The 57,671-nt window shown below is 70.2% G+C and carries 52 protein-coding genes and 1 pseudogene (2 of these 53 cut by a window edge); 43 read left to right on the forward strand and 10 right to left on the reverse strand.

Features of this window, described 5'->3' with window-relative positions; genetic code table 11:
- The 6 genes from ruvB to relA form a co-directional block, all read left to right on the forward strand.
- On the forward strand, positions 1 to 918 hold the 3' portion of the coding sequence (ruvB, locus tag ACFY1U_RS27360; RefSeq protein WP_390696757.1) for a Holliday junction branch migration DNA helicase RuvB. The gene continues 153 nt to the left of window position 1, outside the view; only the last 918 of its 1,071 coding nucleotides appear in the window; its start codon lies beyond the left edge, outside the window; the stop codon is at positions 916 to 918.
- Between the two features lie 187 nt (positions 919 to 1,105).
- Complete coding sequence (yajC, locus tag ACFY1U_RS27365; protein ID WP_390696870.1) at positions 1,106 to 1,618, forward strand: preprotein translocase subunit YajC; 513 nt, start codon at positions 1,106 to 1,108, stop codon at positions 1,616 to 1,618.
- A 131-nt stretch (positions 1,619 to 1,749) separates the two neighbouring features.
- On the forward strand, positions 1,750 to 3,522 hold the full coding sequence (gene secD, locus ACFY1U_RS27370; RefSeq protein ID WP_390696758.1) for a protein translocase subunit SecD: 1,773 nt from the start codon (positions 1,750 to 1,752) through the stop codon (positions 3,520 to 3,522).
- A gap of 1 nt (position 3,523) precedes the next feature.
- Positions 3,524 to 4,642 carry a protein translocase subunit SecF gene (gene secF, locus ACFY1U_RS27375; RefSeq protein WP_390696759.1) on the forward strand — a complete coding sequence of 373 codons (1,119 nt, stop codon included), beginning with the start codon at positions 3,524 to 3,526 and terminating at the stop codon, positions 4,640 to 4,642.
- Positions 4,639 to 5,178: an adenine phosphoribosyltransferase gene (locus ACFY1U_RS27380; protein ID WP_390696760.1), complete on the forward strand. Its 540-nt coding sequence runs from the start codon at positions 4,639 to 4,641 to the stop codon at positions 5,176 to 5,178. Before secF ends, ACFY1U_RS27380 begins: the two co-directional genes overlap by 4 nt.
- 738 nt (positions 5,179 to 5,916) lie before the next feature.
- The gene (gene relA / locus ACFY1U_RS27385) at positions 5,917 to 8,451 is read left to right on the forward strand and encodes a GTP pyrophosphokinase (RefSeq protein ID WP_115909332.1); all 2,535 of its coding nucleotides are present in this window, start codon (positions 5,917 to 5,919) and stop codon (positions 8,449 to 8,451) included.
- A gap of 67 nt (positions 8,452 to 8,518) precedes the next feature.
- Here relA and ACFY1U_RS27390 read toward each other — a convergent pair whose 3' ends face one another.
- On the reverse strand, positions 8,519 to 9,748 hold the full coding sequence (locus ACFY1U_RS27390; protein ID WP_390696761.1) for a DUF349 domain-containing protein: 1,230 nt from the start codon (positions 9,746 to 9,748) through the stop codon (positions 8,519 to 8,521).
- A gap of 135 nt (positions 9,749 to 9,883) precedes the next feature.
- Positions 9,884 to 10,738, reverse strand: coding sequence for a peptidylprolyl isomerase (locus tag ACFY1U_RS27395; RefSeq protein WP_390696762.1), 855 nt, complete (start codon positions 10,736 to 10,738; stop codon positions 9,884 to 9,886).
- A 167-nt stretch (positions 10,739 to 10,905) separates the two neighbouring features.
- Between ACFY1U_RS27395 and ACFY1U_RS27400 the strand changes: the two genes are divergently transcribed.
- Both ACFY1U_RS27400 and hisS read left to right on the forward strand, forming a co-directional pair.
- Positions 10,906 to 11,613 carry an MBL fold metallo-hydrolase gene (locus ACFY1U_RS27400; protein WP_390696763.1) on the forward strand — a complete coding sequence of 236 codons (708 nt, stop codon included), beginning with the start codon at positions 10,906 to 10,908 and terminating at the stop codon, positions 11,611 to 11,613.
- Positions 11,614 to 11,624: 11 nt separating this feature from the next.
- A complete protein-coding gene (gene hisS / locus ACFY1U_RS27405) occupies positions 11,625 to 12,887 on the forward strand; it encodes a histidine--tRNA ligase (RefSeq protein WP_390696764.1) in 1,263 nt (420 codons plus the stop codon).
- A gap of 115 nt (positions 12,888 to 13,002) precedes the next feature.
- Here the strand turns inward: hisS and ACFY1U_RS27410 are convergent, their stop codons facing one another.
- Genes ACFY1U_RS27410 through ACFY1U_RS27425 form a run of 4 tightly spaced genes read right to left on the reverse strand, consistent with a single transcriptional unit; the run spans position 13,003 to position 16,539 of the window.
- Positions 13,003 to 13,626, reverse strand: a complete 624-nt coding sequence (locus tag ACFY1U_RS27410; RefSeq protein ID WP_390696765.1) for a response regulator — start codon at positions 13,624 to 13,626, stop codon at positions 13,003 to 13,005.
- Positions 13,623 to 14,834, reverse strand: coding sequence for a sensor histidine kinase (locus ACFY1U_RS27415; RefSeq protein ID WP_390696871.1), 1,212 nt, complete (start codon positions 14,832 to 14,834; stop codon positions 13,623 to 13,625). The genes ACFY1U_RS27410 and ACFY1U_RS27415 overlap by 4 nt, the downstream gene beginning before the upstream one ends.
- The gene (locus ACFY1U_RS27420; protein WP_390696766.1) at positions 14,831 to 15,676 is read right to left on the reverse strand and encodes an ABC transporter permease; all 846 of its coding nucleotides are present in this window, start codon (positions 15,674 to 15,676) and stop codon (positions 14,831 to 14,833) included. Before ACFY1U_RS27420 ends, ACFY1U_RS27415 begins: the two co-directional genes overlap by 4 nt.
- The gene (locus tag ACFY1U_RS27425) at positions 15,673 to 16,539 is read right to left on the reverse strand and encodes an ABC transporter ATP-binding protein (protein WP_390696767.1); all 867 of its coding nucleotides are present in this window, start codon (positions 16,537 to 16,539) and stop codon (positions 15,673 to 15,675) included. Before ACFY1U_RS27425 ends, ACFY1U_RS27420 begins: the two co-directional genes overlap by 4 nt.
- A gap of 147 nt (positions 16,540 to 16,686) precedes the next feature.
- On the opposite strand from ACFY1U_RS27425, the gene ACFY1U_RS27430 reads away from it, so the two are divergent.
- The 3 genes from ACFY1U_RS27430 to rpsD all read left to right on the forward strand — a co-directional run bounded on the left by ACFY1U_RS27430 (position 16,687) and on the right by rpsD (position 19,694).
- Positions 16,687 to 17,349 (forward strand): vitamin K epoxide reductase family protein, encoded by a 663-nt coding sequence (locus ACFY1U_RS27430; RefSeq protein ID WP_390696768.1) that lies wholly within the window; start codon positions 16,687 to 16,689, stop codon positions 17,347 to 17,349.
- Between the two features lie 72 nt (positions 17,350 to 17,421).
- Positions 17,422 to 18,777 carry a replication-associated recombination protein A gene (locus tag ACFY1U_RS27435; RefSeq protein ID WP_115913638.1) on the forward strand — a complete coding sequence of 452 codons (1,356 nt, stop codon included), beginning with the start codon at positions 17,422 to 17,424 and terminating at the stop codon, positions 18,775 to 18,777.
- A 302-nt stretch (positions 18,778 to 19,079) separates the two neighbouring features.
- The gene (gene rpsD, locus ACFY1U_RS27440; protein ID WP_015661793.1) at positions 19,080 to 19,694 is read left to right on the forward strand and encodes a 30S ribosomal protein S4; all 615 of its coding nucleotides are present in this window, start codon (positions 19,080 to 19,082) and stop codon (positions 19,692 to 19,694) included.
- Positions 19,695 to 19,892: 198 nt separating this feature from the next.
- Here the strand turns inward: rpsD and ACFY1U_RS27445 are convergent.
- Positions 19,893 to 20,236: pseudogene (locus ACFY1U_RS27445) on the reverse strand (regulator); the annotation flags it as partial.
- A 161-nt stretch (positions 20,237 to 20,397) separates the two neighbouring features.
- On the opposite strand from ACFY1U_RS27445, the gene ACFY1U_RS27450 reads away from it, so the two are divergent.
- The 6 genes from ACFY1U_RS27450 to ACFY1U_RS27475 all read left to right on the forward strand — a co-directional run bounded on the left by ACFY1U_RS27450 (position 20,398) and on the right by ACFY1U_RS27475 (position 26,986).
- On the forward strand, positions 20,398 to 20,844 hold the full coding sequence (locus ACFY1U_RS27450) for a DUF948 domain-containing protein (protein ID WP_351466611.1): 447 nt from the start codon (positions 20,398 to 20,400) through the stop codon (positions 20,842 to 20,844).
- 8 nt (positions 20,845 to 20,852) lie between these two features.
- On the forward strand, positions 20,853 to 21,215 hold the full coding sequence (locus ACFY1U_RS27455; protein ID WP_351466613.1) for a hypothetical protein: 363 nt from the start codon (positions 20,853 to 20,855) through the stop codon (positions 21,213 to 21,215).
- Positions 21,215 to 23,887 (forward strand): alanine--tRNA ligase, encoded by a 2,673-nt coding sequence (gene alaS / locus ACFY1U_RS27460; RefSeq protein WP_390696769.1) that lies wholly within the window; start codon positions 21,215 to 21,217, stop codon positions 23,885 to 23,887. The genes ACFY1U_RS27455 and alaS overlap by 1 nt, the downstream gene beginning before the upstream one ends.
- A gap of 2 nt (positions 23,888 to 23,889) precedes the next feature.
- The gene (gene ruvX, locus ACFY1U_RS27465; RefSeq protein ID WP_390696872.1) at positions 23,890 to 24,354 is read left to right on the forward strand and encodes a Holliday junction resolvase RuvX; all 465 of its coding nucleotides are present in this window, start codon (positions 23,890 to 23,892) and stop codon (positions 24,352 to 24,354) included.
- 120 nt (positions 24,355 to 24,474) lie between these two features.
- Positions 24,475 to 26,163, forward strand: coding sequence for an endolytic transglycosylase MltG (gene mltG, locus ACFY1U_RS27470; RefSeq protein WP_390696770.1), 1,689 nt, complete (start codon positions 24,475 to 24,477; stop codon positions 26,161 to 26,163).
- Entirely contained in the window at positions 26,144 to 26,986 is an 843-nt protein-coding gene (locus ACFY1U_RS27475; RefSeq protein WP_390696771.1) for a shikimate dehydrogenase, read from the forward strand. Before mltG ends, ACFY1U_RS27475 begins: the two co-directional genes overlap by 20 nt.
- Before the next feature lie 102 nt (positions 26,987 to 27,088).
- Here the strand turns inward: ACFY1U_RS27475 and ACFY1U_RS27480 are convergent, their stop codons facing one another.
- Positions 27,089 to 27,604 carry a hypothetical protein gene (locus ACFY1U_RS27480; RefSeq protein WP_390696772.1) on the reverse strand — a complete coding sequence of 172 codons (516 nt, stop codon included), beginning with the start codon at positions 27,602 to 27,604 and terminating at the stop codon, positions 27,089 to 27,091.
- A 214-nt stretch (positions 27,605 to 27,818) separates the two neighbouring features.
- Between ACFY1U_RS27480 and aroC the strand changes: the two genes are divergently transcribed.
- The 7 genes from aroC to nusB all read left to right on the forward strand — a co-directional run bounded on the left by aroC (position 27,819) and on the right by nusB (position 34,112).
- Complete coding sequence (gene aroC, locus ACFY1U_RS27485) at positions 27,819 to 29,003, forward strand: chorismate synthase (RefSeq protein WP_390696773.1); 1,185 nt, start codon at positions 27,819 to 27,821, stop codon at positions 29,001 to 29,003.
- Positions 29,004 to 29,032: 29 nt separating this feature from the next.
- Complete coding sequence (locus ACFY1U_RS27490; protein WP_390696873.1) at positions 29,033 to 29,515, forward strand: shikimate kinase; 483 nt, start codon at positions 29,033 to 29,035, stop codon at positions 29,513 to 29,515.
- Entirely contained in the window at positions 29,512 to 30,603 is a 1,092-nt protein-coding gene (gene aroB, locus ACFY1U_RS27495; RefSeq protein ID WP_390696774.1) for a 3-dehydroquinate synthase, read from the forward strand. The genes ACFY1U_RS27490 and aroB overlap by 4 nt, the downstream gene beginning before the upstream one ends.
- A gap of 304 nt (positions 30,604 to 30,907) precedes the next feature.
- Complete coding sequence (locus ACFY1U_RS27500; protein WP_390696775.1) at positions 30,908 to 31,774, forward strand: Pro-rich N-terminal domain-containing protein; 867 nt, start codon at positions 30,908 to 30,910, stop codon at positions 31,772 to 31,774.
- A gap of 176 nt (positions 31,775 to 31,950) precedes the next feature.
- Positions 31,951 to 33,057, forward strand: coding sequence for an aminopeptidase P family protein (locus ACFY1U_RS27505; protein ID WP_390696776.1), 1,107 nt, complete (start codon positions 31,951 to 31,953; stop codon positions 33,055 to 33,057).
- 51 nt (positions 33,058 to 33,108) lie between these two features.
- Positions 33,109 to 33,675 (forward strand): elongation factor P, encoded by a 567-nt coding sequence (gene efp / locus ACFY1U_RS27510; RefSeq protein WP_020117452.1) that lies wholly within the window; start codon positions 33,109 to 33,111, stop codon positions 33,673 to 33,675.
- Positions 33,676 to 33,677: 2 nt separating this feature from the next.
- Positions 33,678 to 34,112, forward strand: coding sequence for a transcription antitermination factor NusB (gene nusB / locus ACFY1U_RS27515; protein WP_030946863.1), 435 nt, complete (start codon positions 33,678 to 33,680; stop codon positions 34,110 to 34,112).
- Between the two features lie 189 nt (positions 34,113 to 34,301).
- On the opposite strand, the gene bldD is transcribed toward nusB, so the two are convergent.
- Positions 34,302 to 34,802: a transcriptional regulator BldD gene (gene bldD, locus ACFY1U_RS27520; protein ID WP_099927449.1), complete on the reverse strand. Its 501-nt coding sequence runs from the start codon at positions 34,800 to 34,802 to the stop codon at positions 34,302 to 34,304.
- Positions 34,803 to 35,055: 253 nt separating this feature from the next.
- On the opposite strand from bldD, the gene pyrR reads away from it, so the two are divergent.
- The 14 genes from pyrR (at position 35,056) to ACFY1U_RS27590 (ending at position 52,023) form a co-directional block, all read left to right on the forward strand.
- Positions 35,056 to 35,646: a bifunctional pyr operon transcriptional regulator/uracil phosphoribosyltransferase PyrR gene (gene pyrR, locus ACFY1U_RS27525; protein WP_390696777.1), complete on the forward strand. Its 591-nt coding sequence runs from the start codon at positions 35,056 to 35,058 to the stop codon at positions 35,644 to 35,646.
- A gap of 141 nt (positions 35,647 to 35,787) precedes the next feature.
- Positions 35,788 to 36,774, forward strand: coding sequence for an aspartate carbamoyltransferase catalytic subunit (locus ACFY1U_RS27530; protein WP_390696778.1), 987 nt, complete (start codon positions 35,788 to 35,790; stop codon positions 36,772 to 36,774).
- 6 nt (positions 36,775 to 36,780) lie between these two features.
- Positions 36,781 to 38,067, forward strand: coding sequence for a dihydroorotase (locus tag ACFY1U_RS27535; RefSeq protein ID WP_390696780.1), 1,287 nt, complete (start codon positions 36,781 to 36,783; stop codon positions 38,065 to 38,067).
- Positions 38,064 to 38,624 (forward strand): hypothetical protein, encoded by a 561-nt coding sequence (locus ACFY1U_RS27540; RefSeq protein ID WP_390696781.1) that lies wholly within the window; start codon positions 38,064 to 38,066, stop codon positions 38,622 to 38,624. The genes ACFY1U_RS27535 and ACFY1U_RS27540 overlap by 4 nt, the downstream gene beginning before the upstream one ends.
- The gene (gene carA, locus ACFY1U_RS27545; RefSeq protein ID WP_390696782.1) at positions 38,621 to 39,778 is read left to right on the forward strand and encodes a glutamine-hydrolyzing carbamoyl-phosphate synthase small subunit; all 1,158 of its coding nucleotides are present in this window, start codon (positions 38,621 to 38,623) and stop codon (positions 39,776 to 39,778) included. The genes ACFY1U_RS27540 and carA overlap by 4 nt, the downstream gene beginning before the upstream one ends.
- A complete protein-coding gene (gene carB, locus ACFY1U_RS27550) occupies positions 39,771 to 43,079 on the forward strand; it encodes a carbamoyl-phosphate synthase large subunit (RefSeq protein ID WP_390696783.1) in 3,309 nt (1,102 codons plus the stop codon). Before carA ends, carB begins: the two co-directional genes overlap by 8 nt.
- Positions 43,080 to 43,143: 64 nt before the next feature.
- Entirely contained in the window at positions 43,144 to 44,250 is a 1,107-nt protein-coding gene (locus ACFY1U_RS27555; RefSeq protein ID WP_390696784.1) for a quinone-dependent dihydroorotate dehydrogenase, read from the forward strand.
- Positions 44,247 to 45,092, forward strand: a complete 846-nt coding sequence (pyrF, locus tag ACFY1U_RS27560; protein WP_390696785.1) for an orotidine-5'-phosphate decarboxylase — start codon at positions 44,247 to 44,249, stop codon at positions 45,090 to 45,092. The genes ACFY1U_RS27555 and pyrF overlap by 4 nt, the downstream gene beginning before the upstream one ends.
- 311 nt (positions 45,093 to 45,403) lie before the next feature.
- On the forward strand, positions 45,404 to 45,727 hold the full coding sequence (locus tag ACFY1U_RS27565; RefSeq protein WP_003977346.1) for an integration host factor: 324 nt from the start codon (positions 45,404 to 45,406) through the stop codon (positions 45,725 to 45,727).
- Between the two features lie 59 nt (positions 45,728 to 45,786).
- A complete protein-coding gene (gmk, locus tag ACFY1U_RS27570) occupies positions 45,787 to 46,380 on the forward strand; it encodes a guanylate kinase (RefSeq protein WP_115909361.1) in 594 nt (197 codons plus the stop codon).
- Between the two features lie 53 nt (positions 46,381 to 46,433).
- A complete protein-coding gene (rpoZ, locus tag ACFY1U_RS27575) occupies positions 46,434 to 46,706 on the forward strand; it encodes a DNA-directed RNA polymerase subunit omega (RefSeq protein ID WP_003977348.1) in 273 nt (90 codons plus the stop codon).
- Between the two features lie 115 nt (positions 46,707 to 46,821).
- The gene (gene coaBC, locus ACFY1U_RS27580; protein WP_390696874.1) at positions 46,822 to 48,024 is read left to right on the forward strand and encodes a bifunctional phosphopantothenoylcysteine decarboxylase/phosphopantothenate--cysteine ligase CoaBC; all 1,203 of its coding nucleotides are present in this window, start codon (positions 46,822 to 46,824) and stop codon (positions 48,022 to 48,024) included.
- A gap of 240 nt (positions 48,025 to 48,264) precedes the next feature.
- Positions 48,265 to 49,473 carry a methionine adenosyltransferase gene (gene metK / locus ACFY1U_RS27585; RefSeq protein WP_390696786.1) on the forward strand — a complete coding sequence of 403 codons (1,209 nt, stop codon included), beginning with the start codon at positions 48,265 to 48,267 and terminating at the stop codon, positions 49,471 to 49,473.
- A gap of 396 nt (positions 49,474 to 49,869) precedes the next feature.
- Positions 49,870 to 52,023, forward strand: coding sequence for a primosomal protein N' (locus ACFY1U_RS27590; RefSeq protein WP_390696787.1), 2,154 nt, complete (start codon positions 49,870 to 49,872; stop codon positions 52,021 to 52,023).
- Positions 52,024 to 52,396: 373 nt separating this feature from the next.
- Here ACFY1U_RS27590 and ACFY1U_RS27595 read toward each other — a convergent pair whose 3' ends face one another.
- The gene (locus tag ACFY1U_RS27595; protein WP_390696788.1) at positions 52,397 to 52,939 is read right to left on the reverse strand and encodes a hypothetical protein; all 543 of its coding nucleotides are present in this window, start codon (positions 52,937 to 52,939) and stop codon (positions 52,397 to 52,399) included.
- Positions 52,940 to 53,197: 258 nt separating this feature from the next.
- Between ACFY1U_RS27595 and fmt the strand changes: the two genes are divergently transcribed.
- The 5 genes from fmt to ACFY1U_RS27620 form a co-directional block, all read left to right on the forward strand.
- Positions 53,198 to 54,130: a methionyl-tRNA formyltransferase gene (gene fmt / locus ACFY1U_RS27600; protein WP_390696789.1), complete on the forward strand. Its 933-nt coding sequence runs from the start codon at positions 53,198 to 53,200 to the stop codon at positions 54,128 to 54,130.
- An 89-nt stretch (positions 54,131 to 54,219) separates the two neighbouring features.
- Complete coding sequence (locus ACFY1U_RS27605; protein ID WP_390696790.1) at positions 54,220 to 55,638, forward strand: RsmB/NOP family class I SAM-dependent RNA methyltransferase; 1,419 nt, start codon at positions 54,220 to 54,222, stop codon at positions 55,636 to 55,638.
- 89 nt (positions 55,639 to 55,727) lie between these two features.
- Positions 55,728 to 56,414: a ribulose-phosphate 3-epimerase gene (rpe, locus tag ACFY1U_RS27610; RefSeq protein ID WP_344405806.1), complete on the forward strand. Its 687-nt coding sequence runs from the start codon at positions 55,728 to 55,730 to the stop codon at positions 56,412 to 56,414.
- A 78-nt stretch (positions 56,415 to 56,492) separates the two neighbouring features.
- A complete protein-coding gene (locus tag ACFY1U_RS27615) occupies positions 56,493 to 57,536 on the forward strand; it encodes a sugar-binding domain-containing protein (protein ID WP_115909369.1) in 1,044 nt (347 codons plus the stop codon).
- Positions 57,537 to 57,560: 24 nt separating this feature from the next.
- Positions 57,561 to 57,671: the beginning of a barstar family protein gene (locus ACFY1U_RS27620; protein ID WP_390696791.1), read on the forward strand. The gene runs 201 nt beyond the window's last position; the window shows 111 of its 312 coding nt (coding positions 1–111); its start codon is at positions 57,561 to 57,563; the stop codon falls past the right edge of the window.

Genomic DNA, 57,671 nt, shown 5'->3' on the forward strand with positions numbered 1-57,671 from the left:
GTCCTGCGCGCCGCACGCGCGCGTGGCGCCACGGCCGACCACGTGCTGCTCTCCGGCGCCCCGGGCCTCGGCAAGACCACCCTCTCGATGATCATCGCGGCCGAGATGGGCGCCCCCATCCGCATCACCTCCGGCCCCGCCATCCAGCACGCCGGCGATCTCGCCGCGATCCTCTCCTCCCTCCAGGAGGGCGAGGTCCTCTTCCTCGACGAGATCCACCGCATGTCCCGGCCCGCCGAGGAGATGCTCTACATGGCGATGGAGGACTTCCGGGTCGACGTCATCGTCGGCAAGGGCCCCGGCGCCACCGCCATCCCGCTCGAACTGCCCCCGTTCACGCTGGTCGGCGCCACCACGCGCGCGGGCCTGCTGCCGCCCCCGCTGCGCGACCGCTTCGGCTTCACCGCGCACATGGAGTTCTACGAGCCGGCCGAGCTGGAGCGCGTCATCCACCGCTCGGCGAACCTGCTCGACGTCGAGATCCAGGCCGACGGCGCCGCCGAGATCGCCGGCCGTTCCCGCGGCACGCCCCGCATCGCCAACCGGCTGCTGCGCCGGGTGCGCGACTACGCCCAGGTCAAGGCCGACGGAATCATCACGCGGGAGATCGCGGGGGCGGCCCTCGCGGTGTACGAGGTCGACGCCCGCGGCCTCGACCGGCTCGACCGCGGTGTGCTGGAGGCTTTGCTCAAGCTTTTCGGCGGCGGGCCCGTCGGACTGTCCACCCTCGCCGTCGCCGTGGGGGAGGAGCGCGAGACCGTCGAAGAGGTCGCCGAGCCCTTCCTCGTGCGGGAGGGACTGCTCGCGCGTACCCCCCGCGGCCGGATCGCCACGCCTGCCGCATGGGCGCATCTGGGCCTCACCCCGCCCCGCTCGGCGTCTGCGGGAAACGGACAACAGGACCTGTTCGGGACGTGATGCCTTTGTGACGGCGCGGGCATTGGCCGGGCCAGGAACCCAGGTGCCATGCTGAGCGTTGTTCCTTGCGCGCGGACTCGCTTAGACTCCGCCGATGCCGCCTTTGTCGGCGGTATACATACCCCCATCCATGAGGCCGCTCTCCATCGCGGTCGTGCGAAGGAAATTCCGTCCCGTGAATATCACCATGCTCCTCCCGTTCATCGTGCTCATCGGGGCCATGTTCCTCATGACCCGCTCGGCCAAGCGCAAGCAGCAGCAGGCCGCGACGATGCGCAATGAGATGCAGCCCGGCAGCGGCGTCCGCACGATCGGGGGCATGTACGCGACGGTCAAGGAGGTCAACGAGGACACGGTCCTCCTCGACGCCGGCCCGGGCGTCGAGCTCCTCTTCGCGAAGAACGCCATCGGTTCCGTGCTCAGCGACGACGAGTACAACCGCATCGTGCACGGCATCGAGCACGACCTGAAGTCCGACTCCGACCTGGTCCCGGACGACGCCTCCTCCCTCACCGAGACCGACGACTCCGCCGACGAAGCTGCCGCCGCCTCCGACGACAAGTCCGTCGACCTCGACAAGAAGGACGCGCCCGAGGAGCCGGCCGACGACACCCCGGCCGCCGAGGCCACGTCGGACGAAGAGCCGAAGAAGTCGGACGAAGAGCCGAAGAAGACCGACGGCGACTCCGAGGCGAAGTAGTCACCTCCCGGGCGCGCGGCCGACCTCGCGCGCCCGGGACGTGCGCATCTCGCACACGGGGATCCCGACACCAGTCATGGCCGACCCCGCGCTGACCCGGCGCGGAGCGGCCCGAGAGGGAGTACGAGAAGGTGGCAGCACCTAAAAAGGGCCGGAGCGCGAGCGCCCAGAGCAAGCCGGGGCGCTCGCTGGCCCTCATCCTGATCGCCATCGTGGCGCTCACCGGAGGAATGTTCGCCTCCGGAAACACCACTCCGCGTCTCGGTATCGACCTGGCCGGTGGTACGAGCATCACGCTCCGGGCGGTCGCAGAGCCGGGCCAGGAGTCCGCGATCAACAAGACCAACATGGACACCGCGGTTGAGATCATGAACAACCGCGTCAATGGTCTTGGTGTCACGGAGGCCGAGGTTCAGACCCAGGGCAACAAGAACATCATCGTCAACATCCCCAAGGGCACGAACTCCAAGGAAGCGCGGCAGCAGGTCGGCACCACCGCCAAGCTGTACTTCCGCCCGGTGCTCACCACCGAGGTCTCCGGCGGCCCCGCGACCAGCCCGTCGCCGAGCGCTTCCGCCAGCCCCTCGGGCAAGGCCACGGGCAAGGCCACCGAGAAGGCCACGGGCAAGTCGACCCCGTCCTCCTCCTCGACTCCTTCGCCGACCGCCACCTCGCAGGGCCGCGCCGTCACCGGCGCCCTGAAGGCCGGTGCGACGCCGAGCGCCACCGCCTCCTCCAGCGCCAAGACCTCCGCCTCCCCGACCCCGAGCAGCAGCTCGTCCGGCAGCGCGGCGGCCGCCAAGCTGCAGGCGCAGTACACCGCACTCGACTGCACGAACAAGAAGCAGCGCGCCACCGCGGGCCAGGGCGCCAAGCCCAGCGACCCGACGATCGCCTGCGGCCAGAACTCCGCGGGCCAGTGGCAGAAGTACATCCTCGGCCCCGCCGAGGTCGACGGAACCGACGTCAAGAAGGCCCAGGCCGTCTTCAACACGCAGACGGCCGCCGGCTGGACCGTCACCATGGAGTTCACGGGCAAGGGCTCCAAGAAGTTCGGTGACATCACCGGCAAGCTGGCCAAGAACCAGCAGCCGCAGAACCAGTTCGCGATCGTCCTCGACGGCAACGTGGTCTCGGACCCGTCCGTCAGCCAGGCGCTCACCGGCGGCAATGCGGAGATCACCGGCAACTTCAGCCAGCAGGAGGCCCAGAGCCTCGCCAACATGCTGTCGTACGGCGCGCTGCCGCTGACCTTCAAGGAGGACAGCGTCACCACGGTGACCGCCGCGCTCGGCGGCGAGCAGCTGCACGCCGGTCTGATCGCCGGTGCCATCGGCCTCGCGCTGGTCGTCATCTACCTGCTGGTCTTCTACCGCGGCCTGTCGGTCATCGCGATCCCCTCGCTGCTGGTCTCCGCGATCCTCACCTATGCGCTCATGTCGTTGCTCGGGGAGGCCATCGGCTTCGCGCTGAACCTGCCGGCGGTCTGCGGCGCGATCGTCGCGATCGGCATCACGGCGGACTCGTTCATCGTGTTCTTCGAACGCATCCGGGACGAGATCCGCGAGGGCCGCTCACTGCGCCCCGCCGTCGAGCGGGCCTGGCCGCGCGCCCGGCGCACCATCCTGGTCTCCGACTTCGTGTCGTTCCTCGCCGCCGCGGTGCTGTTCATCGTCACCGTCGGCAAGGTCCAGGGCTTCGCGTTCACGCTCGGTCTGACCACCGTGCTCGACGTGGTCGTCGTCTTCCTGTTCACCAAGCCGCTGATGACGGTCCTCGCCCGCAGGAAGTTCTTCTACGGCGGCCACAAGTGGTCGGGCCTCGACCCGAAGGCACTGGGCGCCAAGCCGCCGCTGCGCCGCACTCGTCGTCCCTCCGCCCCCGTCGACCCGAAGGAGGCGTGAGATGTCGAAACTCGGCAGCCTCGGCGCCCGTCTGCACCGCGGTGAGGTCGGCTACGACTTCGTCGGCAACCGCAAGATCTGGTACGGCATCTCGATCCTGATCACCATCACGGCCGTCCTGGGCCTGGCGGTGCGCGGCCTGAACATGGGCATCGAGTTCCAGGGTGGTGCCGTGTTCACCACCCCGAAGCACATGACCGCCTCGGTCGCCAAGGCCGAGGGGTACGCGCAGAGCGCGTCCGGTCACGACGCGGTCGTCCAGAAGCTCGGCGACGGAAGCCTGCGCATCCAGATCGCGGGCATCGACACCGACAAGTCCGACGCGATCAAGGACAAGCTCGCCAAGGACCTGAACGTCAACACCGAGAACATCAACGCCGACCTGGTCGGCCCCAGCTGGGGTGACCAGATCGCCAGCAAGGCCTGGCAGGGCCTGGCGATCTTCATGGTCCTCGTGGTGATCTACCTGGCGATCGCGTTCGAGTGGCGGATGGCGGTCGCCGCGCTCGTCGCCCTGGTCCACGACATCACCATCACGACCGGCATCTACGCCCTCGTCGGCTTCGAGGTCACGCCGGGCACGGTGATCGGTCTGCTCACGATCCTCGGTTACTCGCTCTACGACACGGTCGTCGTCTTCGACAGCCTCAAGGAGCAGACGAAGGACATCACCAAGCAGACCCGCTGGACGTTCAGCGACATCGCCAACCGCTCGATCAACAGCACCCTGATGCGGTCCATCAACACCACGGTGGTCGCGCTGCTGCCGGTTGCGGGCCTGCTGTTCATCGGTGGCGGCTTCCTCGGCGCCGGCATGCTCAACGACATCTCGCTGTCGCTGTTCGTCGGCCTCGCGGCCGGTGCGTACTCCTCGATCTTCATCGCCACGCCGCTCGTCGCCGACCTCAAGGAGCGCGAGCCGCAGATGAAGGCGCTCAAGAAGCGCGTCCTCGCCAAGCGCGCCCAGGCCGCCGCGGAGGGCGGGCCGCTGGAGGCCGAGACCGCGGACGCACGCTACGACGACGAGCCGGAGGACGCCGCTCACGCGGTCGTCGGGCCGCGCAACCAGCCGGCGTCGCGCAATCGCGGCCGTGGCCGTCCCTCCGGGAAGCGCCGATGACCGGCATTGAGGAGCTGCTGCTCAGCCGCATCCGTGACGTGGCCGACTACCCGGAGCCGGGCGTGATGTTCAAGGACATCACCCCGCTCCTCGCGGACCCGGCGGCCTTCACGGCGCTCACCGACGCGCTCGCCGAGATCGCCGCGAACACGGGTGCCACCAAGGTCGTCGGCCTGGAGGCCCGCGGCTTCATCCTCGGCGCCCCTGTCGCCGTCCGCGCCGGCCTCGGCTTCATCCCCGTGCGCAAGGCGGGCAAGCTCCCCGGAGCCACCCTGGGCCAGACGTACGACCTGGAGTACGGCTCGGCGGAGATCGAGGTGCACGCGGAGGACCTGTCGGCCGAGGACCGCATCCTCATCATCGACGACGTCCTCGCCACCGGCGGCACCGCCGAGGCCTCGATCCAGCTGATCCGCCGCGCGGGCGCCGAGGTCGCCGGTCTCGCGGTCCTGATGGAGCTCGGCTTCCTCGGCGGCCGCGCCCGCCTGGAGCCGAACCTCACCGGTGCCCCGCTGGAGGCCCTGCTCACCGTCTGACCAACGCCACACACCCCACAACGAACGGCCGCCCCGACCCTTCCGGGACGGCCGTTCGCACATCACCGCCCCCGGACGCCGTCTTCCTCCGGCAGCGCCGGGGCCACGTTGTGCATCGCCCGCGCTTCCACCCCGCCCCCGGACCGGCCCGTGGTCCGGCCCCGGGCATGCGCCCGGTTTGCGCTCTTCCAGGGCCGCACTGTGGGGACCGCCTCGCACCCGGACCGGCCCGTGCAAGGTCGCGCCCCGTGAACGGCCCAGCTCCACGCAAGGTCACGCCGGGCGGATGGCCTGCGTTTCCGTGCGTGCGCCGGCCCGGCCCCACGCAAGCAGTGCCGTGCGAGCGCGCGGCTTGTGCTCCGCGTGGGGACCGGACTGTGCGAGCGGCCCGCGCTCGGGCGCTGTCGCTCGGCCTCTCCGTCCTGCGCAGTGCTGGGGCGTCACGAGGGCGCCCTCGGCCGCGCCGCGAAGGCGAGCTCCGGGGCAAGCGCCGGTCCGGTCCTTGGGCGCAGGCATCCGCGAGCCCCTGCGGATCCACGCCCGGGGTAAGCTCCGGGCCACCCCCAGGACACCCCCGGATCATCCCGAAGCAGCCCCCCGGAATCCGGCGGCAGCCCCTCGTGTTTCTTCCGTAGACGGCCCTCACATTGGCCTGAAGGCGATCCTGCGGCCCAGGATCGCTACCATAGGGTCTCCGGAGCCTGACCGGGGGACCCGGATCGCGCACGAGGAGTCCTCTTGCCAGACGAGGCCCAGCACCTGACCGCCGCCAAGCCCGAGTCCGCCTCGGCAGCCGCGGCCAAGCCCGCGCCGAACGCGCCGCACGCGAAGAACGACACCCGCGGGCCGGTCGAGCACGCCCAGTCGGCGCCCGTCGACAAGTCGGCCGAGGAGTCGCGCCCCAAGCCCCCGCCACCCGAGCGGCCCACGCCCTCCCCTGCGGTCCGCCCGAACACCGGCCAGCCCGCCCGCTCCGGCTCCTCCAACCGCGTCCGCGCCCGCCTCGCCCGCCTTGGCGTCCAGCGCTCCAACCCGTACAACCCGGTCCTGGAGCCGCTGCTGCGGATAGTGCGCAGCAACGACCCGAAGATCGAGACGTCGACGCTGCGGCAGATAGAGAAGGCCTACCAGGTCGCCGAGCGCTGGCACCGCGGCCAGAAGCGCAAGAGCGGCGACCCGTACATCACGCATCCGCTCGCCGTGACCACCATCCTGGCCGAGCTGGGAATGGATCCGGCCACGCTGATGGCCGGCCTGCTGCACGACACCGTCGAGGACACCGAGTACGGCCTCGACCAGTTGCGCCGCGACTTCGGCGACTCGGTCGCCCTGCTCGTCGACGGCGTCACCAAGCTGGACAAGGTCAAGTTCGGCGAGGCCGCGCAGGCCGAGACCGTACGCAAGATGGTCGTCGCCATGGCAAAGGACCCGCGCGTCCTGGTCATCAAGCTCGCCGACCGCCTGCACAACATGCGCACCATGCGCTACCTCAAGCGCGAGAAGCAGGAGAAGAAGGCGCGCGAGACCCTCGAGATCTACGCGCCGCTCGCCCACCGCCTGGGCATGAACACCATCAAGTGGGAGCTGGAGGACCTCGCCTTCGCGATCCTCTACCCCAAGATGTACGACGAGATCGTGCGGCTGGTCGCCGAGCGGGCGCCCAAGCGGGACGAGTACCTCGCCATAGTGACCGACGAGGTGCAGCAGGATCTGCGGGCCGCGCGGATCAAGGCCACCGTCACCGGGCGCCCGAAGCACTACTACAGCGTCTACCAGAAGATGATCGTCCGCGGTCGCGACTTCGCGGAGATCTACGACCTGGTGGGCATCCGCGTCCTCGTCGACACGGTCCGCGACTGCTACGCCGCCCTAGGCACCGTGCACGCGCGATGGAACCCGGTCCCCGGCCGGTTCAAGGACTACATCGCGATGCCCAAGTTCAACATGTACCAGTCGCTGCACACGACGGTCATCGGCCCCAACGGCAAGCCCGTCGAACTGCAGATCCGCACCTTCGACATGCACCGCCGCGCCGAGTACGGCATCGCCGCGCACTGGAAGTACAAGCAGGAGGCAGTCGCCGGCGCCTCCAAGGTACGTTCGGACGCGCCCAAGGGCGGCGGCAAGGACGACCACCTCAACGACATGGCGTGGCTGCGCCAGCTCCTCGACTGGCAGAAGGAGACCGAGGACCCCGGCGAGTTCCTGGAGTCCCTGCGCTTCGACCTGTCGCGCAACGAGGTCTTCGTCTTCACCCCGAAGGGTGACGTCATAGCGCTCCCGGCGGGGGCGACGCCGGTGGACTTCGCGTACGCGGTCCACACCGAGGTCGGCCACCGCACCATAGGAGCACGGGTCAACGGCCGCCTCGTACCGCTGGAATCGACCCTCGACAACGGCGACCTGGTCGAGGTCTTCACCTCCAAGGCGGCGGGCGCGGGCCCCTCCCGCGACTGGCTCGGCTTCGTGAAGTCGCCGCGCGCCCGCAACAAGATCCGCGCGTGGTTCTCCAAGGAGCGCCGCGACGAGGCGATCGAGCAGGGCAAGGACGCCATCGTCCGCGCCATGCGCAAACAGAACCTGCCGATCCAGCGCATCCTCACCGGCGACTCGCTCGTCACGCTCGCCCACGAGATGCGCTACCCGGACATCTCCGCGCTGTACGCGGCGATCGGCGAGGGCCATGTGTCCGCGCAGAACGTCGTGCAGAAGCTCGTCTCCGCGCTCGGCGGCGAGGAGGCGGCCACCGAGGAGATCGACGAGTCGGTCCCGCCGTCCCGCAGCCGCAGCCGCAAGCGGCGCTCCAGCGCCGACCCGGGCGTCATCGTCAAGGGCGTCGAGGACGTGTGGGTCAAGCTGGCCCGCTGTTGTACGCCCGTTCCCGGCGACCCCATCATCGGCTTCGTCACACGCGGTAGCGGAGTATCGGTTCACCGCAGCGACTGCGTCAACGTGGAGTCACTGTCCCGCGAGCCCGAGCGCATCCTCGAGGTCGAGTGGGCGCCCACCCAGTCCTCGGTCTTCCTGGTCGCCATCCAGGTCGAGGCCCTGGACCGCTCCCGGCTCCTCTCGGACGTCACCCGTGTCCTGTCCGACCAGCACGTCAACATCCTCTCCGCGGCCGTCCAGACCTCCCGCGACCGCGTGGCCACCTCCCGCTTCACCTTCGAGATGGGCGACCCGAAGCATCTCGGCCACGTCCTGAAGGCGGTGCGTGGCGTGGAGGGCGTCTACGACGTGTACCGCGTGACGTCGGCGCGCAGCAGGTCGTAGAACCAGACGTACGACGAGAAGGGGCCCGTACCTCCCGGTACGGGCCCCTTCTGCACGCGACAGGCGGTCAGCCGCCGAACTCCTGCAGGCCCTTCAGCGCCTGGTCCAGGAGCGCCTGGCGGCCCTCCAGCTCACGCTCGAGCTTGTCGGCCCTGGCGTTGTTGCCCTGGGCGCGGGCCTGCTCGATCTGGCCCTTCAGCTTGTCGACCGCGGCCTGGAGCTGACCCGTCAGACCCTCGGCACGCGCGCGCGCCTCCGGGTTCGTCCGGCGCCACTCGGCCTCCTCGGCCTCCTGGATGGCCCGCTCCACGGCGTGCATCCGGCCCTCGACCTTCGGGCGCGCGTCCCGCGGTACGTGGCCGATGGCCTCCCAGCGCTCGTTGACCGAACGGAACGCGGCGCGCGCCGCCTTGAGGTCCGTGACCGGGAGGATCTTCTCGGCCTCCTCGGCCAGTTCCTCCTTCAGCTTCAGGTTCTCCGACTGCTCGGCGTCCCGCTCGGCGAAGACCGAGCTGCGGGCGGCGAAGAACACGTCCTGGGCGCCGCGGAAGCGGTTCCACAGGTCGTCCTCGTGCTCGCGCTGGGCGCGCCCCGCGGCCTTCCACTCCGTCATCAGCTCCCGGTAGCGCGCGGCAGTGGGGCCCCAGTCCGTCGAGCCGGACAGCGCCTCGGCCTCGGCGACCAGCCGCTCCTTGGCCTTGCGGGCCTCCTCGCGCTGCGCGTCCAGCGAGGCGAAGTGCGCCTTGCGGCGCTTGGAGAACGCCGACCGGGCGTGCGAGAAGCGGTGCCACAGCTCGTCGTCCGACTTGCGGTCGAGCCGCGGCAGCCCCTTCCAGGTGTCCACCAGCGAGCGCAGCCGCTCACCGGCCGCCCGCCACTGGTCGGACTGCGCCAGCTGTTCCGCCTCGGTGACCAGGGCCTCCTTGGCGTTGCGCGCCTCGTCGGACTGCTTCGCGCGCTGCTGCTTGCGCTCCTCACGGCGCGCCTCGACCGTCGCCACGAGCTTGTCCAGCCGCGTCCGCAGCGCGTCCAGGTCGCCGACCGCGTGGTGCGCGTCGACCTGCTCACGGATGTGGTCGATGGCGGCCTGCGCGTCCTTCGCGGACAGGTCGGTGGTCTTCACTCGCTTCTCGAGGAGGCCGATCTCGACAACCAGGCCCTCGTACTTGCGCTCAAAATAGGCCAGCGCCTCCTCGGGGGAGCCGGCCTGCCAGGAACCGACGACCTGCTCGCCGTCGGCCGTACGCACGTACACGGTCCCCGTCTCGTCGACGCGGCCCCACGGGTCGCTGCTCACAGCGCCTCCTCCACATGATGCCTGCGAGGGGCCTCAGTGCCCCCGGGCATCGTCCACAGTTTCGTCACGGCCAACATAGGCGACCGGCGGGTTGCCTGTCCGCATCCCGCGCGACCGAAATTTCGCACTTGACGGTCAGGATTTGGTGATCGTCGCCTTGTTGATCACCACGGTCGCATTGGGTGCCGTGTTGCCCGTCGTGGGGTCGGCTGCCTGGGCGCCGGCGGCGGCGATCTTCTTGAGGACCTTCATGCCCGCCGGGGAGATCGTGCCGAACGGGGTGTAGTCGGGCGGCAGCGGACTGTCCTGGTAGACCAGGAAGAACTGGCTGCCGCCGCTGTTGCGGCCCTGCTTCGTCTGCGCGTTGTACTGGTTGGCCATGGCGACCGTGCCCGCCGGGTACACCTGCCCCTTGAGGCTCTTGTCCTTGAGGTTCTCGTCCGGGATCGTGTAGCCGGGACCGCCCATTCCGGTTCCCTGCGGGTCGCCGCACTGCAGCACGTAGATGCCCTGGTCGGTCAGCCGGTGGCACTTGGTGTGGTCCAAGTAGCCCTGGCCGACGAGGAAGTTGAACGAGTTGACGGTGTGCGGCGCCGCCGACGCCTTCAGCGCGATGTCTATGTCACCGCACGTCGTGGCGAGATCCATCGTGTACTTCGCCGACTTGTCGATGGTCATCGCCGGCTCCTTCTTCCAGCTCAGCTTCTTCACCGAGCCCTCGGCCGGCTTCGCGCACGGGTCGGGTGCCTTGCTGGTCGGGGCGGCGCTCGGGGACGTCTGCGAACTCGCGTTGGCCTTGTCGTCGCTCTTGTCGCCCTTGAAGGCCCCGGTCGTGTAGAGCGCCACACCGGCGATGACGACCACACCGAGCACCGACGCGATCACGGAGTTGCGCATCCTCGCCTTGCGCCGCGCGGCCGTACGGCGCTGCTGCTGGCGCAAGAACTTCTCGCGGGCGAGCTGACGCTTGCGCTGTTCCTGGGTGACCACCGGGTTCTCTCCTCATGCGTCTCGTACGTGGACCGGTACGCGTGTGTCTCGTGAGCCGACCGCCTGCGTGTGCCCCGTACCGTATATGGGTTCGCTGAGGAATCGGCAGCGCCGGTAGGCTCTGAGGTCAGCAGCAGCCGCCCGTATCGACACAACGAAGGACGATCGTGCTCATTGCCGGGTTCCCCGCCGGGGCCTGGGGGACGAACTGTTATCTCGTCGCCCCCGCCGCCGGTGAGGAGTGCGTGATCATCGACCCGGGCCATCAGGCCGCCCAAGGAGTCGAGGAAGCGCTGAAGAAGCATCGGCTCAAGCCCGTCGCGGTCGTCCTCACTCATGGCCACATCGACCATGTGGCCTCGGTCGTCCCGGTGTGCGGCGCGCACGACGTACCGGCCTGGATCCACCCCGAGGACCGTTACATGATGGCGGACCCCGAGAAGGCCCTCGGCCGCTCCATCGGCATGCCGCTGATGGGCGAGCTGACGGTGGGGGAGCCCGACGACGTCAAGGAACTGACCGACGGCGCGAAGCTGGCGCTCGCGGGTCTGGAGTTCTCCGTCGCGCACGCGCCCGGCCATACCAAGGGGTCGGTGACTTTCCAGATGCCCGAGACCACGGAGATCCCCTCCGTGTTCTTCTCCGGGGATCTGCTCTTCGCCGGCTCCATCGGACGCACCGACCTGCCCGGCGGTGACATGGCCGAGATGCTCGACTCGCTGGCCCGTGTGTGCCTGCCGCTCGAGGACTCGACCGTGGTGCTGTCCGGCCACGGCCCCCAGACGACCATCGGCCAGGAGCGCGCCACCAACCCGTATCTGCGGCAGGTGGCCGCCGGCCTCGGGAGCGTGGACGCTCCCCGACGAGGAATGTGACGAGACTTTCCGTGAGCACCTTCAAGGCCCCCAAGGGCACGTACGACCTGATCCCGCCGGACAGTGCCAAGTTCCTGGCGGTCCGCGAGGCGATCGCCGCGCCGCTGCGCAACTCCGGTTACGGCTACATCGAGACCCCCGGTTTCGAGAGCGTGGAGCTCTTCGCGCGCGGTGTCGGCGAGTCCACCGACATCGTGACCAAGGAGATGTACGCCTTCGAGACCAAGGGCGGCGACAGGCTCGCCCTGCGCCCCGAGGGCACGGCGTCCGTGCTGCGCGCGGCGCTGGAGGCCAACCTGCACAAGCTGGGCAACCTGCCCGTCAAGCTCTGGTACTCGGGCTCCTACTACCGCTACGAGCGCCCCCAGAAGGGCCGCTACAGGCACTTCTCCCAGGTCGGCGCCGAGGCGATCGGCGCGGAGGACCCGGCGCTCGACGCCGAGCTGATCATCCTGGCGGACCAGGCGTACCGCTCGCTCGGGCTGAGCAACTTCCGGATCCTGCTCAACAGCCTGGGCGACAAGGAGTGCCGCCCCGTCTACCGGGCCGCGCTGCAGGACTTCCTGCGCGGCCTGGACCTGGACGAGGACACCCTTCGCCGCGCCGAGATCAACCCGCTGCGCGTCCTGGACGACAAGCGTGAGTCGGTCCAGAAGCAGCTGGGCGACGCCCCGCTGCTCCGCGACTACCTCTGCGACGCCTGCAAGGCGTACCACGAGGAGGTCCGCGAGCTGATCACCGCGGCGGGCGTCTCCTTCGAGGACGATCCGAAGCTGGTCCGAGGCCTGGACTACTACACCCGTACGACCTTCGAGTTCGTCCACGACGGTCTGGGCTCCCAGTCCGCGGTGGGTGGCGGCGGCAGGTACGACGGCCTGTCGGAGATGATCGGCGGCCCGGCGCTTCCGTCCGTCGGCTGGGCGTTGGGCGTCGACCGCACGGTTCTCGCCCTGGAGGCGGAGGGGATCGAGCTCGAACTCCCCTCCACTACCAGTGTGTTCGCGGTGCCGCTCGGCGAGGAGGCGCGTCGCGTGCTGTTCGCCAAGGTCACCGAGTTGCGGAAGCTGGGCATCGCCACGGACTTCTCGTACGGGGCCAAGGGGCTCAAGGGTGCGATGAAGAACGCCAACCGCAGTGGTGCGCGCTACACGATCGTCGCCGGGGAGCGTGACCTCGCCGAGGGGGTCGTGCAGCTCAAGGACATGGAGTCCGGCGAGCAGACGGCGGTCGGGGTGAACGAGATCGTGGCAGAGCTGGAGGCCCGGCTGGGCTGAGCGGCCGCGTCCTCAAACGCCGGAGGGGCTGAAAATTCAGCCCCTCCGGCGTTTGAGGAGCGGGGGTCCGGGGGCTGGCCCTCGGGACGGGAAGGGGCGGCGGGGGCGAGAAAGTTCAGTCGAGCAACCCGAACCGCATCGCGCTCGTCACCGCCGCAGTCCGGTCGTCCACCCCCAGCTTGCCGAAGGCCCGCAGAAGGTGGGTCTTCACGGTCGACTCGCCGATGAACAACCGCCTCCCGATCTCCGCGTTCGTACACCCCTCCGCCACCAGCCGCAGCACCGCCGCCTCCCGCTCGGACAACCGCGGCCGCTCCGGCCTGGTGCGCAGCTGGTCGACCAGCCGGGCCGCAACCGAGGGCGCCAGCACCGTCTCGCCGCGCGCAGCCGCGCGTACCGCTTCCGCCAGTTCCGCCCGCGGCATGTCCTTGAGCAGATAGCCCGCCGCGCCGGCCTCCACCGCCCGCAGGATGTCCCGGTCCGTCTCGTACGTCGTCAGGACGATCACCCGGCACGGCAGTCCCGCCTCGCCCATCCGCACGATCGAGTCCACGCCCCCGCCGCCCGGCATCCGCAGATCCATCAGCACGATGTCGGGCCGCAGTTCGGCCGCGAGCGCCTCCGCCTGCGGGCCACTCGCCGCGTCCGCGACGACCTCCAGGTCCGGCTCGGCGCTGAGCATCGCCCGCAGGCCCTCCCGTACGACGGGGTGGTCGTCGGCCAGGACGATCCGGATCACGATGAGCTCCTCCCCGGTACGACGGGCAGTGATACGGGCAGACGGACCGTCACCGTCGTGCCGTCGCCCGGTGCGCTGCGGATCTGCGCCGTTCCGCCGACCTCGCCTGCCCGGGCGCGCAGCCCCGCCAGACCGTAGCCGTCGCAGGGGGCGCCGGGGTCGAAGCCGCGGCCGTCGTCCCGTACGGACACGGTCAGCGTGTCGTCGGAGTACGCGAGTGCGATGCCCACCGCTGCCGAAGTCCCCGCATGCTTACGGGCGTTGGCCAGGGCCTCCTGGCAGGAGCGCAGGGCCACCACCTCGGCACCGGCGGGCAGCGGGCGCACGGGGCCGGTCACGTCCAGCGTCGCCTCGTGCCGGGCGGCCAGTCGGCGCAGGGCGTCCGGCAGGGAACTGCCGTCGAGGTCGGCGGGCGCGGCGCCGGCGACGAGGGCGCGGGCCTCGGCCAGATTCTGCCGGGCCGTCTCGTCCATCAGCGCCAGATGGCGGCGGGCCTGCGGGACGTCGTGGTCGAGTTCGGCCTCCACCGCCTGGATCAGCATCAGCAGGCTGGTGAAGCCCTGCGCGAGGGTGTCGTGGATCTCGCGGGCCATGCGCTCCCGCTCGGCCAGGGCGCCGTGCGCGGCCGAGAGGCGGGAGATCTCGTGGCGGCTGGCGTCGAGTTCGGCGATCATCTTGGCCCGTTCCATGCTCTGTTCGATGATGCGGATGGTCCAGCTGCCGATCACCACGGAGAAGACGAGAGTGACCACGGAGAAGAGGAAGTTGCCGAACAGGTCCTCCTCGCTGGGCTGCCACAGCAGTGCCCAGCCCGCGACCGGCACCAGGTTGATCACGGTGACGGCCACCAGGGACCACCGCGTGTGCAGCGTCATGAAGCACTGCGGGATCAGCGCGAACGCCATCAGCCGCGTCTCGCCCACCAGCACGGCCGACGGCAGGAACAGCGCCATGGCCCCGGCGAGGTAGCGCAGTGCCCGGCCCTGCTCCGGCGGGTCCTCCTGGAGCAGCGGGCGCCCCACCGCCACGTACCAGGGCACGAGCGGGACCAGCAGGGCCGCCGCGGCCACCCGGACCGGCGAGTCCGGGTGGGCCGCGTTGAGCACGAAGGCGAGGGTGGCCGCCCAGGCGACCGCGAAGTACACGTCCCAGAGCCGGATCGTCCGGTCCCAGGCGTGCTCCTCATGGGCCGCACCCGGACGGTTCATCCGTCGCGCCGGGTCTTCCAGCGGAAGGTCAGCAGACACAGCAGCAATCCTCCGACGCACCAGGCGGCCAGCACCAGCGCGACCTTCCCGAACTCCCAGCTCCCGGCCTGCTCCAGGACCCGCGCGGAATCCGGCAGGAACACGCCCCGAAGACCCTGGCACAGCCACTTCAGCGGGAACAGGGCACCGATGTTCAGCATCCAGTCCGGGATGGTGTTGATGGAGATGTACACCCCGGAGATGAACTGCAGGACCAGGAAGGGGAGTACGACCACGGAGCTCGCGCTCTTCGCCGACTTGGGCACCGAACTGATCGCGATGCCGAGCAGCGCGCACCCGGTCAGCCCCAGTACGAAGATCCAGGCGAAGTCGAACCACCGGGACGCGTCAGAGGGCAGGTCGACGCCGTACAGGGTGGTGCCGACGAGGAGGAGGATCGCCGTCTCCACGACACCGGTGAACAGAACCAGCCAGATCTTGCCCAGGAAGTACGCCGATGGAGGCATCGGTGTGCCGCGCAGCCGGCGCAGCACCTTCTCGTCCCGTTCGACCGCGATCGAGATGCCCAGCGACTGGAAGCTGGTCGACATGATGCCGGAGGCCATCATCGCGGGAACGTACAGCTGGGAGGCCGTGACGCCGGAGCCGTGGACGTCGTCGTGGAAGATCGACGCGAACAGGAAAAGGAACACGACCGGGAACGCGAACGTGAACACCACCTGGTCGCGCTGCCGGAAGAACTGCTTGATCTCCAGCGTGCCACGGCGCAGGCCCAGCCCCCAGGCTCCCGGCAGCCGCTGAGCGGGCACCTCGGCCCTGGTCCGTACGGCGGTCGTCGTCATCGTGCGTCCTCCTGCCCGGTCAGCCGGAGATAGACGTCCTCCAGGGTGGGGCGGGCCACCTTCAGGCCCGGGATCTCGCCGTCGAAGCGGCGCATGAGCTCGGCGACCGTCCTGGTCGGGGTGTCGGTGCGCTCGGTGCGGATGACACCGTCCGGCTCGGTCCACTCGACGGTGGCCTCCGTGCCGTACCTCTCCCGCAGAGCGGCGGGCTCGCCCTCGGCGACGACCTGCCCCTTGGCGACGACGGCGAGCCGGTCGGCGAGCGCCTCCGCCTCCTCCAGGTAGTGGGTGGTCAGCAGGATCGTCGTGCCCTCGTCGGACAGCAGCCGGATCAGGTCCCAGAACTGGCGCCGGGCCGCCGGGTCGAAACCGGTCGTCGGCTCGTCCAGGAGCAGCAGCTCGGGGTCGCCGATCACCCCCAGGGCGACGTCGAGGCGCCGGCGCTGCCCTCCGGAGAGCGCCTTGATCCGGCTGGTCGCCTTGGCCTCCAGACCCACCAGGCCGATGACCTCCTCCGGGTCGCGCGGCCGCGGGTAGTAGCGGGCGAAGTGCCGTACGGTCTCGCGGACCGTCAACTCGGCGGGCGCCGATTCGTCCTGCCAGACGATTCCGACACGAGAGCGCCACGCGCGCGTGCCGGTCGCCGGGTCCGAGCCGAGCACCGATACCTCGCCCGCGTCCCGGCCGCGGTTGCCCTGGAGGATCTCCACCGTGGTGCTCTTGCCCGCACCATTGGGCCCCAGCAGGCCGAACACCTCGCCACGCCGAATGCCCAGATCGATGCCGTCCACGGCGGTCACGTCCCCGTACTGCTTGCGCAGCCCCCGTACGTCCACCGCGAGTTCGTCTCCGTGTGCTGTCATGCCGTTCAGCCTCGGCCGGAACCGAACGCTCCGGGACGACCGTGCGTACTTCCTTATGTCCACCGAACGGTGGACAGTGGCATTGGTGCGGCACAATGGCCCCCTGCCCGAAGAAGGTCCAACTCTCAAGCAGACGGAATCGGCGTGATGAGCAAGACCACAGTCAAAGACGTCTCCACCGAGCCCGAACCCGCCGGGGACCACAACCCCGGGGGATCACGCACCGTGGGCGGCAGCCGGGCCTTCGCCCTGCTGCTGATCATCACGGGCGCGGCCGGTCTGCTCGCCGCGTGGGTCATCACGATCGACAAGTTCAAGCTGCTCGAGGCCAAGGTCGAGGGCAAGACGTTCACCCCGGGCTGCAGCCTCAACCCGGTCGTCTCCTGCGGCAGCGTGATGGAGTCCAAGCAGGCCGCCGCCTTCGGCTTCCCCAACCCGATGCTGGGCCTGGTCTGCTACGGCATCGTCATCTGCGTCGGCATGAGCCTGCTGGCCCGCGCCCGCTTCCCGCGCTGGTACTGGCTGACCTTCAACTTCGGCACGCTCTTCGGTGTCGGCTTCTGCACCTGGCTGCAGTTCCAGTCGCTGTACCGCATCAACGCGCTGTGCCTGTGGTGCTCCCTGGCCTGGGTCGCGACGATCACCATGTTCTGGTACGTGACCTCGTTCAACATCCGCAACAGCTTCCTGCCCGCCCCGCGCTGGCTGAAGAACTTCTTCGGCGAGTTCACCTGGGTGCTGCCCGTGCTGCACGTCGGCATCATCGGCATGCTGGTGCTGACCCGCTGGTGGGACTTCTGGACCAGCTGAGTGCCGGGCTTCGAGGCTCCGGCTTCCCAGGGCCCGAGGGGATTGTCAGTCCGGTGATTTAGGGTTTCGGACGTGGAGCCAGACCTGTTCACCGCAGCCGCAGAAGAACGCCAGGAGAAGGACCCGACCGGCAGTCCCCTGGCGGTGCGGATGCGCCCGCGCACCCTCGACGAGGTGGTGGGCCAGCAGCACCTGCTGAAGCCCGGTTCGCCCCTGCGCCGCCTGGTCGGCGAGGGTGCCGGCGGGCCGGCCGGCCCGTCCTCGGTGATCCTGTGGGGCCCGCCCGGCACCGGCAAGACGACTCTGGCGTACGTCGTCTCCAAGGCCACCAACAAGCGCTTCGTCGAGCTTTCGGCGATCACCGCGGGCGTCAAGGAGGTCCGCGCGGTCATCGACGGCGCCCGCCGGGCCACGGGCGGCTTCGGCAAGGAGACCGTCCTCTTCCTCGACGAGATCCACCGCTTCAGCAAGGCCCAGCAGGACTCCCTCCTCCCGGCGGTCGAGAACCGCTGGGTGACCCTGATCGCGGCGACCACGGAGAACCCGTACTTCTCGGTGATCTCCCCGCTCCTGTCCCGCTCCCTCCTCCTGACCCTCGAACCCCTCACCGACGACGACGTCCGGGGGCTGCTCAAGCGGGCGCTGAGCGACGAGCGCGGCCTGAAGGACGCCGTCACCCTCCCCGAGGACACCGAGGACCACCTCCTGCGCATCGCCGGCGGTGACGCCCGCCGCGCCCTGACCGCGCTGGAGGCGGCCGCCGGAGCCGCTCTCGACAAGGGCGAGACGGAGATCTCCCTGACGACCCTGGAGGAGACCGTCGACCGGGCGGCGGTGAAGTACGACCGGGACGGCGACCAGCACTACGACGTCGCCAGCGCCCTCATCAAGTCCATCCGCGGCTCCGACGTGGACGCCGCTCTGCACTACCTGGCCCGCATGATCGAGGCCGGCGAGGACCCCCGCTTCATCGCCCGCCGGCTGATGATCTCCGCCAGCGAGGACATCGGCCTCGCCGACCCGAACGCGCTGCCGATAGCTGTGGCCGCCGCCCAGGCCGTCGCCATGATCGGCTTCCCCGAGGCCGCCCTCACCCTCAGCCACGCCACCATCGCCCTCGCCCTGGCCCCGAAGTCGAACGCCGCGACGACGGCGATCGGCGCCGCCATGGAGGACGTACGCAAGGGACTGGCCGGCCCGGTGCCCCCGCATCTGCGTGACGGGCACTACAAGGGCGCCGCCAAGCTCGGGCACGCGCAGGGGTACGTGTATCCGCACGACCTGCCGGAGGGCATCGCCGAGCAGCAGTACGCCCCGGACGCCCTCAAGGACCGCGAGTACTACACCCCGACCAGACACGGAGCCGAGGCCCGGTACGCGGACGCGGTCGAATGGACCAGACAGCACCTCGGTCGCAAGCGGTCCTGAGCGACCTGTAGAATCCCTCGAAGTGCTGTGTCCCGTGCAGTCAGAACGGGACGGTCAGCCGGAGCCCGGTCCCCGGACCGGATTCCAGGAGCGTCGCGCACCGTTCGAATGGTGTCGCGGGCAGCCCACCACCACTCGTCGCACGACGGGACCGGTCGGTGGGCCACTCGCGTGCTGCACATATGTGCCCAGACCAGGGAGCGGCTGCCCACCAGGCCCGGCAGCGGGCCCGGCGGGTTTCCCCGGCTGCGGATGCGACCTCCCTCAACTCTGACAAGCCGAACACTGAGAAATGAGAGATTGTGGCGAACCAGTCCCGCCCCAAGGTCAAGAAGTCGCGTGCCCTCGGCATCGCGCTGACCCCGAAGGCCGTCAAGTACTTCGAGGCCCGCCCCTACCCGCCGGGTGAGCACGGCCGTGGCCGCAAGCAGAACTCGGACTACAAGGTCCGTCTGCTCGAGAAGCAGCGTCTGCGCGCGCAGTACGACGTGTCCGAGCGCCAGCTCGTCCGCGCCTACGAGCGTGCCTCCAAGGTCCAGGGCAAGACCGGTGAGGCCCTGATCATCGAGCTCGAGCGCCGTCTCGACGCCCTGGTCCTGCGTTCGGGCATCGCCCGCACCATCTACCAGGCCCGTCAGATGGTCGTGCACGGCCACATCGAGGTCAACGGCCAGAAGGTCGACAAGCCCTCCTTCCGTGTCCGTCCCGACGACGTCGTGATGGTCCGTGAGCGCAGCCGCGAGAAGACCCTCTTCTCCATCGCCCGTGAGGGCGGCTTCGCCCCCGAGGGCGAGACCCCGCGCTACCTCCAGGTGAACCTCAAGGCCCTGGCGTTCCGCCTGGACCGTGAGCCGAACCGCAAGGAGATCCCGGTGATCTGCGACGAGCAGCTCGTCGTCGAGTACTACGCCCGCTGATCACCAGCAGGCGGTAGCACCACCTCAGCCCGCCGTCTCCCCGCCCTTGTGGGTGCGGGAGGCGGCGGGTTCGTGCATGTGCACGCGCACCAGCCTGGCCCCTACCGTCAGGCACTCCTCGTCCCGCTCGTCTTCGGAAGATCCGCCTCCTCCCGCGTGGCCACCCTGCCGGCGCGAACACGTGCTCACCCGCCACGTCAGCGGCCTGCGCCCCACCGCGAGCACCCGCAGCCCGGGCAGCTGCCCGAGCAACTCGCCCACCAGAGGGGCACACGCCTCCACCGGATGCTCGAACCCGTCCGCTGCGAGCAGGAGTTGACGCTCGGCGAGATGTGCGCACGGCGGCCGCATGGTGTGGTCGGTCAGCGCCCGCGCCGCGAGCCGTGACTTCCGACCCCGCCCGCACCCGTCACCGTCACCAGACGAGCCGCGCCGACCGCCCCCACCAGCCCGGCGAGTTCGGCCGAGCGTCCCACGAACGCATCGAGCTCCAGGGGGAGATCGCCGCGTACGCAGCCGTCGCCGCGCTGATGAGCCCGCAGGGGATACGGAGCGTGCTGATCCGTATTCAGTCCGTACAATCGCTTCGCACAACTCGGCAGAGGGCGGACGGTAATCCGGTGCGGAGCCCCGTCCCCGGCGCGATAGGCTCGGCCTACGACTTTTCGATGTTCAGGCATGTTCCAGGGAGCGGGTGCACGTGGTGTCCGGTGGAGAGGTGGCCGGGATCCTGGTGGCCGTCTTCTGGGCGATCCTGGTCTCCTTCCTCGCCGTCGCGCTGGCGAGGGTGGCCCAGACGCTCAAGGCGACCACCAAGCTCGTGGCGGACGTGACCGACCAGGCCGTCCCGCTGCTGGCCGACGCCTCCGCGGCGGTGCGTTCCGCACAGACCCAGATCGACCGGGTCGACGCGATCGCCACGGACGTCCAGGAGGTCACGTCGAACGCGTCGGCGCTGTCGACCACCGTCGCCTCCACCTTCGGCGGCCCCCTGGTCAAGGTCGCGGCGTTCGGCTACGGCGTCCGCCGGGCCCTGGGCGCCCGCCGGGACGACGTGCCCGCCAAGGAGTCCAGGCGTACCGTGATCGTGGGCCGGACCGTCCCGGCCGCGCGGCGGGGCAAGCGAAACCTCCGTGGGAAGAGGGACTGAGACCAGCGATGTTCCGCCGTACGTTCTGGTTCACCACGGGCGTCGCCGCCGGTGTGTGGGCCACCACCAAGGTCAATCGCAAGCTGAAGCAGCTGACCCCCGAGAACCTCGCCGCGTCCGCGGCCAACAAGGCGCTCGAGGCCGGTCACCGGCTCAAGGACCGCGCGGTCGGCTTCGCGCTGGACGTCCGGGACAACATGGCCCTGCGGGAGGAGGAGCTGGGGGAGGCCCTCGGTATCAACGCGGCGCCCGAACTCCCCGCACCCCGGCGCTACCCCGCCATCGAGAACCGCAACAGCCCGAAGTACGTCGAGGGCTCGACGTACCAGACGTACTCGAACAACTCGTACAACCGGAATGAGGACCACTGATGGAGTCGGCCGAGATTCGCCGCCGCTGGCTGAGCTTCTTCGAGGAGCGCGGTCACACCGTCGTCCCTTCGGCGTCGCTCATCGCGGACGACCCGACTCTGCTCCTGGTCCCGGCCGGCATGGTGCCCTTCAAGCCCTACTTCCTGGGTGAGGTCAAGCCGCCCTTCCCGCGCGCCACCAGCGTGCAGAAGTGCGTGCGCACGCCCGACATCGAAGAGGTCGGCAAGACCACCCGGCACGGCACGTTCTTCCAGATGTGCGGCAACTTCTCCTTCGGCGACTACTTCAAGGAAGGCGCCATCAAGCACGCCTGGGAGCTGCTCACCAGCCCCCAGGACAAGGGTGGTTACGGCCTGGAGCCGGAGAAGCTCTGGATCACCGTCTACAAGGACGACGACGAGGCCGAGCGCATCTGGCACGAGGTCGTCGGCGTGCCCAAGGAGCGCATCCAGCGCCTGGGCATGAAGGACAACTACTGGTCCATGGGCGTCCCCGGCCCCTGCGGCCCCTGTTCCGAGATCAACTACGACCGCGGCCCCGAGTTCGGCGTCGAGGGCGGCCCCGCCGTCAACGACGAGCGGTACGTGGAGATCTGGAACCTCGTCTTCATGCAGTACGAGCGCGGCGAGGGCATCGGCAAGGACAACTTCGAGATCCTCGGCGAGCTCCCCAGCAAGAACATCGACACGGGCCTGGGCCTGGAGCGACTCGCGATGATTCTGCAGGGCGTGCAGAACATGTACGAGATCGACACCTCCATGGCCGTCATCAACAAGGCCACCGAGCTGACCGGTGTCCGCTACGGCGACGCCCACGACTCGGACGTCTCGCTGCGTGTGGTCACCGACCACATGCGTACGTCCGTGATGCTCATCGGTGACGGCGTGACCCCGGGCAACGAGGGCCGCGGCTACGTCCTGCGCCGCATCATGCGCCGCGCCATCCGCAACATGCGTCTGCTCGGCGCCACCGGCCCGGTCGTGCTCGACCTGATCGACACCGTGATCGGCATGATGGGCCAGCAGTACCCCGAGCTGGTCACCGACCGCGAGCGCATCGAGAAGGTCGCCCTCGCCGAGGAGAACGCCTTCCTCAAGACGCTGAAGGCCGGCACCAACATCCTCGACACCGCCGTCACCGAGACCAAGGCCTCCGGTGGCACGGTCCTCGCCGGCGACAAGGCGTTCCTGCTCCACGACACCTGGGGCTTCCCGATCGACCTCACCCTGGAGATGGCCGCCGAGCAGGGCCTGTCCGTGGACGAGGAGGGCTTCCGCCGCCTGATGAAGGAGCAGCGGGAGCGCGCCAAGGCCGACGCCCAGGCCAAGAAGACCGGCCACGCCGGCGCCGGCGCCTACCGTGAGATCGCCGACAAGACCGGCGAGACCGAGTTCATCGGCTACTCGGACACCGAGGGCGAGTCCACCATCGTCGGCATCCTCGTCGACGGCACCTCCTCGCCGGCCGCCACCGAGGGCGACGAGGTCGAGATCGTCCTCGACCGCACCCCGTTCTACGCCGAGGGCGGCGGCCAGATCGGCGACACCGGCCGTATCAAGGTCGACACCGGTGCCGTCATCGAGATCCGCGACTGCCAGAAGCCGGTCCCGGGTGTCTACGTCCACAAGGGCGTCGTCCAGGTCGGCGAGGTGACGGTCGGCGCGAAGGCCCACGCCTCCATCGACGCCCGCCGCCGCACGGCCATCGCCCGCGCCCACTCGGCCACCCACCTCACCCACCAGGCCCTGCGCGACGCGCTCGGCCCGACGGCCGCCCAGGCCGGTTCCGAGAACCAGCCCGGCCGCTTCCGCTTCGACTTCGGCTCGCCCTCGGCCGTCCCGACGGCCGTGATGACCGACGTCGAGCAGAAGATCAACGAGGTCCTCGCCCGTGACCTCGACGTCCGCGCCGACATCATGGGCATCGACGAGGCCAAGAAGCAGGGCGCCATCGCCGAGTTCGGCGAGAAGTACGGCGAGCGGGTCCGCGTGGTGACCATCGGCGACTTCTCCAAGGAGCTGTGCGGCGGCACGCACGTCCACAACACCGCCCAGCTGGGCCTGGTCAAGCTGCTCGGCGAGTCCTCGATCGGTTCCGGTGTGCGCCGTATCGAGGCCCTGGTCGGCGTCGACGCCTACAACTTCCTCGCCCGCGAGCACACGGTCGTCGCCCAGCTCCAGGAGCTGATCAAGGGCCGCCCGGAGGAGCTCCCGGAGAAGGTCTCCGCCATGCTCGGCAAGCTGAAGGACGCCGAGAAGGAGATCGAGAAGTTCCGCGCGGAGAAGGTGCTGCAGGCCGCCGCCGGTCTGGTCGAGTCCGCCAAGGACATCCGCGGGATCGCCGTCGTCACCGGCCAGGTCCCGGACGGTACGACCCCCGACGACCTGCGCAAGCTGGTCCTCGACGTGCGCGGCCGCATCCAGGGCGGCCGGGCCGCCGTGGTCGCCCTGTTCACGGTCACGGGCGGCAAGCCGCTGACGGTCATCGCCACCAACGAGGCCGCCCGCGAGCGCGGCCTCAAGGCCGGCGACCTGGTGCGCACGGCCGCCAAGACCCTCGGCGGCGGCGGTGGCGGCAAGCCGGACGTCGCCCAGGGCGGCGGCCAGAACCCGGCTGCGATCGGCGAGGCCGTGGACGCCGTCGAGCGGCTGGTCACGGACACCGCGAAGTGACGATGCGCAGAGGCCGTCGACTCGCCGTCGACGTCGGAGACGCCCGCATCGGGGTCGCCTCGTGCGACCCCGACGGGATCCTCGCCACCCCGGTGGAGACGGTTCCCGGCCGGGACATCCCGGCAGCTCACCGACGGCTCAAGCAACTCGTCGAGGAGTACGAGCCGATCGAGGTCGTCGTCGGCCTCCCCCGCTCCCTCAAGGGGAGCGAGGGCCCCGCGGCGGTCAAGGTTCGCGGCTTCGCGCAGGAACTCGCGAAGGGCATCGCCCCCGTCCCGGTCCGCCTCGTGGACGAGCGCATGACCACGGTGACGGCCAGTCAGGGACTGCGCGCCTCGGGCGTGAAGACGAAGAAGGGCCGCTCGGTCATCGACCAGGCAGCCGCTGTGATCATCCTCCAACAGGCCCTCGAATCCGAACGGGTGTCAGGTAAAGCACCCGGCGAGGGCGTCGAAGTGGTCATCTGATCGCGATACGGTAACGTTCCGCGCGTCTGCGCCGCTGTTCGAACAGCGGCTGCACAGCAAGAGGCGGGACGGAACCGGCCGAAAGCCGCGTAACCGCCGCCTCGCGGCTCTAGGGGATCGATGACTGAGTATGGCCGGGGCCAAGGCTCCGAACCGTGGCATCCGGAGGACCCGTCATACGGGAACGACGGATGGGGCGGACAGCAGGCCCACGTGGGCCCGCAGTCCCCCTACGGCGGCCAGCCACAGCACTATCCGGAGCAGCCGCAGCAGCAGCACTACGGCGACTGGGGCAACGGCGAACAGTCAGCCTACGGACAGCAGCACTACCAGGGGTACGACCAGCAGTACGACCAGCAGTACTACGCCGGTCAGGGGCAGCAGCCCTACGACCAGGGCCAGCAGGCGTACGACCAGGGCAGCTGGGGCACGGGCACGCACACGCACGTCCAGTACACGGATCCGCACGACCCGTACGCCCAGCAGGCAGCCGCCTCCTACGGTGGTGACCAGCACGACTACTACGGCACCCCCGACGCGTATCCGCCGCCGGAGCCGCCCCACCGCAGGCAGACCGAGCCCGAGCCGCCGCAGACCGACTGGGACCCGGGTCCCGACCAGGGTGAACACGCCTTCTTCGCGGACGAGGACGGCGACGACGCCGATGACGACGCCCCGAAGGGCCGACGCGGGCGCGGCGACTCGAAGGGCACGAACGGCGGCAAGAAGAAGCGACGCAACGGCTGCGCCTGCCTGGTCGTCGTCCTGGTCTTCGGCGGCGGCCTCGGGGGAGCGGGCTACCTCGGGTACCACTACTACAAGAATCGTTTTGCCGCCGCACCCGACTATGCGGGCAACGGCACAAGCCAGATGGTGACCGTGGTGATTCCCAAGGGTGCCCTCGGGTCCGTCATCGGGCAGAGGCTGAAGGAGGCCGGCGTCGTCAAGAGCGTCGACGCGTTCGTGACGGCACAGCAGCAGAATGCGGACGGCAACAAGATCCAGGCCGGCGCCTACATCCTCAGGAAGCGGATGTCCGGGGCCAGCGCGGTCGCCATGATGCTCGACACCAAGAGCCAGGCCAATGTGATGGTCACCCCGGGCCAGCGGAACGCAGGGGTCTACGCGGCGATCGACGCGAAGCTCGGGCTCGCACCCGGGACCACCAGGACGATCGCCAAGACGGAGTACAAGACCCTCGGGCTGCCCAGCTGGGCCAACAGCGACAGCAAGATCAAGGACCCCCTGGAAGGCTTCCTCTACCCGGCCACGTATCCCGCGGCCAAGGGCATGAAGCCCGAGACGATCCTGAAGGACATGGTCTCCCAGGCGAGCCGGAACTACGCTAAATACGATCTCGTGGCAAAGGCCAAGGCCCTGAAGCTCGACAGCCCGCTCCAGCTCGTGACGGTCGCGAGCCTCGTTCAGGCCGAGGGCAAGACCAGTGACGACTACCGCAAGATGGCGGAAGTCGTCTACAACCGCCTCAATCGCGCGAACCCGGAAACCTATGGATTCCTGCAATTCGACTCGACCTTCAACTACCTGAAGAGCGCGAGCAACATCCGCATCAGTGAGGGGGAGATCAACCGCAACAAGGACCCGTACAACACGTACACGAACAAGGGGCTGCCGCCCGGCCCCATCGGTAACCCGGGCACTGTTGCGCTGCAGGCGACCCTCAATCCGACCCACGAGGGCTGGTATTACTTCGTGGCGACCGACGGAGTGAGCAAGACCGAGTTCGCGAAGACACACCAGGAATTCCAGAAGCTCAAGGACAAGTTCAATGCCACCTCGGGCAACTGAGGCCCGCCGGGCCGCCGTGCTCGGTTCGCCCATCGGCCATTCACTCTCCCCGGCGCTGCACCGAGCCGCCTACGCCGAACTGGGGCTCAGCAACTGGTCGTACGACCGGTTCGAAGTCGATGAGTCGGCCCTGCCCGGTTTCCTGGAGAAGCTCGGACCGGAGTGGGCGGGGCTGTCGATCACGATGCCGTTGAAGCGGGCCGTCATCCCGCTCCTCGATGAGATCAGCGAGACAGCTGCCTCCGTCGACGCCGTCAATACCGTCGTCTTTGCGGAGGGCGGCCGTCGCCTCGGTGACAACACCGACATCCCCGGCATGGTGGCGGCCCTGCGCGAGCACGGCATCGCACAGGTCTCCTCCGCGGCGATCCTCGGCGCCGGGGCCACCGCTTCCTCGGCGCTTGCCGCGCTCACCCGGGTCTGTACCGGTGAGATCGTCGCCTACGTCCGCAGCGAGGCGCGAGCCGCCGAGATGCGCCAGTGGGGCAAGCGCCTCGATGTGGACCTGCGGACGGCGGACTGGTCGCAAGCGCAGCAGGCGCTGAGTGCCCCGCTGGTCATCGCCACCACCCCCGCCGGTGCGACGGACGCCCTCGCCGATGCCGTACCGGAACGCCCCACCGCCCTCTTCGACGTCCTGTACGACCCGTGGCCGACCGAACTGGCGGCACGTTGGTCCATGTTCGGCGGTGCGGTGATCAGCGGACTCGATCTCCTGGTGCACCAGGCTGTGCACCAGGTGACGCTGATGACGGGTCGGGCGGTGGCAGTGGACGTGATCCGCGATGCCGGGGAGAAAGCGCTCCGAGGCCGCGTGTCCTGAGGGAACGTGGAAGAGGGTGCTCGCCGAAGTCTCGGTGAGCACCCTCCCTCTTTACGTATTGCGGGCTTTACGCATTGCGGGAGACTCGGAGCGCGAGGGGACTCAGATCTGCCCCGACCCCTTCAGATCCCAGAAGTACTCGCCCTTGCCGTCACCGTCGTAGTCGAACAGCAGCGTGCCGTCCGCCGTCCAGCCGTTGCCGCTGCCTGTGTGCGAGGCGGTGCCGCACTGGAAACCGCTGTGTTCCTTTTCGTTTACGGCGTTCACATAGTTGCAGCTGTTGTAGGTGATCGCGGCGTCGTTCTTCTCCAGGCGGACCTCAAGGCGAAAGGCGTCGAACTTGCGGACACCGCCGCCGTCGAACCACTCTCCGGTGGCCTCGGCGTCGTATCTGGAGCCAGTGCGCCACACGCACAGATCCACGTAGAGATCGACGTCCTCGCCGTGGGTGGAGAATTCACGGTGCTGCGTGCCCGAGCACTTCTTCTCGTCAATGGCGTGTGCCGGGCTCGTCAGGAAGAACATGCCGGCGAAGGCTGTCGTGAAAGCGAGGAAAATTCGCCCTAGGGTACGCAATGGTCGGCCTTTCAGCTTCAATGGCCACTTTGTCGTGTCCACGGCGAGGTAATGTAACCGTCAAGGATCGTCAAAGTCAATCGATCAGGCGAGAAGCGGATGCGTCCGACTGCTGGGACATCGGTCGGGCCACAAGCTCTGCCATGGGAGGATCGAGGATGGCGGGCCAGGGCCGCGCACCTGGTCGCGCCGTCGCCGTACGCGAGGACGCGCGTACGCAGGGCAGTACCAGGGCGCGAGCGACTGAGGAGCACCGTTGAGCAGGTTGCGCTGGCTGACCGCGGGGGAGTCCCACGGTCCCGCACTCGTGGCGACGCTGGAGGGTCTTCCGGCCGGTGTGCCGGTCACCACGGAGATGGTGGCGGATCATCTGGCCCGGCGTCGGCTTGGTTATGGGCGTGGTGCGCGGATGAAGTTCGAGCGCGATGAGGTCACCTTCCTGGGGGGTGTGCGGCACGGTCTGACGCTTGGTTCTCCGGTTGCGGTGATGGTGGGCAACACGGAGTGGCCGAAGTGGGAGCAGGTGATGGCGGCGGATCCGGTCGATCCGGAGGTCCTGGCGGGGCTGGCGCGTAATGCCCCGCTGACCCGTCCGCGTCCTGGTCACGCGGATCTCGCCGGTATGCAGAAGTACGGTTTCGAGGAGGCCCGGCCGATTCTGGAGCGTGCCTCGGCGCGGGAGACGGCGGCGCGGGTGGCGTTGGGGGCGGTGGCCCGGTCGTATCTGAAGGAGACGGCCGGCATCGAGATCGTCTCGCATGTCGTCGAGCTGTGCTCGGTGAAGGCCCCGCAGGGGGTGTACCCGACCCCGGCCGATGTGGAGAGGCTGGACGCGGACCCGTTGCGCTGCCTGGATGCGGATGCGTCGAAGGCGATGGTGGCGGAGGTGGACCAGGCGCACAAGGACGGTGACACCCTGGGTGGGGTGGTGGAGATCCTGGCCTACGGCGTTCCGGTGGGTCTGGGCTCGCATGTGCACTGGGACCGTAAGCTGGACGCCCGCCTGGCCGGGGCGCTGATGGGTATTCAGGCGATCAAGGGCGTGGAGATCGGCGACGGGTTCGAGCTGGCGCGGGTGCCGGGTTCGAAGGCGCATGACGAGATCGTGGGCACGCCGGAGGGCATCCGGCGCACCTCGGGCCGCTCGGGCGGCACGGAGGGTGGCCTGTCGACGGGTGAGCTGTTGCGGGTGCGGGCGGCGATGAAGCCGATCGCGACCGTCCCGCGGGCGCTGCAGACCGTCGACGTGAGCACCGGTGAGGCCACCCAGGCGCACCACCAGCGCTCCGACGTCTCCGCGGTCCCGGCGGCCGGGATTGTCGCCGAGGCCATGGTCGCCCTCGTCCTCGCGGATGCGGTGGCGGAGAAGTTCGGCGGCGACTCGGTCACCGAGACCCGCCGCAATGTGCGGTCCTACCTCGACCACCTGGCGATCCGGTGAGTGGTGTGCAGGTGGTGCTGGTGGGTCCGATGGGGGTGGGCAAGTCCACCGTCGGGCGGTTGCTGGCCGAGCGGCTGGGGGTGGGCTTCCGGGACACGGACGACGACATCGTGGCGGCCGAGGGCCGTTCGATCGCGGAGATCTTCGTGGACGAGGGTGAGCCGGTCTTCCGGGCGATCGAGAAGGCCGCCGTGCACAGGGCGCTGGGCGAGCACGACGGTGTCCTCGCGCTGGGCGGGGGTTCCGTCCTGGATGCCGACACGCGGGCGCTGCTGGCCGGGCGGCGCGTGGTCTACCTCTCGATGGATGTCGAGGAGGCCGTCAGGCGGACCGGGTTGAACGCGGCCCGGCCCCTGCTCGCCGTCAACCCGCGCAAGCAGTGGCGTGAGCTGATGGAGGCCCGGCGGTCGTTGTACGAGGAGGTGGCCACGGCGGTCGTGGCCACCGACGGCCGTACACCCGAAGAAGTCACCCAAGTCGCCCTGGATGCACTGGAGTTGAAAGAAGCATGAGTGAGGCAGTCACCCGCATCCAGGTCGGCGGGAGCGCGGGCAGCGAACCCTACGAGGTCCTGGTGGGGCGTCAACTGCTGGGCGAGCTCGGCGGGTTGATCGGCGACAAGGTCAAGCGGGTCGCCGTCGTCCACCCCGAGGCGCTCGCCGAGACCGGTGACGCGCTCCGTGCCGACCTGGCCGGGCAGGGCTTCGAGGCCGTCGCCATCCAGGTGCCGAACGCGGAGGAGGCGAAGACCGCCGAGGTCGCCGCCTACTGCTGGAAGGCGCTCGGCCAGTCCGGGTTCACCCGCACCGACGTCATCGTCGGCGTCGGCGGCGGTGCCACCACCGACCTCGCCGGGTTCGTGGCCGCCACCTGGCTGCGCGGGGTGCGCTGGATCGCGATCCCGACCACCGTGCTGGCCATGGTGGACGCCGCGGTCGGCGGCAAGACCGGCATCAACACCGCCGAGGGCAAGAACCTCGTCGGCGCCTTCCACCCGCCCGCCGGTGTGCTGTGCGACCTGGCGGCTCTGGAATCCCTGCCGGTCAACGACTACGTCTCCGGACTCGCGGAGATCATCAAGGCCGGCTTCATCGCCGACCCCGCCATCCTGGAGCTGATCGAGGCCGACCCGCAGGCCGCGCGGACCCCGGCGGGCCCGCACACCGCCGAGCTCATCGAGCGCTCCATCAGGGTCAAGGCCGAGGTCGTCTCGTCCGACCTGAAGGAGGCGGGTCTCAGGGAGATCCTCAACTACGGGCACACCCTGGGCCACGCCATCGAGAAGAACGAGCGCTACAAGTGGCGGCACGGCGCCGCGGTCTCGGTCGGCATGCACTTCGCCGCCGAACTCGGCCGTCTGGCAGGGCGGTTGGACGACGCCACAGCCGACCGGCACCGCACGGTCCTCGAATCCGTCGGCCTCCCCCTCCACTACCGCTACGACCAGTGGCCCAAGCTGCTGGAGACGATGAAGGTCGACAAGAAGTCCCGCGGTGACCTGCTGCGCTTCATCGTCCTGGACGGCCTGGCCAAGCCGACCGTCCTGGAAAGCCCCGACCCGGCCGTCCTGCTCGCCGCGTACGGCGAAGTGGGCGAGTAAGTCCGCCGGAGTGTCATCCGTCCGATTCGCCTTACGGACATGGGCACTTCGGGCCGCCCCCGGCCGTTCACCAAACGGCGGCCGGGGCAGGTACCGTTCGGTAGGGAGCGGGCCTCGGGCCCCGCTGCCAGCGCCAATTGCCTGCGGCGAGTGAGCCGAAGGGGCGCGCCGGTGTCGAGAGGTCCGGGGGCCCCTCTGGGGGAGCGCGGAGGCCCGAAGGGCTGAGCGCGGTCGGGCTCTCGACAGCGGCTGCAGCGCCCCGGGGGTGAACCGAGCCCAAAAGAACGAGACGGAGTGGCACCGGATGCAGCACGCAGTGGGTTCTCCGCTGCCGCCGCCCCATCAGCCGGGGCACGGACCGGCCGGAGGCTGGTCGCCGGCCGCACACCAGCCGGGTCCGCACCAGGCGGGCCCGCACCAGGGCTCCGCCCCCGTGCCCCCACCGCCCCCGGCACCGGGCTACCCCCAGGCGCCCTCGCCCTCGGTCCCGCCCGCACCGCAGCACGCCCCGGCCCCACCGGCCCCGGACACCACCGGCCATGTCCCGCTGCCCCCCGGCGGCCCCGTCGCGATGCCCAGCGCGCCGCCCGCCACCACCGCGCCCGACCCGGCCGCCACGACCCTCGCGGTGCTGCTCATCGGCCCCGCGGGCGCCGGCAAGACGAGCGTCGCCAAGTACTGGGCGGATCACCGCCGGGTCCCCACCGCCCACATCAGCCTCGACGACGTACGTGAATGGGTCCGCTCCGGCTTCGCCGACCCGCAGTCGGGGTGGAACGACCACTCGGAGGCGCAGTACCGCCTGGCTCGCCGCACCTGTGGCTTCGCCGCCCGGAACTTCCTGGCCAACGGCATCTCCTGCATCCTCGACGACGCCGTCTTCCCCGACCGCCCGGTCGTCGGCCTCGGCGGCTGGAAGCGCCACGTGGGCCCCGGCCTCCTCCCGGTCGTCCTCCTCCCCGGACTGGAGATCGTCCTGGAACGCAACGCGGAACGCTCCGGCAACCGCCGCCTCACCGACGAGGAGGTCGCCCGCATCCACGGCCGCATGGCGGGCTGGTACGGCTCGGGCCTCCCGATCATCGACAACAGCCAGTTGGACGTCCCCCAGACGGCACGGGTCCTGGACGACGTACTGGCACGTTCGATCGCAAGCCCCCCGAACTGGTGACCACCGGGGACTGCACGGCTTTTAGGGGCGCGGGGCTGTATCGATATGCGGCTCCGCCGCGTGGGCGCGAGAAACCCCCACCGGCCCGCACCCGGCAAACAACAGCCAGCCGCACCCCTATCCCCCAATCGGCACCCCAACCGGCACAAATCCCCCACCGCTCCTACGCTCATCTCATGTCCGAGGTGTACGCACTCCGCCGAGCAAGGCTGAGAGACCGCTGCAAGGCCGGCGGCAGCCAGTCCGCGCTGATCTCCCGGCCCGCCAATGTCCGCTACCTCGCGGGCACCGCCCCGCGGGGCGCCGTCCTGCTCCTGGGCAAGACCGACGACCTGCTGCTCTGCGCCGGCCCGCCGGACGACCGGCCCGCCGAGGGCCGGCCGGACGAGGCGCTGCGCGTGCAGACCCTGCCCGGCAGCGCGGGCGATCCCGCGGTGGCCGCCGCCGACCTCGCCGAGGCCCAGCGCGCCGACACCCTCGCCGTGGAGGAACACCACCTCACGGTGGCCCGGCACCGCGAGATCCGCTCGGTCGTCCCGCGCCTGCGCCTGACCGACCTCGGCGGAGCCGTGGAGCAGCTCAGGGTGGTCAAGGACGAGGAGGAGATCTCCTGCCTCCGCATCGGCGCCGAAATCGCCGATCAGGCCCTCGGTGAACTCCTGGAGTCCATCCTCGTCGGCCGCACGGAACGGCATCTCGCGCTCGAGCTGGAGCGGCGTCTCGTCGACCACGGCGCGGACGGCCCCGCCTTCCCGACCTCCGTCGCCACCGGCCCCAACGCCGGCAGACGCGCCCACCGGCCCACCGACCGCCGCGTCGAGGAGGGCGACTTCCTCTCCGTCTGCCTGGGCGCCGCCTACCGCGGCTACCGCTGCGAGATCGGCCGCACCTTCGTCATCGGCACGTCTCCCGCGGACTGGCAGATCGAGCTGTACGACCTCGTCTTCGCCGCCCAGCGCGCCGGACGGGAGTCGCTGGTGCCCGGCGCGGCCTGCCGCGATGTGGACCGCGCCGCACGTCAGGTGCTGGATTCCGCGGGGTACGCGGAGGGGCTCCCGGCCCTGACGGGGCATGGCGTGGGGCTCGAAATCGATGAGGACCCGCAGCTGGCCCCTGCGGCCATGGGTAAACTGGACGCTTGCGTGCCGGTCACCGTCGAACCGGGGGTCCACCTCCCGGGCCGGGGCGGCGTCCGGATCGATGACACGCTCGTCGTCCGCCCCGAGGCGGACGGCGGACCCGAGCTACTCACCATCACGACCAAGGAGCTGCTCGCACTCTAGGCAGGTGCGTGCGCCGGGGTCGTCCACGTCAGTCCAGGAGATTCCGCAACCGTGGCTTCCACGAACGACCTCAAGAACGGCCTGGTGCTCAAGCTCGAAGGCGGCCAGCTGTGGTCCGTCGTCGAGTTCCAGCACGTCAAGCCCGGCAAGGGCCCGGCCTTCGTGCGCACCAAGCTGAAGAACGTGCTCTCCGGCAAGGTCGTCGACAAGACGTTCAACGCCGGCGTCAAGGTCGAGACGGCCACTGTCGACAAGCGCGACATGCAGTTCTCGTACATGGACGGCGAGTACTTCGTCTTCATGGACATGGAGACCTACGACCAGCTCATGGTCGACCGCAAGGCCGTCGGCGACGCCGCCAACTTCCTCATCGAGGGCTTCACGGCCACCGTCGCGCAGCACGAGGGCGAGGTGCTCTTCGTCGAGCTCCCGGCCGCCGTCGAGCTCGTCGTCCAGGAGACCGAGCCGGGCCTGCAGGGCGACCGCTCCACCGGCGGCACCAAGCCCGCCACGCTGGAGACCGGCCACCAGATCCAGGTGCCGCTCTTCATCACCACCGGTGAGAAGATCAAGGTCGACACCCGTACGAGCGACTACCTCGGCCGGGTGAACAGCTAACCGTGGCTGCCCGCAACACGGCACGCAAGCGCGCCTTCCAGATCCTCTTCGAGGGCGACCAGCGCGGCGCCGACGTCCTGACGGTCCTCGCGGACTGGATCCGGCTGTCCCGGGACGACACCCGGCAGCCGCCGGTGAGCGAGTACACGATGCAGCTGGTCGAGGGCTACGCGAAGCACGCGAAGCGCATCGACGAGCTGATCGCGCAGTACTCGGTCGGCTGGACGCTCGACCGGATGCCGGTCGTGGACCGCAACGTCCTGCGCCTCGGCGCCTACGAGCTGATCTGGGCCGACGAGATCCCGGACGCCGTCGTGCTGGACGAGATGGTGCAGCTGGCGAAGGAGTTCTCCACGGACGAGTCGCCCGCGTTCGTCAACGGCCTGCTGGGCCGGCTCAAGGAGCTGAAGCCCTCACTGCGCCGGGACGAGGCGTAACGACCCCGGTCGTAAGAGGCAGGCATCGCCAGGGGGCCCGCAGCGTGACTGCTGCGGGCCCCCTGGCGTTCCCGTGCCTGCGTGGTCCTCGAAGGCCGCAGAAAGCCGCCGGGGTGGCCGGAACCGTCAAGTTCCGGCCACCCCGGCGGCACGTTTCTGCTGAGGGCCGGTGAGGGCCGTCAGGCCATGTCAGGCGTCTTCGTGGGCGACCGCCCGGCGCGCGTCCGCGTCCAGCACACCCCAGCTGATCAGCTGCTCGGTGAGGACCGACGGGGACTGGTCGTAGATGACGGCGAGTGTGCGCAGGTCGTCCTGGCGGATCGACAGCACCTTGCCGTTGTAGTCACCGCGCTGCGACTGGATCGTCGCCGCATAGCGCTGCAGCGGGCCCGCCTTCTCGGCCGGCACAGTGGCCAGCCGCTCCAGGTCCAGGACCAGCTTCGGCGGCGGCTCGGCGGCGCCGCCCGGGGTGGTGCCCGGCAGGAGCTCCTGCACCGGGACCCCATAGAAATCCGCCAGTTCGGCGAGGCGCTGTACGGTCACGGCACGGTCGCCGCGCTCGTACGAACCGACCACGACCGCCTTCCAGCGTCCCTGACTCTTCTCCTCGACACCGTGGAGGGAAAGGCCCTGCTGGGTGCGGATGGCCCGGAGCTTGGCCCCGAGCTGTTTGGCGTATTCGCTGGACATATAGCTCCCCGGACACTGTGTCGACGCGGCCGAAGAGGTTCCGAGCCGCGCGTCTGGTAACTCACTGTGAGGTTACGCAGCGTGACTCTTCTGCGTCAAGCCGAATGGTCCACACCGACGCTTCCGTGGCCGCGGTGGCCGATTACGCCAGGGGGGTGATCAGGGGCGCCGCCCGGGCCTGCTACCGTGGATGGCGCAAATCCGACGTCCTTTAAGGTCCGTCCCGTGAGGCGGAGAAGGAGGTCCGTTTCGTATGGACAAGCAGGACACATCCGGGATTCCGGCGTCCGATGCGCGGCCGGTTCTCGAAGGCCCCGACATCGCGCGGGTGTTGACCCGCATCGCCCACGAGATCGTCGAGCGCGCCAAGGGCGCCGACGACGTGGTGCTCCTCGGCATTCCGACCCGAGGGGTCTTCCTCGCCCAGCGGCTCGCCGCCAAGCTCGAGGAGATCACCGACCGGAAGATCCCGGTCGGTTCGCTCGACATCACCATGTACCGCGACGATCTGCGCATGCATCCGCCGCGTGCGCTGGCCCGGACCGAGATCCCCGGTGACGGCATCGACGGCCGCCTGGTCGTCCTCGTCGACGACGTGCTCTTCTCCGGCCGTACCATCCGCGCGGCCCTGGACGCCCTGAACGACATCGGGCGCCCGCGCGCGGTGCAGCTCGCGGTCCTTGTCGACCGCGGCCACCGCGAACTGCCCATCCGCGCCGACTATGTCGGCAAGAACCTCCCCACGTCGCTGCGGGAGACGGTCAAGGTCCAACTCGCCGAGGAGGACGGTCGCGACACCGTGCTGCTCGGTGCGAAGCCGGCCGCCCGGGGCGAGCAGCAGTAGCACTCGTACGACTCCGAGTGCGCGGCTGCGCGCCCGTAATGCCCGGCTGTGCTCTCCGGGGCCGTGACACCGGCGGCTGCCGCCGCGGGCCCCGGAACCCGGGCCTCCTAGAAACCTGAACTGCCTTACGGAGCCTGACAGATGCAGCGTCATCTCATCTCGGCCGCCGACCTCACCCGCGACGACGCCGTCCTGATCCTCGACACCGCCGAGGAGATGGCCCGGGTCGCCGACCGGCCGATCAAGAAACTGCCGACCCTGCGCGGCCGTACCGTGGTGAACCTCTTCTTCGAGGACTCCACGCGCACGCGTATCTCCTTCGAAGCGGCCGAGAAGCGCCTGTCCGCGGACGTCATCAACTTCACCGCCAAGGGGTCGAGCGTCTCCAAGGGCGAGTCCCTGAAGGACACCGCCCAGACCCTGGAGGCCATGGGCGTCGACGCCGTGGTCATCCGGCACGGCGCCTCCGGGGCCCCCTACCGCCTCGCCAACTCCGGCTGGATCGACGCCGCCGTCATCAACGCCGGTGACGGCACCCACCAGCACCCCACCCAGGCCCTGCTCGACGCGTTCACCATGCGCCGCCGCCTGGTCGGCCGGGACGCCGGGATAGGGCAGGACCTGTCCGGCAAGCGGATCACGATCGTCGGCGACGTGCTGCACAGCCGGGTCGCCCGCTCCAACGTCGACCTGCTGCACACGCTGGGCGCCGAGGTCACCCTCGTCGCGCCGCCCACGCTGGTGCCGGTCGGCGTCGGGACCTGGCCCTGCGAGGTGTCGTACGACCTCGACTCCACCCTCACCAAGTCCGACGCGGTGATGATGCTGCGCGTGCAGCGCGAGCGCATGAACGCCGCGTTCTTCCCGACCGAGCGCGAGTACTCGCGGCGCTACGGCCTCGACGGCGACCGCATGGCGCGGATGCCCGAGCACGCCATCGTGATGCACCCCGGCCCGATGGTCCGCGGCATGGAGATCACCGCCGAGGTGGCCGACTCCGAGCGCTGCACCGTCGTCGAGCAGGTCGCAAACGGAGTCTCCATCCGGATGGCCGTTCTGTATCTGCTGCTCGGGGGGAACGAGCCCGCCGTCACCCACACCCGCCCCACCGGTTCCGAGGAGAAGTAAGTACAGATGAGCAAGATCCTGATCCGTGGTGCGAAGGTGCTCGGCGGCGAGCCGCAGGACGTGCTGATCGACGGCACGACGATCGCCGAGGTGGGCGTCGGTCTGAGTGACGAGGGCGCCGAGGTCGTCGAGGCCGCCGGCAAGGTGCTGCTGCCGGGCCTCGTCGACCTGCACACCCATCTGCGCGAGCCCGGCCGCGAGGACTCCGAGACCGTACTGACCGGGACGCGCGCGGCGGCGAGCGGTGGCTACACGGCGGTGTTCGCCATGGCCAACACCTTCCCCGTCGCCGACACCGCCGGCGTCGTCGAGCAGGTCTACCGGCTCGGCCAGGAGCACGGCTACTGCGATGTGCAGCCCATCGGCGCCGTCACCGTCGGCCTGGAGGGCAAGAAGCTCGCCGAGCTCGGCGCCATGCACGAGTCGGCGGCCGGTGTCACCGTCTTCTCCGACGACGGCAAGTGCGTCGACGACGCCGTGATCATGCGGCGCGCGCTGGAGTACGTGAAGGCCTTCGGCGGCGTCGTCGCCCAGCACGCGCAGGAGCCCCGGCTGACCGAGGGCGCCCAGATGAACGAGGGCATCGTCTCCGCCGAGCTGGGGCTCGGCGGCTGGCCCGCGGTGGCCGAAGAATCGATCATCGCCCGGGATGTCCTGCTCGCCGAGCACGTCGGCTCCCGCGTCCACATCTGCCATCTGTCGACCGCCGGGTCCGTGGAGATCGTCCGCTGGGCCAAGTCCCGCGGCATCGACGTCACGGCCGAGGTCACCCCGCACCACCTGCTCCTCACCGACGAGCTGGTGCGGACGTACAACCCGGTCTACAAGGTGAACCCGCCGCTGCGCACCGAGCGGGACGTGTTCGCCCTGCGCGAGGCGCTCGCCGACGGCACGATCGACATCGTCGCCACCGACCACGCCCCGCACCCGCACGAGGACAAGGACTGCGAGTGGGCCGCCGCCGCCATGGGGATGGTCGGCCTGGAGACCGCGTTGTCAGTGGTGCAGGAGACCATGGTGGACACCGGGCTGATCAACTGGGCCGGGGTCGCCGACCGCATGTCCTTCAAGCCCGCCCGGATCGGGCAGGCCAAGGGACACGGGCGTCCCGTCTCGGCTGGTGAGCCCGCCAACCTCACGCTCGTCGACACGGAATACCGTGGGTCCGTGGACCCCGCGGGCTTCGCCTCGCGCAGCCGCAACACTCCGTACGAGGGGCGTGAGCTGCCGGGCCGTGTCACGCACACGTGGCTCCGGGGCAAGGCCACGCTCGTCGACGGGAAGCTCACGTGACACCTGTAATCCTGCTCGCAGCCGAGAAGAAGTCGGCGGAGGTCACCGACTGGGCCGCCCGGATCGGCTGGCTCGTCGGACTCGCCCTGTTCATCGCACTCGTCTACTGGCTGATGCGCGAGGGCTGGAAGTGGCGCGGCACGCTCCAGGGTGACCTGCCGGAGCTGCCCAGCGCGCCGGACGAGCCGGGCGAGGCCAGACTGACGATGAGTGGCCGCTATCACGGCTCCACCACCGCCGGGCAGTGGCTGGACCGCATCGTGGCGCACGGCCTCGGCACCCGCAGCCGGGTCGAGCTCACGCTGACGGACGCGGGACTGGACGTCGTACGCCCCGGTGCGAGCGACTTCTTCGTCCCGGCCGCGCAACTGCGCGAGGCCCGGCTCGACAAGGGCATCGCCGGCAAGGTGCTGACCGAGGGCGGACTGCTCGTGGTGACCTGGGCGCACGGCGACCGGCTGATCGACTCCGGCTTCCGCTCGGACCGCGCGGCCGAGCACACCGAATGGGTCGAGACCCTGAACCACATGATCAACAAGACGGAAGGCGCACGATGACAACCTCCACCAGGGGAGCCGCCAAGGTTCCCGCCGTACTCGTCCTGGAGGACGGCCGGATCTTCCGCGGCCGCGCCTACGGGGCCGTGGGGGTGACCTTCGGCGAGGCGGTCTTCTCGACCGGCATGACCGGCTACCAGGAGACCCTGACCGACCCCTCGTACCACCGCCAGGTCGTCGTGATGACCGCCCCGCACGTCGGCAACACCGGCGTCAACGACGAGGACCCGGAGAGCAAGCAGATCTGGGTCGCCGGATACGTCGTGCGCGACCCCGCGCGGGTGCCGTCGAACTGGCGCTCCCGCCGCTCGCTCGACGAGGAGCTGCGCCACCAGGGCGTCGTCGGGATCTCCGGCATCGACACGCGCGCGCTCACGCGTCATCTGCGCGAGCGCGGCGCGATGCGCGTCGGCATCTTCTCCGGCAACGCGCTGCCCGACGAGGGCACCATGCTCGCCGAGGTCCGCCAGGCCCCCGAGATGAAGGGCGCCGACCTGTCCGCCGAGGTCGCCACCAAGGAGGCGTACGTCGTCCCGGCGATCGGTGCGAAGAAGTTCACCGTCGCCGCCGTCGACCTCGGCATCAAGGGCATGACCCCGCACCGCATGGCCGAGCGCGGCATCGAGGTGCACGTACTGCCCGCGACGGCCACCGTCGAGGACGTGTACGCCGTCAACCCCGACGGTGTCTTCTTCTCCAACGGTCCCGGTGACCCGGCCACCGCCGACCACGCCGTCTCCGTCATGCAGGGCGTGCTGGAGCGCAAGACCCCCCTCTTCGGGATCTGCTTCGGCAACCAGATCCTGGGCCGCGCCCTCGGGTTCGGCACCTACAAGCTGAAGTACGGCCACCGCGGCATCAACCAGCCGGTGCAGGACCGCACGACCGGCAAGGTCGAGGTCACCGCGCACAACCACGGCTTCGCCGTCGACGCCCCGCTCGACAAGGTCTCCGACACCCCCTACGGCCGCGCCGAGGTCTCCCACGTCTGCCTCAACGACAACGTGGTGGAGGGCCTGCAGCTCCTCGACCAGCCGGCCTTCAGCGTCCAGTACCACCCCGAAGCGGCAGCAGGCCCGCACGACGCCGCCTACCTGTTCGACCGCTTCACCTCTTTGATGAGCACAGCACTGATGGAGGGCCAGCGTGCCTAAGCGCACCGATATCCAGTCCGTCCTGGTCATCGGCTCCGGCCCGATCGTCATCGGCCAGGCCGCCGAGTTCGACTACTCCGGCACCCAGGCGTGCCGCATCCTGCGCGCCGAAGGCCTGCGGGTGATCCTCGTCAACTCCAACCCGGCGACGATCATGACCGACCCGGAGATCGCCGACGCCACGTACGTCGAGCCGATCACCCCGGAGTTCGTCGAGAAGATCATCGCCAAGGAGCGGCCCGACGCGCTCCTGCCCACCCTGGGCGGCCAGACGGCCCTCAACACGGCCATCTCGCTGCACGAGGCGGGCACCCTCGACAAGTACGGCGTCGAGCTGATCGGCGCCAACGTCGAAGCCATCAACAAGGGCGAGGACCGCGACCTGTTCAAGGAGGTCGTCGAGGCCGTCCGCCAGAAGATCGGCCATGGCGAGTCCGCCCGCTCGGTCATCTGCCACTCCATGGACGACGTGCTCAAGGGCGTCGAGACGCTCGGCGGCTACCCGGTCGTCGTCCGCCCCTCCTTCACCATGGGCGGCGCCGGCTCCGGCTTCGCGCACGACGAGGAGGAACTGCGCCGGATCGCAGGCCAGGGCCTCACGCTCTCGCCGACCACCGAGGTGCTCCTGGAGGAGTCCATCCTCGGCTGGAAGGAGTACGAGCTGGAGCTGATGCGCGACAAGCACGACAACGTCGTGGTCGTCTGCTCCATCGAGAACTTCGACCCCATGGGCGTGCACACCGGCGACTCGATCACCGTCGCGCCCGCGATGACGCTGACCGACCGCGAGTACCAGATCCTGCGCGACATCGGCATCGCCGTCATCCGCGAGGTCGGCGTCGACACCGGCGGCTGCAACATCCAGTTCGCGGTCAACCCGGAAGACGGTCGCGTGATCGTCATCGAGATGAACCCGCGCGTGTCGCGCTCCTCGGCGCTCGCCTCCAAGGCGACCGGCTTCCCGATCGCCAAGATCGCCGCCAAGCTCGCCGTCGGCTACACCCTCGACGAGATCCCGAACGACATCACCCAGGAGACCCCGGCCTCCTTCGAGCCGACGCTCGACTATGTCGTCGTGAAGGCCCCGCGCTTCGCCTTCGAGAAGTTCCCGCAGGCCGACTCCACGCTGACCACCACCATGAAGTCGGTCGGCGAGGCCATGGCCATCGGCCGCAACTTCACCGAGGCCTTCCAGAAGGCGCTGCGCTCGCTGGAGAAGAAGGGCAGCCAGTTCACCTTCGTCGGTGAGCCCGGCGACAAGGCGCACCTGCTCGAAGAGGCCGTCCGCCCCACCGACGGCCGTATCAACACCGTGATGCAGGCCATCCGCGCCGGCGCCACCCAGGAGGAGGTCTTCGAGTACACGAAGATCGACCCCTGGTTCGTCGACCAGCTCTTCCTCATCAAGGAGATCGCGGACGAGCTCGCCGAGGCCCCCGAGCTGACCCGCGAGCTGCTGGCCGAGGCCAAGCGGCACGGCTTCTCCGACCAGCAGCTCGCTGAGATCCGCGGCCTGCGCGAGGACGTCGTACGGGAGGTGCGCCACGCGCTGGGCATCCGCCCGGTCTACAAGACGGTCGACACCTGCGCCGCCGAGTTCGCCGCGAAGACGCCCTACTTCTACTCCTCCTACGACGAGGAGACCGAGGTCGCGCCCCGCGAGAAGCCCGCGGTCATCATCCTGGGCTCCGGCCCCAACCGCATCGGCCAGGGCATCGAGTTCGACTACTCCTGCGTCCACGCCTCCTTCGCCCTGAGCGACGCGGGCTACGAGACGGTGATGGTCAACTGCAACCCGGAGACCGTCTCCACGGACTACGACACCTCCGACCGCCTGTACTTCGAGCCGCTGACGCTGGAAGACGTGCTGGAGATCGTCCACGCCGAGCAGCAGGCCGGGCCGGTGGCGGGCGTGGTCGTCCAGCTCGGCGGCCAGACCCCGCTGGGCCTCTCGCAGGCGCTCAAGGACAACGGCGTGCCGATCGTGGGCACCCCGCCGGAGGCCATCCACGCCGCCGAGGACCGCGGCGCCTTCGGCCGCGTACTCGCCGAAGCGGGTCTGCCCGCCCCCAAGCACGGCACGGCCACCACCTTCGCCGAAGCCAAGGCCATCGCCGACGAGATCGGCTACCCGGTCCTCGTGCGGCCTTCGTACGTCCTCGGCGGACGCGGCATGGAGATCGTCTACGACGAGACCCGGCTGTCGTCCTACATCGCCGAGTCGACCGAGATCAGCCCCTCCCGGCCGGTCCTCGTCGACCGCTTCCTCGACGACGCCATCGAGATCGACGTCGACGCGCTCTACGACGGCCAGGAGCTCTACCTCGGCGGCGTGATGGAGCACATCGAGGAGGCCGGCATCCACTCCGGCGACTCGGCGTGCGCCCTGCCCCCGATCACGCTCGGCGGCTTCGACATCAAGCGGCTGCGGGCCTCCACGGAGGCCATCGCCAGGGGCGTCGGCGTCCGCGGCCTGATCAACATCCAGTTCGCGATGGCCGGCGACATCCTCTACGTCCTCGAGGCCAACCCGCGCGCGTCCCGCACGGTCCCCTTCACCTCGAAGGCGACCGCGGTGCCGCTGGCGAAGGCCGCCGCCCGGATCTCCCTGGGCGCGACCATCGCGGAACTGCGCGCCGAAGGTCTGCTCCCGGCCAACGGTGACGGCGGCGAGCTCCCGCTCGACGCGCCGATCTCCGTCAAGGAGGCCGTCATGCCGTGGTCCCGCTTCCGGGACATCCACGGTCGCGGTGTCGACACCGTCCTCGGCCCGGAGATGCGCTCCACCGGCGAGGTCATGGGCATCGACTCCGTCTTCGGCACGGCGTACGCCAAGTCGCAGGCGGGCGCCTACGGCCCGCTGCCCACCAAGGGCCGCGCCTTCATCTCGGTCGCCAACCGCGACAAGCGCTCGATGATCTTCCCGGCGCGCGAACTCGTCGCCCACGGCTTCGAGCTGCTCGCCACCTCCGGCACCGCCGAGGTCCTCAAGCGCAACGGCATCAACGCCACCGTCGTGCGCAAGCAGTCCGAGGGAACCGGCCCGAACGGCGAGAAGACCATCGTCCAGCACATCCACGACGGCGAGGTCGACCTCATCGTCAACACCCCGTACGGCACCGGCGGCCGCCTCGACGGCTACGAGATCCGTACGGCGGCCGTGGCGCGGTCGGTCCCGTGCCTGACGACGGTCCAGGCGCTCGCCGCGGCCGTCCAGGGCATCGACGCGCTCAACCACGGCGACGTGGGCGTCCGTTCGCTCCAGGAACACGCGGAACACCTGACCGCGGCCCGCGACTAGCAGCCCTGAGGGGGACACCGGAAACGGTGTCCCCCTCTTCATGAGGACCTTGAGGACTCCCGAGATGTACAAGCTTTTCTTCCGTCTGGTTTTCACACGGATGGACCCGGAGCAGGCGCATCACCTGGCCTTCCGCTGGATCCGCCTCGCCGTCCGCATCCCCGTGCTGCGCACCTTCGTCGCCGCAGCCCTCGCGCCCCGGTACAAGGAGCTGCGCACGGAGGCCTTCGGGCTGCGCATGCACGGGCCCTTCGGGCTCGCCGCCGGCTTCGACAAGAACGCGGTCGCGATCGACGGCATGTCGATGCTCGGCTTCGACCACGTCGAGATCGGCACGGTCACCGGGGAGGCTCAGCCGGGCAACCCCAGGAAGCGGCTGTTCCGGCTCGTGAAGGACCGTGCGCTGATCAACCGCATGGGCTTCAACAACGAGGGCTCGCTGGCCGTGGCGGCCCGTCTGGCGTCCCGTGAGCCGGTTTTCAGGACCGTCGTGGGCGTCAACATCGGCAAGACGAAGGTCGTCCCGGAGGCGGAGGCCGTCGGCGACTACGTGAAGTCGACCGAGCGGCTGGCACCGTACGCCGACTACCTGGTCGTGAACGTCTCCTCCCCGAACACCCCCGGCCTGCGCAACCTGCAGGCCACCGAGGCGCTGCGGCCGCTCCTGAGCGCCGTCCGCGAGGCCGCCGACCGCACGGTGACCTCCCGTCGCGTCCCGCTGCTCGTGAAGATCGCGCCGGACCTCGCCGACGAGGACGTCGACGCCGTGGCCGACCTGGCCGTCGAGCTCGGCCTGGACGGGATCATCGCCACGAACACCACCATCGCGCGTGAGGGTCTCGGTTTGAAATCCGAACCCTCCTTGGTGAAGGAGACCGGCGGACTGTCCGGCGCTCCCCTGAAGTCCCGCTCCCTGGAGGTGCTGCGCCGCCTCTACGCGCGCGTGGGCGACCGCGTCACGCTCGTGGGCGTCGGCGGCATCGAGAACGCCGAGGACGCCTGGCAGCGCATCCTGGCCGGCGCAACGCTGGTACAGGGCTACAGCGCCTTCATCTACGAGGGCCCCTTCTGGGGCCGTGCCATCCACAAGGGCCTGGCCGCCCGCCTGGGCACCAGCCCGTACGCCACCCTCGCCGACGCGGTCGGCGCCGACGTGAGGAAGACGGCATGAGCTCTCTCGAACCCTTCGGCGCACGGCTCCGTCGCGCCATGGACGAGCGCGGAGCGCTCTGTGTCGGCATCGACCCGCACGCGTCCCTGCTGGCCGAGTGGGGCCTGAACGACGACGTCGCGGGCCTGGAGCGGTTCAGCCGCACGGTCGTCGAGGCGATGGCCGACCGGGTCGCCGTCCTGAAGCCGCAGAGCGCCTTCTTCGAGCGCTTCGGATCCCGCGGCATCGCCGTACTGGAGAAGTCGGTCGCGGAGGCGCGGGCCGCCGGCGCACTGGTCGTGATGGACGCCAAGCGCGGCGACATCGGCTCGACCATGGGCGCGTACGCCGAGACCTTCCTGCACAAGGACTCCCCGCTCTTCTCGGACGCGCTCACCGTCTCGCCCTATCTCGGCTACGGCTCGCTCTCCCCGGCCGTCGCGCTCGCCCGCGAGAGCGGCACCGGTCTGTTCGTGCTCGCGCTGACCTCCAACCCGGAGGGCGGCGAGGTGCAGCACGCGGTGCGCACGGACGGACGGAACATCGGCGCGACGATGCTGGCGCACCTCGCCGCCGAGAACGCGGGGGAGGAACCCCTGGGGTCCTTCGGGGCCGTCGTCGGCGCCACGCTGGGCGATCTGTCGTCGTACGACCTGGACATCAACGGGCCGCTCCTGGCGCCCGGCATCGGCGCCCAGGGCGCCACCGCGGCCGATCTTCCCGCCGTCTTCGGCAGCGCGGTCCGCAATGTCGTGCCGAACGTCAGCCGGGGGGTGCTGCGGCACGGTCCCGACGCCGGGACGCTGCGCGCGGCCGCGGAGCGCTTCGCGGAGGAGATCAGGGCCGCCGTGGGAGCCGTATGAGGCTTTCGCGACGGTCGTCGCTGGTGTTCGAGGCGCTCGCTCGAGTCCTCCGATGAGTGCTTGTCCGGGCGTCTCCAGGCCCGCTTGAGTCTGGATACATCCTCAAATCCGGGGCATTATGTCCTAAATGTCCGGCCTGACAGAGGCTGACCAGGACTTTTCCGCTGTTCTCGCTGACTCTGGCGCGCTCGCCCGCTAGTCTCCGACGAGAGTCAGTGGGCAAGCGTGTTGCTCGTGGCTCCCCAGGTGTGGGGCGACTAGGTTCCTCACCGGTCCGTATCCGACAGTTCGACATCCGAGGTGACGTAGGCGTGGCTCTTCCGCCCCTTACCCCTGAACAGCGCGCAGCCGCGCTCGAAAAGGCCGCCGCGGCTCGCCGGGAGCGGGCCGAGGTCAAGAATCGACTCAAGCACTCCGGCGCCTCCCTGCACGAGGTCATCAAGCAGGGCCAGGAGAACGACGTCATCGGCAAGATGAAGGTCTCCGCCCTGCTCGAGTCCCTGCCGGGCGTGGGCAAGGTCCGCGCCAAGCAGATCATGGAGCGTCTGGGCATTTCCGAGAGCCGCCGTGTACGCGGCCTCGGTTCCAACCAGATCGCTTCCCTGGAGCGTGAGTTCGGCAGCACCGGCTCCTGAGTCCGGCCACTGCGGACCGGGGGTCCCGGGCACTCCGGGATTGCTGGAATAATCGCTGCATGGCTGCAACATTCCGGGGGACGACCCCCGAGCCCCCGGACGTACGTCCGCGGCTGACCGTGCTCTCCGGCCCCTCCGGGGTCGGCAAGAGCACGGTCGTCGCTCATATGCGCAAGGAACACCCCGAGGTCTGGCTCTCGGTGTCGGCGACGACCCGCAAGCCCCGCCCCGGCGAGAAGCACGGCGTCCACTACTTCTTCGTCACCGACGAGGAGATGGACAAGCTGATCGCCAACGGCGAGCTGCTGGAGTGGGCCGAGTTCGCCGGCAACCGCTACGGCACGCCGCGTGCGGCCGTGCTGGAGCACCTGGAGGACGGCGTGCCGGTCCTCCTGGAGATCGACCTCCAGGGCGCCCGGCAGGTCCGCGAGACCATGCCGGACGGCCGGCTGGTGTTCCTGGCTCCCCCCTCCTGGGAGGAGCTCGTGCGCAGACTCACCGGCCGGGGGACCGAGCCGCCAGAGGTGATCGAGCGCCGCCTCGACGCAGCCAAGATCGAGCTGGCGGCCGAGCCGGAGTTCGACATGACCTTGGTCAACACCTCCGTCGAGGACGTGGCTCGCGAGCTGCTAGCCTTGATGGATGTCCTGTGATCACGAGTGATGTGATCACGACCGATCTTTTCCCATCCATCGGAAGGTAGAGCGTGTCCTCTTCCATCTCCGCGCCCGAGGGCATCATCAACCCGCCGATCGACGAGCTCCTCGAGGCCACCGACTCGAAGTACAGCCTCGTGATCTACGCGGCCAAGCGTGCCCGCCAGATCAACGCGTACTACTCGCAGCTCGGCGAGGGCCTCCTCGAGTACGTCGGTCCGCTCGTCGACACCCACGTGCACGAGAAGCCGCTCTCGATCGCCCTGCGCGAGATCAACGCGGGTCTGCTGACGTCCGAGGCCATCGAGGGCCCGGCGCAGTAGTACTTTCGTATTGCAGTTGGCTTTTCCACAGGCCCGACAGCGCGACTGTCGGGCCTGTGGTGTGTGATGGACTTCTTCGATGGGACTCGTAACGTTCCCGAGCCGGGGAGAGACGGTGGACAAGCCCAAGGTCGTGCTGGGGGTCAGCGGTGGCATCGCCGCCTACAAGGTGTGTGAGCTGCTGCGCAGACTAAGTGAGTCCGGCCATGACGTACGCGTGGTGCCCACCACCTCCGCGCTGCACTTCGTCGGCGCCGCCACCTGGTCCGCCCTCTCCGGCAACCCCGTCTCCACCGAGGTCTGGGACGACGTCCACGAGGTCCCGCACGTCCGCATCGGGCAGCACGCCGACCTGGTCGTCGTCGCCCCTGCGACCGCCGACATCCTCGCCAAGGCCGCCCACGGCCTGGCCGACGACCTGCTCACGAACACGCTCCTGACCGCCCGATGTCCCGTCGTCTTCGCCCCCGCCATGCACACGGAGATGTGGGAACACCCGGCCACCCAGGAGAACGTGGCGACGCTGCGCCGCCGCGGCGCCGTCGTCATCGAACCGGCCGTCGGCCGGCTGACCGGCGTCGACACGGGCAAGGGCCGGCTGCCCGATCCGGCGGAGATCTACGCGATCTGCCGCCGCGTGCTGTCCCGAGGCGTCACCGAACCCGACCTCAAGGGACGGCACGTCGTCGTCAGCGCCGGCGGCACCCGCGAACCTCTCGACCCGGTGCGCTTCCTCGGCAACCGCTCCTCCGGCAAGCAGGGCTACGCCCTGGCCCGCACCGCCGCCGCGCGGGGCGCCCGTGTCACGCTCATCGCAGCGAACACCGGTCTGCCGGACCCGGCGGGCGTGGACGTGGTCCAGGTGGGCACGGCCGTGCAGCTGCGCGAGGCGGTGCTGAAGGCTGCCCCGGACGCGGACGCCGTCGTCATGGCCGCAGCGGTCGCGGACTTCCGGCCGCAGAACTACGCGGCCGGGAAGATCAAGAAGAAGGACGGCCAGGACCCGGACCCCATCGTGCTGGTGCGGAATCCGGACATCCTCGCGGAGATCTCGGCGGAGCGCGCCCGTCCCGGGCAGGTGATCGTCGGCTTCGCCGCCGAGACCGACGACGTCCTGGCCAACGGCCGCGCCAAGCTGGAGCGCAAGGGCTGTGACCTGCTCGTGGTCAACGAGGTGGGGGAGCGCAAGACCTTCGGGTCCGAGGAGAACGAGGCGGTGGTGCTGGGTGCCGACGGCAGTGAGACCCCCGTGCCCCACGGGCCGAAGGAACATCTGGCCGAAACCGTCTGGGACCTGGTGGCGGAGCGCCTCGGCTGAATGTTTCATCCGCTTCTCAGTCCCCTTAAACCTCTGCCACAGGAGTGTGGCGCCCCCTGGCCAACGCCCCTCGGTATTGGGCAGAATGCGCGTGCCGCAGGTCACAGCACTCCCGAGAGGCGAGACAGGGAGGCGGGTGACCGAGCACGACCGATAAACTGTTCTCGGACGACCACGGGCGCAGCCTCCGGGCCGTCCGCCAATGATCAGCCAGCAGCCGCTGCAACCCCAGGGAGCGTTGTGTCCCGTCGCCTGTTCACCTCGGAGTCCGTGACCGAGGGTCACCCCGACAAGATCGCTGACCAGATCAGCGACACCATTCTCGACGCGCTTCTGCGCGAGGACCCGACCTCCCGGGTCGCCGTCGAGACGCTGATCACCACCGGCCTGGTGCACGTCGCCGGTGAAGTCACCACCAAGACCTACGCGGACATCGCGACCCTCGTCCGCAACAAGATCCTCGAGATCGGCTACGACTCCTCGAAGAAGGGCTTCGACGGCGCCTCCTGCGGCGTCTCGGTGTCCATCGGCGCGCAGTCCCCGGACATCGCTCAGGGTGTCGACACGGCGTACGAATCCCGGGTCGAGGGCGACGAGGACGAGCTGGACCGCCAGGGCGCCGGCGACCAGGGCCTGATGTTCGGTTACGCGACCGACGAGACGCCCACCCTGATGCCGCTGCCGATCTTCCTGGCGCACCGCCTGTCGAAGCGCCTGTCCGAGGTCCGCAAGAACGGCACCATCCCCTACCTGCGCCCCGACGGCAAGACGCAGGTCACCATCGAGTACGACGGCGACAAGGCCGTCCGTCTCGACACCGTCGTCGTCTCCTCGCAGCACGCGAGCGACATCGACCTGGAGTCGCTCCTCGCCCCCGACATCCGCGAGTTCGTCGTCGAGGCGGAGCTGAAGGCGCTCCTGGACGACGGCATCAAGCTGGACACGGACAGCTACCGCCTCCTGGTCAACCCGACCGGCCGCTTCGAGATCGGCGGCCCGATGGGCGACGCCGGCCTCACCGGCCGCAAGATCATCATCGACACGTACGGCGGCATGGCCCGTCACGGCGGCGGTGCCTTCTCGGGCAAGGACCCGTCCAAGGTCGACCGCTCCGCCGCGTACGCGATGCGCTGGGTGGCGAAGAACGTGGTCGCCGCGGGCCTCGCCTCCCGCTGTGAGGTCCAGGTGGCGTACGCCATCGGCAAGGCCGAGCCCGTCGGTCTGTTCGTCGAGACCTTCGGCACCGCCAAGATCGACCACGAGAAGATCGAGAAGGCGATCGACGAGGTCTTCGACCTTCGCCCGGCCGCGATCATCCGCGACCTCGACCTGCTCCGCCCGATCTACGCCCAGACGGCGGCGTACGGCCACTTCGGCCGTGAGCTGCCCGAGTTCACCTGGGAGAAGACGGACCGCGTGGACGCGCTGCGGAAGGCGGCGGGGCTGTAGGCTCCGCGGTTCTTCACCGGGCCCGGTTCCCTCGGGGGAGCCGGGCCTCGGTGCGTTCCGGTCGTAAATCGCTCGCCCGCCGTGCCGGTCGCTCCCTACGCTGATCATCTCCCGGTGCGATGGCCGCGGTTCCTTCGGTGGAGTGCGCTTCGTGCGCGCGGTGATTCTGGAAACGTATGCCGCTGCCGTGCCGATCTCGGGAGAGCCGACGTGCTCCGGTGCGATGGTTGCGGATACTTCTGGGGATGACCCCTCGCAGGTTCGAATCCTGCTGCCGGTCCTGGACCGGTATGGCCGAGTGGCCCAAGGCAAAGGCGCCTGACGGCGTTCGTGATCCGCGGCCGGACTGATCTCGGGCGACGTCGGCTGTCAGTGGCGTTTGGTAAGAATGCAAGCGTGAGCAGCGAGAACGGGCGGACGGACGGCGGGGCGGAGGGTGCGCCGCCCGAGCAGCTTGCGCTCATCAGGGAGAGCGTGCGCAAGGCCGAGGTGCCCAGGGCCAAGCCGCGGACCTGGCGGGGGGCCGCGCTGGCCAAGGAGCTGCCTGTCGCCCGGGTGCTGGTCGACAAGGGCGTGCTGCATCTCGACCGGTACTTCGACTACGCGGTGCCCGAGGAACTCGATGCGGATGCTCAGCCCGGGGTGCGGGTGCGGGTGCGGTTCGGGGCCGGTCGGCATCGGGTGCGGGAAGGGCGGCGCGAGGGCGGCGGGCTGATCGACGGGTTCCTTGTCGAGAGGCGTGCCGAGTCCGACTACTCCGGGCCGCTCGCCGCGCTGGCCCAGGTCGTGTCTCCCGAGCGTGTGTTGAGCGAGGAGTTGCTGGGGCTGGCCCGGGCCGTCGCCGACCGGTATGCGGGGAGTCTGGCCGATGTGCTCCAGCTCGCCGTGCCGCCGCGCAGCGCGCGGGCCGAGCAGCGGCCCTCACCCGAGCCGCTGCCGCCGCCGGCGATGCCGGAGGCGGGCTCCTGGGTGCGGTACGAGCGGGGGGCCGCGTTTCTGGAGTCGCTCGCGTCCGGGGGTGCGCCGCGTGCGGTGTGGAATGCGCTGCCGGGATCCGAGTGGAGCGACGAGCTGGCACGGTCCGTGGCGGCGACGCTGGTCTCCGGGCGCGGCGCGCTCGTGGTGCTGCCCGACGGGCGGGCGGTCGCCCGGGTCGACGCGGCACTGACCGCGCTGCTGGGGGAGGGGCGGCACGCGGTGCTCACCGCCGACGCCGGTCCCGAGAAGCGGTACCGGGAGTGGCTCGCCGTGCGGCGGGGAGCCGTCCGGGCGGTCATCGGGACCCGGGCCGCCATGTTCGCCCCGGTTCAGGATCTCGGCCTCGTCGCCATCTGGGACGACGGGGACGACAGCCACAGCGAGCAGCACGCGCCCCAGCCGCATGCGAGGGAAGTGCTGCTGCTGCGGGCCGCCCTGGACAAGTGCGCGTTCCTGCTGGGCAGTTGGAGCTGCACCGTCGAGGCGGCGCAGCTGGTCGAGAGTGGCTGGGCCCGGCCGCTCGTCGCCTCGCGTGAGCAGGTGCGGGGGGCTGCGCCGCTGGTGCGGACCGTGGGGGACGGGGATCTCGCGCGAGACGAGGCGGCCCGGGCCGCCCGGCTGCCGACCCTCGCCTGGCAGGCCGTGCGGGACGGGCTGCGGCAGGGGCCGGTGCTGGTACAGGTGCCCCGGCGGGGTTACGTCCCTCGGATGGCGTGCGCCAACTGCCGGGCACCCGCGCGGTGCCGGCACTGCTCCGGCCCGTTGGAGGGGCAGGAGGCCGCGGCCGCGCTGCGGTGCGGGTGGTGCGGGCGGGACGAGAGCGGCTGGCACTGTCCGGAGTGCGGCGGGTTCCGGCTGCGGGCGCAGGTCGTGGGGGCGCGGCGGACCGCCGAGGAGCTGGGGCGGGCGTTTCCCGCCGTTCCGGTGCGGACCTCCGGGCGTGAGCATGTGCTGGACACCGTGCCGGGCGCGCCCGCGCTGGTCGTGAGCACACCGGGGGCCGAGCCCGTCGCCGAGGGCGGCTATGCGGCGGCCCTGCTGCTGGACGGCTGGGCTATGCTCGGCCGCCCCGACCTGCGCGCCGGCGAGGACGCGCTACGGCGCTGGCTCGCGGCCGCCGCGCTCGTCCGGCCGCAGGGTGCCGGCGGCACCGTGGTGGTCGTCGCCGAGCCGACACTGCGGCCCGTGCAGGCGCTGGTGCGGTGGGATCCCGTCGGGCACGCGGTGCGGGAGCTCGCCGAGCGGGCCGAGCTGGGCTTCCCACCGGTGTCACGGATGGCGGCGGTGTCCGGGGACGGCGAGGCGGTCGCCGCATTCCTGCGCACGGCCGAACTGCCCCGGGAGGCCGAGGTGCTGGGACCCGTGCCGCTGCCGGTCACGGCAGCCGGGCGGCCGCGGCGGGCGGGGGCGCCTCCGCCGGGGGAGCACTGGGAGCGGGCACTCGTCCGCGTACCACCGGGCCGCGGAGCCGCCCTGGCCTCGGCACTGAAGGCCGCGCAGGCCGCGCGGATGGCACGGGGGGCCGGCGAGGCCCCGGTCCGGGTGCGGATCGATCCGCCCGACATCGGGTGAGGCGGTTGGGTGTCCAGGATCGCTGGGGCCGTTGGACGTCGAGTGCGGTGGCCGGGTGCCGTGTGCGGCCGGACAGCGGGTGAAACCGCGTGACCTCGGTGAGGTCGCCGGACAGCGACTGAGGACGAAGCTCGGGTCGGGTGAGACCGTCGGGCCCTGGGTGAGGCCGCGGCGCGTCGGGTGGGACGGCTGCCCGGCCTGAGGGGGAGGCCGCTGCCTGGGCATGTCCCTGCGTGTCCCGAAGGCGCATCCCAGGGTGGTGTTCCCGAGGGAGCGTCGCCGCTGCTACGCGGCGCACCCCGCCCCCCGATTCGTGTTCCGACGTGCAACTGCCCTCCCGAAGCCGGCCGGGAGGGCAGGGGGGAGAGGTGGTTCAGCCGTTGCGGGGGCCGGGGAAGGCTGTCGGCCTGGCCTCGTCGCGGAGGGACGGACTGCCGGCCGTCGGCTGGGTCGGCATGGAGCGCGCGGCGGGGACCGTCGGCACTGTAGGGATGCCGGTGTTCACGCTGACGGTCCGGGAGCCCGCCGGCTCGGTGGTCCGCTCGGTCTCGGCGGCCGCCTGGGCCGCGGCGCGACGGGCACCGTAACGGCGGTGCACCGCCTGCTTGGTGACCCCCAGTGCGGAACCCACCGCGTCCCACGAGAAGCCGAGGGAGCGGTCGAAGTCGACCGCGGCCGTGACCAGGGTCTCGACACTGTCCCGCAGCTCCTGCGCGAGACGGACCGTCGGGGCGGGAGCGCGCCCGTAGACGACGAAGCCCGTGGAGGGGCCGGAGCGGCGCGGGCGGTAGACATTCCCCAACTGCGCGGTGAGCGTGCGCAGTGCGTCCACCTGCCGGCGGACCCGCTCGATGTCCCGCACCAGCAAGTGCAGGCTGGCCCGAGCCTGGGCGTCGTGGGTTGCGTGGTCGGCCATGAACAAGCCTCTCGAACCGGCGTTGAAAAGGATCCGGGCCGCGCGATTGCGGCCCGTTGTGGTCAACTCTTTCTTGACCAACGTGTTTTTGCTTCGGGGGTCACGGTCTGGGGGCGTAGGGGCATATGCGTACGCCCCCCGTGGTGCTGATTCGCGCCTCGCGTCGCGTCCCTCGGCCGCAGACGTGGAGCTCTCCGGGCGTGGTCATAGACTTGTGCGTTGCCGCAACAGCCCCCGCCCGAGAGGCCCCGCCCACCCATGAAGCTCGTCTTCGCCGGTACCCCCGAGGTCGCCGTTCCCGCTCTGGACGCTCTCATCGCCTCCGGGCGGCACGAGGTGGCCGCCGTCGTCACGCGGCCCGACGCGCCGGCCGGGCGGGGGCGCAGGCTGGTCGCCTCGCCCGTGGCGCAGCGGGCGCAGGAGGCCGGGATCGAGGTGCTGAGGCCGCTCAAGCCGCGGGACCCGGAGTTCCTCGAGCGGCTGCGGGAGATCGGACCCGACTGCTGTCCCGTCGTCGCCTACGGGGCGCTGCTGCCGCGGGTCGCACTCGACGTCCCCGCCCACGGCTGGGTCAACCTGCACTTCTCACTGCTGCCCGCCTGGCGGGGCGCGGCGCCGGTGCAGCACTCCATCATGGCGGGCGACGAGATCACGGGCGCGTCCACCTTCCTCATCGAGGAGGGACTCGACTCCGGACCCGTCTATGGCACCGTCACCGAGGAGATCCGGCGCACCGACACCAGCGGCGACCTGCTGACCCGGCTCGCCTTCGCCGGCGCCGGGCTGCTCGCCGCGACCATGGACGGCATCGAGGACGGCACGCTGAAGGCCGTACCGCAGCCGAACGAGGGCATCACCCTCGCCCCGAAGATCACCGTCGAGGACGCCCACGTCGACTGGACCGCCCCGGCGCTGCGCGTCGACCGGGTGGTGCGCGGCTGCACGCCCGCGCCGGGAGCCTGGACGACCTTCCGCGGCGAGCGGCTCAAGCTCATCCAGGTCGCGCCCGCCCCGGACCGGACCGACCTCGCACCGGCGCAGCCGGCCGTCGGCAAGAACAGCGTCCACGTCGGCACCGGTTCGCACGCCGTCGAGCTGCTGTGGGTGCAGGCCCAGGGCAAGAAGCCGATGCGGGCGGCGGACTGGGCGCGCGGGGTGCGGATCGCCGACGGGGAGACGCTCGGCGGGTAGCAACGGGGAGGCGCCCGGCGGGTGGCGGGGGGACGAGCGGGACGTACCCTTGGGGCGTATCCACATCAGACATCCGGAGCACTTTTTTCGTGAGCGACACCTCCCGTGGGCCCCGCAAGCCCGGCAAGCCCTACCGTCGGCCCAAGAAGGACTCCGTCCGCATCCTCGCCTTCGAGGCGCTGAGGGCCGTGGACGAGCGGGACGCGTACGCCAACCTCGTGCTGCCGCCGCTGCTGCGCAAGGCCCGGGAGAGGGGCGACTTCGACGGGCGGGACGCGGCGCTGGCGACCGAGCTGGTGTACGGGACGCTGCGACGGCAGGGGACGTACGACGCCGTCATCTCCGCTTGTGTGGACCGGCCGTTGCGCGAGGTCGACCCGCCAGTCCTTGATGTGCTGAGTCTCGGTGTGCACCAGTTGCTCGGGACGCGGATCCCGACCCATGCCGCCGTGTCCGCCTCCGTGGAGCTGGCCCGGGTCGTGCTCGGTGACGGGCGGGCCAAGTTCGTCAACGCCGTGCTGCGGAAGGTCGCGCAGGACGACCTGGAGACCTGGATCGAGCGCGTCGCGCCGCCCTACGACGAGGACCCCGAGGACCATCTGGCCGTCGTGCACTCGCATCCGCGCTGGGTCGTCTCCGCGCTGTGGGACTCCCTCGGCGGCGGCCGGGCCGGCATCGAGCGGCTGCTGGAGGCGGACAACGAGCGGCCCGAGGTGACCCTGGTCGCGCGCCCCGGGCGGGCCACGACCGAGGAGCTGCTCCGCGAGGAGGCCGCCGTCGCGGGGCGCTGGTCGCCGTATGCCGTGCGGCTCACCGAAGGCGGTGAGCCCGGCGCGATCGAGGCCGTCCGGGACGGCCGCGCGGGCGTACAGGACGAGGGCAGCCAGCTCGTGGCCCTGGCCCTTGCCAACGCTCCGCTGGACGGTCCGGACGAGAAGTGGCTCGACGGATGTGCCGGACCCGGCGGCAAGGCCGCGCTGCTCGGTGCGCTGGCCGCCGAGCGGGGGGCGACGCTGCTCGCCTCCGAGAAGCAGCCGCACCGGGCCGGCCTGGTGGCCAAGGCCCTGCGCGGCAACCCCGGGCCGTACCAGGTCATCGCCGCGGACGGCACCCGCCCGCCGTGGCGGCCCGGCTCCTTCGACCGCGTTCTGATGGACGTGCCCTGCACCGGGCTCGGCGCGCTGCGCCGGCGGCCCGAGGCGCGCTGGCGGCGCCGTCCCGAGGACCTGGACGGTTTCGGGCCGCTGCAGCGCGCCCTGCTGCGCACCGCGCTGGACGCGGTACGGGTCGGCGGTGTCGTCGGCTACGCCACCTGCTCGCCGCATCTCGCCGAGACCAGGGCCGTCGTCGACGACCTGCTCAAGCAGCACCCGGACGCCGAGCTGATCGACGCGCGGCCCCTGCTGCCGGGCGTACCGGACCTCGGCGACGGCCCCGACGTACAGCTGTGGCCGCATCTGCACGGAACCGACGCCATGTATCTGGCGCTCATCCGGAGAACCGGCTGACTTCGCTGAGCGCCGTCCTCATTGTCGTATGAACGTCTCAGGTCCGGACCGGCGCGAACAAACGTGCCCGGACATGGCAGGCTTGGGTCATGGCCGTGCAGATCAACCCCAGCATCCTGTCCGCCGACTTCGCCCGCCTCGCGGACGAGGCGAAGGCGGTCGAAGGAGCCGACTGGCTCCACGTCGACGTCATGGACAACCATTTCGTCCCGAACCTCACGCTCGGCGTGCCGGTCGTAGAGTCCCTGGCCCGTGCGACGGACACCCCGCTGGACTGCCATCTGATGATCGAGGCCCCTGATCGCTGGGCCCCGCAGTACGTCGAAGCGGGGGCCTCCTCCGTCACCTTCCACGTCGAGGCGGCCGCCGCGCCGGTCCGGCTCGCCCGGGAGATCCGCGCCAAGGGCGCGCGTGCCTCCATGGCCCTCAAGCCCGCGACGCCCATCGAGCCGTACGAGGACCTGCTCCCCGAGCTCGACATGCTGCTGATCATGACGGTTGAGCCCGGCTTCGGCGGGCAGGCGTTCCTCGACATCATGCTTCCCAAGATCCGCCGCACCCGCGAGCTGATCAGCAAGCACGGCCTCGAACTGTGGCTCCAGGTGGACGGCGGGGTCTCCGCCTCCACCATCGAGCGCTGCGCCGAGGCTGGCGCGGACGTCTTCGTCGCGGGTTCGGCGGTGTACGGAGCGGAGGACCCGGCGCACGCAGTACGTGCACTGCGCACCCAGGCGGAGACGGTGACCGCCAGGGCGAGCTGGGCGTGCGACCACTGAGCCAAGACAACGTGAACGGCGCCCATCAGGGCGGATCAAGTGCGCCGAATCTGCAAGGATGAACGGCGAATCCAGAGTGTGAACAGCAGTGAGGAGATCGCCGTGTCGGGTATGTCGGCGGGCCGGTCAGCAGTGCGGATGGGACCCGCTGAGCTGGTGCAGGCGGCGGCCATGGCCCGCCGCTTCTACCTCGAGGGCAAGTCCAAGATCCAGATCGCGGAGGAGTTCGGCGTCAGCCGCTTCAAGGTGGCCCGGGTCCTGGAGACCGCTCTCGAACGAGATCTCGTACGCATCGAGATCCGCGTCCCGGCCGAGCTGGACGCCGAGCGCTCGGACGCGCTGCGCGCCCGCTACGGCCTCAGGCACGCCGTCGTGGTGGAGTCCCCGGCCGAGGCCGAGGAGACGCCCGACCCGGAGAACCTCGGTGAGGTGGCCGCCGACCTGCTCGGCGAGCTCGTCAACGAGGGCGATGTGCTCGGCCTTGCCTGGGGCCGCTCCACCATCCACATGGCCGCGGCCCTGGACCGGCTGCCGCCGTGCACGGTGGTGCAGCTGACGGGCGTGTACGACGCCGGGACCGCCGAGCGCGGCTCCGTGGAGGCCGTGCGCCGCGCCGCGCAGGTGTCCGGCGGCGACGCCCACCCCATCTACGCGCCGATGCTGCTGCCGGACGCGGCGACCGCGGCCGCGCTGCGCAACCAGACGGGGATCGCCCGGGCCTTCGAGTACTTCGACAAGGTCACCGTCGCCTGCGTCTCCATCGGCTCCTGGGAGCCCGGCATCTCCACGGTGCACGACATGCTCAGCGACGAGGAGCGCGCGCACTACGCCTCGCTCGGTGTCGCCGCCGAGATGTCCGCGCACCTCTTCGACGGCCAGGGTCGCCGGGTCGGCCGGGACCTCGGCGAGCGGTGCATCACCGTCAAGGCCGACCAGCTCCGCCGTATCCCCGAGGTCGTCGCGATCGCGGGCGGGGCGCGCAAGGCGTCCGCCATCGACGCGGTGCTGCGCTCCGGGCTCGTCACCAGCCTGGTGACGGACACCTCGGCCGCGGACGTCCTGATGACGGCGGGCCCGACGCCGAAGCCGGCCCTCAACAGGGCCGACCCGGACGGGATCTGACGGTACGCCAGGAGACGCGCTGAGATGAAGGAACTCGTGGTCACCCTGGACCTCGACGGGGTCACGGACAAGGCGGGCCTGATGGACCGCTGTGTCAGTGTGCTGAAGTTTCCGGACTGGTTCGGGCGGAACTGG

Source organism: Streptomyces sp. NPDC001351, from assembly GCF_042896045.1.
Classification (GTDB): Bacteria; Actinomycetota; Actinomycetes; order Streptomycetales; family Streptomycetaceae; genus Streptomyces.

Coding starts and splice junctions, on each gene's coding strand:
- ACFY1U_RS27535 (WP_390696780.1), top strand. CDS start 36,781: ATGAGCAAGATCCTGATCCGTGGTGCGAAGGTGCTCGGCGGCGAGCCG.
- secF (WP_390696759.1), top strand. CDS start 3,524: ATGTCGAAACTCGGCAGCCTCGGCGCCCGTCTGCACCGCGGTGAGGTC.
- yajC (WP_390696870.1), top strand. CDS start 1,106: ATGCTCCTCCCGTTCATCGTGCTCATCGGGGCCATGTTCCTCATGACC.
- ACFY1U_RS27475 (WP_390696771.1), top strand. CDS start 26,144: ATGCCACCTCGGGCAACTGAGGCCCGCCGGGCCGCCGTGCTCGGTTCG.
- alaS (WP_390696769.1), top strand. CDS start 21,215: ATGGAGTCGGCCGAGATTCGCCGCCGCTGGCTGAGCTTCTTCGAGGAG.
- ACFY1U_RS27500 (WP_390696775.1), top strand. CDS start 30,908: ATGCAGCACGCAGTGGGTTCTCCGCTGCCGCCGCCCCATCAGCCGGGG.
- ruvX (WP_390696872.1), top strand. CDS start 23,890: ATGCGCAGAGGCCGTCGACTCGCCGTCGACGTCGGAGACGCCCGCATC.
- ACFY1U_RS27430 (WP_390696768.1), top strand. CDS start 16,687: ATGAGCAAGACCACAGTCAAAGACGTCTCCACCGAGCCCGAACCCGCC.
- ACFY1U_RS27490 (WP_390696873.1), top strand. CDS start 29,033: ATGGGGGTGGGCAAGTCCACCGTCGGGCGGTTGCTGGCCGAGCGGCTG.
- carA (WP_390696782.1), top strand. CDS start 38,621: ATGACAACCTCCACCAGGGGAGCCGCCAAGGTTCCCGCCGTACTCGTC.
- fmt (WP_390696789.1), top strand. CDS start 53,198: ATGAAGCTCGTCTTCGCCGGTACCCCCGAGGTCGCCGTTCCCGCTCTG.
- pyrF (WP_390696785.1), top strand. CDS start 44,247: ATGAGCTCTCTCGAACCCTTCGGCGCACGGCTCCGTCGCGCCATGGAC.
- rpe (WP_344405806.1), top strand. CDS start 55,728: ATGGCCGTGCAGATCAACCCCAGCATCCTGTCCGCCGACTTCGCCCGC.
- mltG (WP_390696770.1), top strand. CDS start 24,475: ATGACTGAGTATGGCCGGGGCCAAGGCTCCGAACCGTGGCATCCGGAG.
- ACFY1U_RS27380 (WP_390696760.1), top strand. CDS start 4,639: ATGACCGGCATTGAGGAGCTGCTGCTCAGCCGCATCCGTGACGTGGCC.
- ACFY1U_RS27595 (WP_390696788.1), bottom strand. CDS start 52,939: ATGGCCGACCACGCAACCCACGACGCCCAGGCTCGGGCCAGCCTGCAC.
- pyrR (WP_390696777.1), top strand. CDS start 35,056: ATGGACAAGCAGGACACATCCGGGATTCCGGCGTCCGATGCGCGGCCG.
- ACFY1U_RS27530 (WP_390696778.1), top strand. CDS start 35,788: ATGCAGCGTCATCTCATCTCGGCCGCCGACCTCACCCGCGACGACGCC.
- bldD (WP_099927449.1), bottom strand. CDS start 34,802: ATGTCCAGCGAATACGCCAAACAGCTCGGGGCCAAGCTCCGGGCCATC.
- gmk (WP_115909361.1), top strand. CDS start 45,787: ATGGCTGCAACATTCCGGGGGACGACCCCCGAGCCCCCGGACGTACGT.
- ACFY1U_RS27505 (WP_390696776.1), top strand. CDS start 31,951: ATGTCCGAGGTGTACGCACTCCGCCGAGCAAGGCTGAGAGACCGCTGC.
- ACFY1U_RS27555 (WP_390696784.1), top strand. CDS start 43,144: ATGTACAAGCTTTTCTTCCGTCTGGTTTTCACACGGATGGACCCGGAG.
- ACFY1U_RS27415 (WP_390696871.1), bottom strand. CDS start 14,834: ATGAACCGTCCGGGTGCGGCCCATGAGGAGCACGCCTGGGACCGGACG.
- ACFY1U_RS27420 (WP_390696766.1), bottom strand. CDS start 15,676: ATGACGACGACCGCCGTACGGACCAGGGCCGAGGTGCCCGCTCAGCGG.
- ACFY1U_RS27425 (WP_390696767.1), bottom strand. CDS start 16,539: ATGACAGCACACGGAGACGAACTCGCGGTGGACGTACGGGGGCTGCGC.
- aroB (WP_390696774.1), top strand. CDS start 29,512: ATGAGTGAGGCAGTCACCCGCATCCAGGTCGGCGGGAGCGCGGGCAGC.
- ACFY1U_RS27455 (WP_351466613.1), top strand. CDS start 20,853: ATGTTCCGCCGTACGTTCTGGTTCACCACGGGCGTCGCCGCCGGTGTG.